We start from the raw sequence: 57,671 nt of genomic DNA on the forward strand, positions 1-57,671 counted from the left end.
CGCCGGACTTCTGGTCCAGCGAGACCAGCGCCATCGTTACGTACATGTCGTTTGTCACATCGCGACAAACCATGCGGTTGATCGTCTCAACCGTCTGTGCCAGCGCGGAGGAGCCGTGCTGCGCTTCGCTCTGCAGGTAACTGCGCGTCGTGGCCGTCAGGATCGCCGCTGGAACGCCTTTGCCGGAAACGTCCGCGATGGCCAAGCCGGCTTGGCCATCGGGCAGGGTCAGGAAATCGTAGTAATCGCCACCGACCTGCTTTGCCGGCAGGGACATCGCGGAGATGTCGTAGCCCGGCAGGTTGGGATAGACCTTGGGCAGCAGGTTCATCTGGATTGTGCGGGCAATCTCCATCTCGCGCGCCAGCTTGTGCTGCTCGACCAGTTGACTGTGCAGGCGAGCGTTCATGATCGCCATAGCCGCCTGGTTCGTAATTCCGGTTAGTAGCTCCAACTCCTCCTGAGTGAACGGAACCAGTCGCGTGCGCGTGTCGATGTAGACCACGCCCAGCGTGTCGCCCTTGTAGATAATCGGGGCCACCATTGCAGTGCGAATGCGATTGGCGATGATGGACTCGCTGGCGGCGAATCGGTCATCCGTAATTGCGTCCGAGACGAGCAGTGAAATGCCTTCGCTCATGCAGCGGTCGACGATGGAGCTGGAGATCTTGATCTCGCGTTCTTCTTCGCCGCCCGGCGCCTTGATGACTTCCGGCGTCAGGTCGCCGGTTTCCTTGTCATGCAGTAGCAGGTAGCCGCGATCCGGATGGAGGACCTCGATGATGATGTCCATGATCCGCTCGAGCAACTCATCGAGCGTGAAGACGGACCGGATTGCCTCGGTCACCTGGTAGATAATCTCGAGGCGCTTGTGGCTTTCCTTCAGCAGTTTGCCTTCGCGCGTGTCGACGGAGACGGATGTGGTGGGGGAGATGCCCGCGCGGAGCTCGCCGCGGGTCGAACCCCACTGCCGCTCCTCGACCAGGCGATACGACGTGGCCGAGTCCCGTTTCCGGCGGGAGGGCTCGATCGGGACCGTGCCACCGTCGGTGGCCGTGTCGTCCTCGAAGGTCAGCCCCGTGTCGCCCACCTGCACGGTGTCGCCGTTGTGCAACTGGGTGCTCTCCTCGACCTGCACTCCGTTCAGGAGCGTGCCGTTCTTGCTGCCCATGTCCCGGACGTAGAACTTGTCGTCATGGAAGTAGATCTCGGCATGGGTGCGGCTCATGCGTCGGTCAACGATCTGAATGTCGTTGTTGACGCTCCGCCCCAATGTGAGACGCTGACCCGTTATCTGATGAACGGTGTCTTTGTCCGGGCCGTTTTGGATTGTCAGGCGTGGCATGAAATGTTCTACCCCTGGCTAGAGAGGAAAAGTCTTTTTCGCCATCGGCGGGAAAGTTGTCAAGCCGCACTAAAGCCTTTGTCCTGAAGGGCCGCCTCGGGTGCAAGTGCATTTGGGTTGACACGACTGACACCGGCCGGAACATAGCTTGGAATAGACTTGAACCCGTACGTCCAGGCTGCGGCGGGGGAGGATCATCCCAAGGGAATTTACCCCATGCGCATTGGCAATCGTGAACGCGTAGTTATCGGAGTTATCGTCGCCATTGGAGCGATCTTCGCCCTCCATTGGTTCATTTTCCGCGAGCGCGCCCGCCAGTACGAAGCCGCCAAGGCTCAATTCGATGGAATTACGAGCACGCTTCAGCAAATCGGCTCTCCGCGTAGCCTGCCGGATATTTATAAGTTTCAATACGAGACGATCAACTACGGACTCGATTTCTACCACCTGATCGAGGACGCAAAGCTCACTCTGCCCGCTTATTACTCGACGGAAGTCAGCGCCGACCGTCAGCATGAAGAAATCTGGGGCTACTACAACACGCTGATGGATATGTGGGGCAAGGAAGGCATCCCGCAACTTACCTTCATGGGTCCTGACCAGTGGGGTGGGCGCTTGCAGGGCTTCGACATGCATCGAAGCCTGCCGACCCAGATCGTGGAGTCCGGTACCCAGGTCAGCGACCTGGTGGCCCAATTGGTGGATGCGGACGCCGTGATCAATGCTTTGCCCGCCAACGCCCCGCTCCTGGAGCAGAAGCGCAATGAATACGCACAGATGCTTCTGCGGGTCGGTTTGAATCTGCGATTCCGCGATTATCTCGAGCAAACCTACGGCGAACCCGCTGCGTTGCTGTACTCGCTCAACCGAGTTGATCTGCTCCGAAAGAACATGGACTTCCGCGACATGGGCGGGGTCGAGAGCGAAGAGGAATTCGCAAAGCGGCTGGAAGGACTGCTGCGAGTGGCTTGGCCGGAATCGACCTTGGCCCACGCAAAGCAACTGTCAGGATTGATCGACCTCATTCAGCGGGCCGGAAAGCACGAGGTCCAAAGTGTCCAGACCGTCAATTTCTGGGATCCCGCCGTTGTCTACTGGTGGGCCGACCGCGATACTCCCCAGACCGCACAGCAGGCCGCAGACCAGCAGTCTGGCGCCGCTGCCCGTCCCGGCGGGGGGTGGGGACAAAACTGGGGCCAGGGCCAAGAACAGGGAATGCAGCCGTCGGCGGCCCCAGGCGGCACAAAGGATGAGCGCGAGATTGTGGCGGTGAACGTACCCGTCGATATCACGCTCGTGGGCCCCAACCTGAGCGTCATGTCTTTCCTCTATGAGATCTGCAACATTCGCCGTTTCTATCAGATCGACGCGATGGATATCGCCTCCATTCCGAATCAGGAAAACGTGATCTACTGCCGCTCGACAATCGGCATCATGACGCACTTCGCGACCTTCGCCTATCCCAGTGCAACGATTCAGGAGAAGCTCGACGAATTGGAGAAGACCAAGTCAGAGATCGCGCAGAAGTCCGGCGCGAGCGAGCTGGCCGCCGAGGAAGGCTATGTCCCTGGTGGACAGGAAACACCGGCACCGCCCGAGCAGCCGGCGGAAGAGGCTCCCACTACCGAAGGTGCCCCGGCAGACGCGGGAAGCTGACGATAATCGGCGCCACAGCGCGCCCATCCAAACTCTTTGGGGAAGCAGAGTCCTGAGATATGGAAATCAAGATTTACCAGGATACCGACAAGATGCTCGTCCAACTCGTCGGGCGAGTCGTCCTCGATGAATGCGATCGTTTGAAGAGCGCCGTTGTCCCGCGCATCACGCCGGACATCAACAACGTGAACCTGGATCTGTCGAATGTCGACTTCATCGACAGCGCCGGCCTTGGTGTGCTTGTCGGGATGAAGGTCTCCTCGAACAAGAACCGCGCTCGTCTCGCGCTGATCTCGCCTTCCAAGGGCGTCAGCGATATTCTGCTCGTCTCCAAGTTGGAGTCCATCTTTGACATCGTGACGGGCAACGAGGCGCAGACCATCGTGTCCTCCCTGGCCAAGCCCGAAAACGAGGCCTCGAGTGGCGAATCGGCTACTCCACCGCCATCCGGCAGCAAGCAGTCCTTCCAGGCGCCCCCCGCGGCCGCTTCGAAGCCTGAGGAACCCGATGCGGGCGACATGTCGCCCAAGCAGCAGATCGAGTCCTACTGCAAGAACGCCGTGGAGCACATGCGCCAGCGCGACTACGAGCAGGCGGCCGGTTGCTATCAGAGCGCCCTCGAAATCGATCCGGACTACCTGCCGGCGCATAACAACCTGGCGATCGTCTACGAGAAGAACCCCAAGTGGCAGGACAAGGCCATCGCTGCCTGGGAGCGTGTTCTTGAACTGAGCCAGTCGCGCGGCGACCAGAAGCACATCGAGCGCGCCCAAAAGCACCTCAACGCCCTGCAGCGCACCTGAGTTTGTCGGGAGCGAAAGAAACAAGATTCCGAGCGGCGTGAGTCTCTGACCCGCCGCTCGAACCCGTTTGTGCCCTGAGGAAAGCCCTTTGTCTCGCCGGGATAAGCCCAGTTTCAGTGACCGCCTCGTCTATCGGTTCGTGCTCGTCTTCGGGCGGCTCCTTACGCTGTTTCCGGCTGGTCTGATCGTCAATCTGGGCGCCCTTCTGGGCATTCTGATGGGGCGCTTCTTTCCTGTCCGGCGCAAGGTCGTGGCGGAGAATCTGAACATCGCATTCGGCAAGTCCATTGCCCCCGAGGAGCATCGGCGCCTGGTTCGCGAGGCCTACCGTCACCTGGGGATGCTGGCGGCGGAGACATTCTTCATCTCCTTTCGCCCTCCTGAATGGGTCGACGATCGCATCTCGGAGATCGAGGGGTGGGAGCACGCCGAGGCCATTCTGGCGCAGGGCGGCGCGATTTCCATTTCTGCGCACTTTGGGAATTGGGAATTGATGGGCGCCTATACGGCCCATCGGGCGCCGATCATTCCACTCTCCAAACCGATGCACAATCCGCTGTTCCAGGACTTCATCGACCACACACGCCGGCGCCACGGGCTGGAGTTCATCTGGACGGACGATCCGAATCCCGCACGTCAGATTCTCAAGACCGTCCGGGATCGCAAAATCGTCAACATCCTGCCCGACCAGGACATGCGTGGCGAAGGCATCATGGTGCCGTTTTTTGGGCGTCCGGCCTCGACGACGCCCGCGCCGGCTGCGCTGGCGCTTCGGTTGGGATGCCCGATCGTACCGGTATTCCTGGTGCGCCTCGGGCCTACCCGGCACCGGCTGGTGATCCAGCCGCCGATTCACCCCCAGGACTTCGCAGCGGACGATCGTGACGAAGCCACAAGGGCTCTGACCGCCCGGCTGAATCAGTGCATCGAGGACATGATTCGCCTCTATCCCGCCCAGTATTTCTGGCATCACCGGCGGTGGAAGACCACGCCGGAGAAGGCCGCCAAACACGCCGCGAAGCTACAGCGCAAACGCCGTGAGCGTCGGGGGATCGAGGGCTGACAGCCCAACGGGACCAAACCTTGCATCCGACTGGCAGCGCCAATCCCGGGAGGATGCGAACCGTTGTCCACGTCTTCTGACAAATCCTATTACCGCGCAAGTCTGGGGCTGAAGAAAGAAATCGCCTCGACCGTCGCCGAGGACTATCACAGCGCCCTGATCGAGGCGCTGCGGACCGCCGGCGGGCGGCTGGATCTGCCCGGACTGACTTTCCATCTGGCCACGGATTTTGGGTTCTGCTATGGAGTGGACAAGGCCATCGATATGGCCTATGAGGCACGCAGCAAGTTCCCCAAGAAGCGCATCTTCCTGCTGACGGAGATCATCCACAATCCGCGCGTGAACCGGCGCTTGTTGGACATGGGCATTGTCTTCCTCAGCGGCCAGTACGCCGGCGATGCGACGATCGACGACATTGCGCCGGAAGACGTGGTTCTGATTCCCGCGTTCGGCGTCGATCGTCCGACGTTCGATCGCCTGCGAGAACTTGGCGCGATCCTGGTCGATACGACATGCGGCAGCGTCGTCCATGTGTGGAAGCGCGTCGAGCGCTACGCCCGGGATGGATTCACGTCGCTCGTGCACGGCAAGCATTACCACGAAGAAACCTTGGCGACGGTCTCGCAGGCCATGGCCGACGGCGGGCACTTCCTGGTCGTCCGCGACAAACCGCAGACTCAGTTGGTTTGCGACTTCATCGAGGGGCAGATCTCCGTTGCCGATCTGATGAGTCATTTCCCGGAGGGCGCGATGTCCGAGGGGTTCGATCCCAAACGCGACCTGCGACGGATCGGCGTTGCAAACCAGACGACGATGCTGGCGAGTGAGTCTCTGGAAATCGCTGCGATGGTGGGGAATGCGCTGGCGCGGCGCTTCGGCGAGGACCATCGCGAGGAGCATTTTCGTAGCTTCGATACGATTTGCAGCGCCACCCAGGATCGCCAGGACGCCATCGAGAAACTAGTCGCCAAGCCCGATCTCGATCTCGTTGTCGTGATCGGCGGCTACAACTCCTCGAATACAGGGCACCTGCTCGCGGTCGCCGGGCGACAGCATCCGGCCTACCACATTCAGGATTCTACCGAGATCCTCTCCACCCAGGAAATCCGCCACCAGATTCCAGCCGGGAAAGACAAGGAACTAAAGGTCACCGAGGGGTGGCTTCCGGACGGTCCGGTGCAAATCGGACTCACCTCCGGCGCCAGCACACCCAACAAGGCGGTCGCCGATACGATTGCAAGGATTGCCAAGCTGCGCGGCTTGTCGGAAGAGCAGGTTCTGGCAGCAGTCGAACCAGCATGATTCACCTGGAAGGGAATGGGAGTAATGCGCTCTAAACCACTCATTATATTTGCTTTAATTGTGTCTTTGCTGGCGGTCGGATGCCAGAAGAAAGCCCCCGCACCGGTCGCAGAAGTTGCCGCTGGGAATCTCAAGATCGGTGGCACTGCGCCCGATTTTGAGCTCGAGACCTTTGGCGGCGAATCGATCCGCCTTTCGGACAAGATCGACGGCGAGCATTTCGTCTGCGTGATCTGGCATTCTCCGGCTTGCCCGTGCGCTCGGAACTGCGCGACGGGGATCGCCAAGGAGTTGACTCCAGACAAGTATCCCGACTTGACTATTGTTGGCGTTATGTCGGACGCAAATTGGGACTTCGATTACATGCAGGAAGACCTGAATCAGCAAATCGAAGATGGAATTGTGACGTTCCCCGTCGTTATCGACAAGGATCAGTCGATGATGGCGAAGTACGGCGCCGAGCGCACACCGACGGTCTGGCTGTTGGACAAGCAGGGACGGATTCGCTATTGGGGCGCGCCGGAGTCGACGCTCGAGCCGACTTCCTCCGGCTATCGGTTCCTGCTGAAGGAGGCCGTGGATGCGCTGCGCAAGGGCCAGAAGCCGCCCGTGCAGACCTTCGACCCGATTGGCTGCAAGATCATGAAGTCGCTGGGATAACGCCCTCGCGGATCATCTGGCGGCGAAGAAGCAGCAGCACAACGAAATCGTAGGTCGCGTGGGCCATCATTGCCGCGGCCAACCCCGCCCATTCATACAGAAGCCCGAGCAGCACCCCCGCACCAAAGAGGAACGCCGTGAAGGCGATCCTCCCCCAAGTGAGACGCGTAAGGACGCCGTGCCCCAGGGCAAACAACGCGGCGGCGATCCATAATCCCGTGACGGGCTGCACAGCCCCGCGGAAGAGCAATTCCTCCCCCCAGCCGGCGGCCAAGGACACCAACGCCATATCCAGGATCGTCGGACGGACCTGGCGATGAATGTCGCGGGTGACCTTCTGCAGACCTTCCATCCCCGGCAGCACAGACTCCGAGAACGACACCACAAAGGCAGCCACGACACCGAATCCCAACCCAATCGGAAGCTGAAATGCGAGGGAGCGCTCCTGGTGGAGCATCTCGACCACTGATCCGTCGTGAAACAGAGCTGCAATCCCCCACGCCGTTGCCGTCATGATCACCGTCATGACGGCGGACAGGCGGAGGATGACGGTGCGATTGAGCGGTTGAGCGGTGGGCATTCGGGAAATCCACGCGGAAACAAGTGGTCCGGCAGCGCAACGGCTGCCGGACCATGTCACAATCTCGTTGTTGGGCGCTACGGATTATCCAGCGCGGCGTTCGGCGGGTTCGGGGACACAGCCGCGGCGCAGGCCGCCGCCGGAGGCCAGGAAATCCTCGTAGGCCAGGCGAATGCCCGCATCGAGCGGCGTCTTGACGTACCAGCCCATGCCGAGCAGCTTCGAGACATCGAGCAGCTTGCGGGGGGTGCCGTCCGGCTTCGAGGTGTCGAAGCGCAGCTTGCCCTTGTAGCCGACAGCATTGGCCACGATATGGGCCAGCTCGCCGATGGCAACCTCTTCGCCGCTGCCGATATTGACGATGTCGGTGCCGTCGTAGCGTTCCATCAGGAAGACGCAGGCATCGGCCAGATCGTCGACGTACATGAACTCGCGCAATGGCTTGCCGGTGCCCCAGACGATGACTTCCGGCTGCTGGTTGACCTTGGCCTCGTGGAAGCGGCGGATCAGGGCCGGCAGCACGTGGGAGTTCATGGGGTCGTAGTTGTCGTTCGGCCCGTACAGATTCGTCGGCATCACCGAGATGAAGCGGCTCCCGTACTGGCGGGCGTAGGCCTCGCACATCTTGATGCCGGCGATCTTGGCCACGGCGTAGGGCTCGTTCGTGGGCTCCAGCATTCCGGTCAGGAGGTACTCTTCCTTCATCGGCTGGGGGGCGTATTTCGGATAAATGCAGGAGCTGCCGAGGAAGAGCAGCTTCTTGACGCCGTACTGATAGGCCGAGTGGATGACGTTCATCTGGATCTGCAGGTTGTTGTAGATGAACTCGCCCGGGTAGGTGTTGTTGGCGTAGATGCCTCCGACCTTGGCGGCGGCCAGGAAAACGTAATCGGGGCGCTCGCGCTCGAAGAACGCGGCGACGGCCTGTTGGTCCTGGAGGTCCAGATCGCGGAACGAGGGACCGACGATGTTCTGGTATCCGATGCCTTCGAGGTGGCGGGCGATCGCGCTGCCGACCATGCCGTGGCGCCCTGCGACAAAGATTTTCGAATTTCTATCCATTATGGCTTCTTCCCCTTGGGATCAGGCCTGGCACCTGCGGTTGTGCCGGCTCGCTGGGGTTGTTCTCTCCCACTGGTCGAGACGATTCGGCCGCCCTGAATCGAGCGGCTTTCCGTTCTCAGACCCAATCGGTCTGGCTGCCATGCAGCTCTCGCTTGGTCGATGACAACAGGAAACACGTTTTATGCCGCAGAGCAACGGAAAACCCCTCCGATGACTCGGAGGGGTTTCCAGGGGTTTTCTGAACTGGAAAACGGTTTAGCGTTTTTCTTCAATAATTCCAAGGGCTTCGTCGACGACATCGGCCAGGAAATCTGCATCGTCGCGTGTCAAACACATCGGGGGTTTGATACGCAAAACGTTGCCGAAGAGGCCGCCTTTGCCGAGTAGCAGGCCACGCTCGCGTGCCAGTTCGAGGAGCTCAACTGCCTCAGTGTTAGCCGGCTCCTTGGTCTTTCTGTCACGGACGAGCTCGACACCGAGCATCAGGCCCATACCGCGGACCTCGCCGATCAACGGGTGTTTGTCCGCAAGTGCCTCGAGACGGCCCTTCAGGTGCCCGCCGATTTCCTTGGCCTTCTGCTGGATGTTTTCCTCATCGATTACCTGCAGCGTCGCATTGGCGGCAGCCATCGAGACCGGGTTGCCACCGTAGGTGTTGAAGTGCAGGCGCTGCTTCATGGTCTCGGCGATTTCCATACGGGTCGTCACACCGCCGCAGGCGTAGCCGTTGGCAATGCCCTTGGCCATGGTGACCAGGTCGGGCTTCACGCCCCAGTTCTCGAAGGCCCAGAAGTGCTCGCCGGTGCGTCCGAAGCCGCCCTGGACTTCGTCGGCGATCACGACGCCGCCGTACTTGCGGACCGTCTCGTAGATGATGCCGAAGTATTCCTTCGGCGGGACCACGACGCCGCCGACGCCCTGGAGGCACTCGCCGATAAAGGCGGCGATCTTGCCGGTGCTCTCGTACCTCAGTTTCTCGTCCAGATCGTGGGCGCACTTCATCGCGCAGTTCGGGTAGGAAAGGCCGAACGGGCAGCGGTAGCAGTAGCCCGGCGTGGCGTGCATGACGTTCTGGGGCGGGCCGGCGGGATACTTCCATGTGCCGTGAGCCGTCAGGCCCAGGGCGCCCGTCGTGCCGCCGTGGTAGGCGTTGCGGAGCGCGACGACCGTCTCGTTGCCCGTAAACAGGCGCGCCATCAGGATGGCCGTCTCATTGGCCTCGGAGCCGGAGTTCGTGAAGTAACTGACGTCCAGACCTTCGGGGAAGTGATCGGACAGGTTCTTCGCGTACATGCCGATGTTCGGGTGCAGATAGATCGTGGTCGTGTGCTGGATATGATCGATCTGCTCCTTGACGGCGCCGTTGACTTTGGGGTGGCTGTGGCCGACGCTGACGGTGACGATGCCACCAAAGGCGTCCAGGTACTGCTTGCCGGTGTCGTCCCACAGGTACTGCATGCGGCCTTCGACGACCATGATGGGGTTCTTGTAGAGGTGGAAGATCCCCGGATTGACGTGTTTCTGGCGTGTTTCAAGCACCTCCTCGCGCGAGGGGCCCTTCCAGGCCGGCGGCTGATAATCCGCCTTGGGGGGTGAAAGCTTCGTGGTTGGTTCGACAGACATGGTGAAACTCCCTTAAAAATCAGACGTCCGGCCGGTCTCTGCGTTCGCCCGGGTGAATTGTGTTCATTACGACAGGATAAAGGCACAGGGCAACAAAGAACCCGATGAACCAGGCGAAATTGTAGATTTTGCTGAAAATCGCCGGGAACGGGGCATTGTCGCCCATCACCGTGTTCACGAATCCAGGGAGGTTCGGAAGGATCGACACGAGAAGGACCGCAATCGCCACCAGATTGAAGCCGCGGAAGAACGAGTACTGGCCCTTCGGGTTGTAGAGATCCCGGACGTCCAAGACGGTTTTCCGATACAGGAAGAAGTCGGAGATCATGATGCCCGCCACGGGGCCCAGCAGCGCGCTGTATCCAATCAGCCACGTGAAGATGTAGCCGTTCGGATCCTCGTAGAGCTTCCACGGGAACATCAGGATGCCGATGATCGCCGTCAGGATACCGCCCATCTTGAACGAAATCAGCTTCGGTGCCAGGTTTGCCAGGTCGTTGGCGGGGGAGACTACGTTGGCGGCGATGTTCGTCGACAGCGTTGCGATGGTCAGTCCGAGCATGGCGACGATGACGATCGAGGCATTATCGAATCTCTGGAAGAGCAGGACCGGATCCCAGAGGGCCTCGCCGTAGATGATGACGGTGGCCTGTGTCACCACGATGCCGATGAAGGCGTACAGCGTCATGGTCGTCGGCAGGCCGATCGTCTGTCCCCAGACTTGGTCCTTCTGGGACTTCGCGAAGCGCGAGAAGTCGGGGATGTTCAGCGAGAGCGTCGCCCAGTAACCCACGACGGCGGTCAGTGCCGGAACGAAGGCGCCCCAGAAGGCGCCGCCCTTGAGTGTGGATTTCGTGGCGAACAACTCGGCCGTACCGACCTTGGCCCAGGCCCAGACAAGCATGGCCAGGCCCAGTGCGATCAGCAGCGGCGCAGCCAGCTTCTCAAGCCACTTGATCCACTTCATGCCGTTGATGATGACGACCAGATTGATCGCCCAGAAGATGAAGAAGCAGATGATTTCGCCGGCGTTAATGCCGAGGATCGGAAGGTCCGCCTCCGGGCCGGGGGGCTTGCTGCCGGTCAGGGCCAGCGCCAGCGTGTAGATGGCAAACCCGCCCACCCAGGACTGGATGCCGAACCAGCCGCAGGCCACGATGCCGCGCATGAGCGCCGGCACATTCGACCCGAGCGTTCCAAACGAGGCCCGCACCAGCACGGGGAAAGGAATGCCGTACTTCGTGCCGGGCACCGCGTTGAACACCATCGGCACCAGGACGATCAGATTGCCCAGCAGAACGGTTAGCGTGGCCTGCCACCAGGACATGCCACCGCTGATCATGCTGGAGGCGAGCTTGTATGTTGTAATGCAGACAGACATGCCGACCCAAAGGGCGGCAATGTCCCACATGCCCCAGGTTCGTTGCTCCGGTCGAACAGGGGCCAGGTCCTCGTTAAACAGCCGGCTCTCCCCAAGTTCGCCGGCTATCTCCTCCCGCCCCGCGGAGACTTCTTCCACGGCCATGGGAATTCCTCATGATGTAAGTTCAGGTCCTTCAACTCTGCAAGTCACCCTGCCAGAGCCGACCAAGTCAAGGAAGGAAAGTTGTTGAGCGCTCCAGAGAGCTTGGCGGTAGGAGGAGGGAAATGGACCGGCGCGAGAGCCGTGAGGACAAAGAAATCCGCCCGCCGGGTGAGCGGCGGGCGGTGAAGACTTGCTGGTTTGTGGCGCTGTGGATCAGTAGGAACGCGAGCTGATCGTGGCGTGGATTCCGGCGCTGCGCGCGCTGGTGTCGCCATAGGTGGGGCCGCCGGTCGCTGTGCTCATGGCGGGGACGGCATTGGCCTCCGACGCCAGGAATTCATCCTGGTACAACGGAAGCCTATCGCCCCAGACACTTGGGAGGACGAACTCCGGATACATGATGGGGGCATATTCACGGGGCACAGGGAACGGGAAGCTGATGATCTCATAGGCTCCCGCCAGAGTGCGGGCCACGCCCCAGCCCACGCCCTTCACGAAACCAACGATCGTGCCGGTGAAGGGGTCGGTCTGGTGCCATTCCTTGGCGATGCACTTGGGGACTTCGACCCAGCCGAGCAGCAGGTTCGAGACGCCGCGGCCCAGCTTGTGGAACATCATGTCGATGTCGGTGCTTTCACGGTAGACGTCCTCGTCGCCCTGTGCAGAGGCGAACTGGGGTACCACCGCGAGCATCGCGACCATGCCAAGCAGGCAGAAAATGCGGGAAAGTCCAAAGTTACGCAACATGGGGAAGAAATCCTCCTGAACGTCTGATCCGGGGCCAGGCCGCCGGGCTACTCGACTTCGTCAATAAATGGGAAATCAGTCCGCTGAATCGACTGATAGTTGTTTCCATACAGGTCGATGGGGAATGTGACCACATCGACGACACCGAGGACGAGGCGACGGCCGGTGTACCACAGGCCCTTGCCAAAGCCGACAAAGCTGCCGGTGAACGGATCGGTGTTCTGGATCTCGCGGTTGATCTCGATGGGGACTTCGCACCAGCAGAAGCCGATATTTGCGGCGCCACGGACGAGTTTTCCGGAGATTTTGGAAGTGTACGTACTTCCGTAAAGGGGCCCTTCGGCGTGAGCTTGGGTCGGGACAAAGAGCAGCCCGGCGGCCAGGATCAGGGCCGAGAATAAGAGCCGAATACGAAATGCGTGAGAAACCATCGCGCGACGCTCTCCTCTGCGAGTCTTGTGAGCCTGAAGGCCAGTGGTGCAAGATCGCGGCTTCACTTCGATGCGCTAGGCGCTCGTTCCTTCAGGCGCAACCCTAAAGTGGTTGGCCACGAACCCCCGTTCATCACCTCAGTGAAGTCGAGTATGCTTTTCAATCGCAGAGGTGTCGAGCGGGAAATGCCCTCGTCTGGCGCTTTTTCCCGGCATCGGCCCACGGAGAATCGAACACTACTGGCTTGCTTTTGATCGGGGACCGGTTTCATAAGCGCCGTATGCGGAATGGCGACCGAAATATCAGCGCCCGGGAACTGGCCGAATGCTTCCTCTTTCGCGGTCTCAGCACCCCCCAACGTGAGGCCGTCGCGCCCCACGTGAGCCGCATCTCAGCGCCGCGCGGGACGCTCCTGTTCAGCGAGGGTGACGAGGCGGACGGCTTTTTTGTCGTGAGTTCCGGGATCGTGAAGATCTTCCGCGTCACGGAATCGGGCCAGGAGGCCGTGATGCACATTGTTCGGCCGGGGGATACCTTTGGCGAGCCGGCCATTTTCCTCGATATGACCTATCCGGCCGCCGCGATCACTCTCTCACGGGCCGAGATTTGGTTTGTCCCGAAAAAACCCTTCCTGAAGGAACTCGATGCCGATCCGCAGTTCGCCCGCCGTCTGCTGGCCGGTTTTTCAGCCAAGGTCAAGGAGTTCAATCAGCGATTCGAGTCGCTGACGGCGGACAAACTCGAGACGCGACTGGCGAAGTGGCTCCTGCTGGAGTTCGGCCGCGAAGGTCACCTGGTTGAGGAATACGAATACGAGTTGCCGATACCGAAGAATGCCCTGGCGGCGCACCTCGGGGCTTCGCCGGAGACGCTGTCGCGCAGTTTCCGTTCGTTGGTCGACGATGGGCTTCTGTCAGTGAGGGGGAAGACGATCGTCTTCCACGCGTTGGAAGCATTGCGCCGCCGCGGCGAGTAAGGCGCCGTTACTTCTTCCTGGCTTTCTTCTTCACGGTTTTTTCCGTGCCGCACGCTCTTCCGCTCGGGCAGCATCGAGTTCCGACAGCCGCTCCTGCAGGCGAGCCTCCTGTCCCTGGTCGGTGGGCTCGTAAAGCGCCGTCCCTTCCAACTCATCGGGAAGACCCTGCTTGGGAACGAAATGCCCCGCCTCGTCGTGATCGTACGTGTAGCCGTCGCTGTAACCTTCGCTCTTCATCAGTCCGGTCGGCGCATTTCGCAGGTGGAGCGGCACCGGTAACGTCCCAGTCTCCTGAATCAGTGCTGCCGTTCGCTTGCTGGCCATGTAGATGGCGTTTGATTTCGGAGCCATCGCCAGGGCAACGGCGAGTTGCGAGACGAAGATATTCCCCTCCGGCTGGCCGATCTTCTCGAAGGCATCCAGACACGCCACGGCGTGAACGAGTGCATTTGGCGCTGCCAGGCCGACGTCTTCGGATGCGGCGCGGATCAGGCGGCGCAGGATGAAGCGCGGGTCTTCGCCCCCGGCCAGCATGCGCTCGCACCAGTAGAGGGCGCCGTGGGGATCGCTGCTGCGGATGGTCTTGTGCAGTGCGGAGATGAGGTTGAAGTGCTCTTCGCCGCCGCGATCGTACATCAAATGGCGCTGAACGACCGCTACCACGTCGTCGCGTGTGATCGGTGCCGCTTCTGCTTCGGCGTGCTGCTCGCGGGCGACGTCTGCCGCGATTTCAAGAATCCCCAGCGCACGCCGCGCATCGCCATCGCTGAGTTGCACGATCGCGTCGAGCGCTTCCGACTCCACTTCGATCGGCGGCTCTTCTTCGACCTCGTTTAGTTCAGGTACGGCGCGTTGGAGGAGTTGGACGAGGTGCGTGTCTTCAATCGCTGCCAGCGTGAATACGCGGCAGCGCGAAAGCAGCGGTGCGATAACGGAGAAGCTCGGATTCTCCGTCGTGGCACCGATCAACGTGATCAGGCCGCTCTCGACGTGCGGCAGAAAGGCGTCCTGTTGCGCCTTATTGAAGCGGTGAATCTCGTCGATGAACAGGATCGTCTTGCGGGCGTACTGACGGTTGACCTTTGCGATGTCGATGACGCCGCGGACGTCCTTGATGCCGGATGTGACGGCGGACAGCGTAATGAAGTCGGAGTCCGTTGTGCGTGCGATCAGAGAGGCAAGCGTCGTCTTGCCCGACCCGGGCGGCCCCCAGAGGATCATGGAAGGAACGCGGTTTCCATCGATCAGTCGGCGCAGGGGAGCATTCTGGCCGACAAGCTTCTCCTGGCCCATGAAGTCGCCGAACTCGGTGGGGCGCAACCGATCGGCAAGCGGGCGTGCGGATCGATTCTCGCCCGAGTCCGACTGCCGGGCAGGCCACTCGGAGCGAGCGGGCTCTTGCGCTTCTTCAAACATGTCTTCGGCCATCCGGCGACGCTCCCCGCGCAACAGTGCCGGGAGGATGGCGGCTGCCCGGGGGAATTGGCAAGCGGACGTTGGGGATGACGCCGTCACCGCTTGCGTCAGGAAGGTGGTTCTGTCACCCTGACAGAAACTTATCTGCGGAGTTCTCCATGCGTCTTTCCCAGAATCACGTCGATTATATCGCATTCCTCGTGCATCAGGGAATGAGGCAGCATCCGAATGTGACGGTTAAGGACCCGAATGCGGTGGTCACGACGGTTCGGCGGCTGCTGGTGGAAAACCTGCAGATGGAGGCGCAGATCGAGCGGGAAGCGGAGGAGATGCTCAAACCGCATCGGCAGCAGATCTTGCGGGAAGGGGCAGATTACCAGGCGATGCTGCGCGAAGGGAAAAAGACGCTGGCCAAGAAGAAGGGATTCGTTTTCTGATTGTACTGGTGTCTATTGGGATTGTCACGCTGAGCCATCCATCCCCGGTGAGCCCGCCTGACGATCGAGGAATCTGGAGCAAAGCGGTTACGATAACAAGGTCTGGCGCCACGCGCTTTGGGCCTCGCGCGGGTGATTCCCGGGGGAGGAGCCCTCTGGGCCGGCTGTGCGCTTATTCCTTGCCTTGTTCCGAAGGTGCTGGTGTAGTGCGGGGCAGAGACTGGACGATACTCGGAGCGTTGGAAATTGTCAGAAGCCATTCGCATTGGACCGTATGAGTTCGACCGCGACCCAAGGGGTATTCGGCTACGTCGCTTTGAGGGCGACATGCCGGGGGCATCGCGGGCCGTCTTCTATTTGACGCTGACCGAACAGGGACGCGCGCCGGCGGTCTTCCAGATCGCGCGCATGGTCCCGTCCAGCGACACGTCGCTGGACCTGCACGGCTATACGACGGATCACGTCGCGCTGGACGGCCAGTTGATTTATCGGCCGGAAATTGACGGCTTCGAGATCCAGTTGGGGTTGGTCAATTCAAGCGAAGACATGAAGATGCGCCTCGAGGTGCATCTGGAACTCGTCGGCGAGGCAGACCCGCGCTGGATGATTCCGGGACTGTTCTACAATGACAATCGCCACCGCGACTGCGGCCGTGTTTACCCTGGGTACTCAGAGATCCGTCGCGATCCAGCGAAGTTTCTTTCAAACCACTGGTCTTTCCGAAGCGATCGTACCGCGATGCCGGTCGTCTTCTGCACGACGTACAATGCATTCGCTTTCATCTCGACCGAAGAGACCGTGGAAGCCTCGCGAGAGAATCCGCTCGGCGTTGGAATGACGTCGCTCGGGATCAGTGCCGAGGAAGGCCACCCGCGACTGTCGGTGCATTTCCCATATTGCGAAGCGCCGGTGAAGTACTCGTACTGCCACGAGGATCGTACGGATCCCGTGGAGACGTACCTTCACCTGGAAGCGAAGACTCGTCTGAGTCTCAGTTTGGAATTGGGCTTCTCGCCCGTGGCGGAATCGTCCTGGGAGCGCGTCTATCGCGCGCTGTACCAGGAGAAGTGGCCGAATCATCCCGTGCGCCCGACGCTACATTTCCTGCAGGCGGAAGAGTTGGCAGCCGAGGGACTGATGCGTTGGCATTTGGACCTCGAACACGGCATGATCCACGAGACGACAGCGTTCGACAAGCACTTCGGGCGCCGCGGTACGAACGTCGAGCGCCAGCACATGCACGTCGGATGGCTGAGCGGCGCATTCCCGGCATACACGCTCCTGTGGCACGGTCGCGACTCCAAGGACCCGAACTGCGTGCGGGCAGGAACGACCGTCATCAATCTGATCTGCAGCGAACTGGCGCCCTGCGGAACGTTCTTCCCGCTCTATGCGCTTGGGCAAGGTTTCACCGCCGGCTTTGGCCCGGAAGATGGATTGGCGCACAGCCGAACCATCGCCGAGGGCGCAATGTTTGTGATGCGCGCCATTCGCTTGGAGATGCAGGCAAACACGATGCACGGCGAATGGTACGATGCCGTGCGAAGCAATTTGGAATACATCCTCTCCAAGCAGCGGGAAGACGGTGCGTTCCCTGCCTACTATCGCATTCGTGATGGGCATCCGTACTCTTACGAAGGCGCGGCCGGCATGGTGTGGATTGCACCGCTGGTGGCGGCTTCGTCGCTTGATGGGACTGGCCGATTCCGGAAAGCAGCCGTCAAGGCCGGCGAGTACTACATGCACTTCCTCGAGGAAGGTTTTGTTTACGGGTGCGTGGAGGACTTGCCGCTGGTTCCGACGGCCGACGATTGCCATTGGGCGCTGATCTGCTACATGCTGCTGTATGAGCTGGATCACGACGAGCGTTGGCTGGAGTCTGCACGTAAGGCGGCCGACCTGGCGCTGACTTTCCGCATGACATACAACGTGGCGTTCGCTCCGTGGACGATGCTGGCGCGCAATGAGTTCAAGACGCGCGGCGGCGATATCGCTTCCGTTGCGACGCCGACCCTGGGTCCGGCGGGCTTGATGAGCTTTGGCGAGATGCTGAAGCTGGCGGCGCTGACGGGCGATTCGTACTTCCGGGAGCGCGCCTACGAGGCTCGCGTCTTTGCAACGCAATTGGTCGCTCGCGTCGATGGCGAACACAACTCGCGCGTCGGCCAGACAATCGGCCAGGTTTTCTACACGGACTGGTGGCAGCCGAAGGGTATGGTGTTGTCCCTGGGACACGCCTGGGCCGGTGCGCTCGTCAAGTACATGGAACTGATCGAGCGCCATCTGAACATTCCGACGGCCGCGTTGGAACAGGGCGACACGGATAGCGTCGTGCAGGCGAGTCAAAGCGCGATCGTTTCGCTGGGTGAAGAGATCGTATTGCCGGATCCCGTGGAGGTCCGCCGCCGGCGCCAGGAAAGCCAGGCAGAGGATGTTCGTCCCTCAACGACCTCGGCTCGGCCTTCGAGTTTCTCGTCCGAGTTCACGAGCCGCATCAGCCAGATTGCATTGGGCGAGGACTCGACGCCTTCGCCAGTTGCGCACAAGAGCCGGCCGGGATCTCGAAGCGATGTAACGCCCGCGCCGCCGAGCCGTGACGAGGACAAGCGGCCGCCGACTCGGGAGCAAAGCAAGGCGGAGGAACGGCGTTCCAAGATGGTGCCACGTAGCCGCGGCGACGAGGAGCAGAAGCGCGGGCCCCAGAAGACGCCGCTGGCGAGCAGACACGTGCCGCTTCCGAAGGACGAGGATCTCGGCATCAACTGGCATGAGCCGTTCACCGATGAAGCGATCTCGAGTGAACTCGTGCCGAAGCTCGACAAGCTCCAGGAAGAGGGCATTGTGCCCTCGGTGACTCCGGAGCCCAGTTCGGGCAAGGGAATCCTCTCGAACCTGTTCGAGAACGATTCGGCATTCCAGACTCCGGCCCCGGAGACCGGCGGAGATGATCCGGAAGACGAAGACCAGACGACGCGGCCATTTTCCTTCGACACGCCGCCGACGAAGGCCATGGATGACCAGGATAAGAAAAAGAAGCCTGGGATTCATCAGGATACGGAAGACATCGAGATCAAGTGGAAGATCTTCTAGCGGCTGGCGGCCCTGGCTCCGTTCGGAGTCCGTCTCCCCCCTTTTCGTTTGTCTGTGAATCCAAAATGTCTTGACGGTGTTGGCTTTCGTTTCTCCTGCTGAGGGGCACGGTTTGTCGCCGTGATTCCCGTCCCCAGAAGGCCTGTTCATGACCTCCGTCACGATGTCTCCCGCCGATCTCGCTGCAGTCGCCCCGAATCCGAATCGTTCGCTTTCCATCGAAGTCGAAGGGCGCGAGTTCCTTCGCCTGCCGGTGACCACACCAGTGCTCACTGGGGTGGATGACATTGCGGAGGCGGCGCGTGTTCACGCGGCGCCCCGGTCGCAGCCTGGGGACATGCTCTTCATTTCAGAGAAAGCCGTCGCGGTGACACAGGGCCGTGCAATCCCGGAATCGGAACTTCGCATTGGCCTGACGGCTCGGTTGCTCTGGCGGTTTGTGCACAAGACGCCCGCGGGGATCGGCCTGCGCCGTCCCAGCAGCATGCAATGCGCGGTGAATGAGTGCGGCGCGTGGCGGATCTGGCTGGCGGCGATCGTTGGGGCTGTCGGGAAGGTGATCGGCCGCCGCGGGGATTTCTACCGCGTGGCGGGCCCCCAGGCCGCGATGATCGACGCGGCAACGACTTCGCCGCTGCAGCCCGATTGCGTGATCATGGGGCCGAAAGATCCGGACATCATCGCCGAACGCGTCTTCAACGTGACTGGCCTGCCGACTGCGATCGTGGATGTGAACGACATCGGCGGCTCCTGGGTTGTTGGGGCCAGCGCCGGGATCGACCGACCGCTGGTGGAGAAATGCCTGAAGGACAATCCGCTCGGCCAGGGAACGGAATGCACGCCCATGGGGCTGCTCCGGGCCGCGAGTGAGAACTGACAACCGATGACCTCATAAACTGCAGGGGGTCGCGTGGTTAACCGGCAGTTCGATCAGTGAGATCGAACTGCCGGTTTCTCTTCTGTCTCCACAACGCAAGTCAAACCAGTGATCTCCGGCCGCCAGGAGGCTGCCGGTCTTCGCATCACAGCAGACGTCTGCATGCGAATATTGGGGCTACTCAAGACGGGCAATATTCGTTGACGGGCAGCCGCCCAGGGTGGTCTGAATAGTAGAAGTAGAACATTCTGTAAATCCCCCGTATTGGGGGGGAACTCGCAAGAGGGACTACCGATATGATAGCTCCACGAGATGTATTTGGGGCGATCCGCGGGATCGCCGTTAAGACTGTGCGTCCGACGGCTACAGGATTCGCGATCGCTGCGCTCGTCGGCGGCCTCGGTTGCGCGACGGCTCCGCGAACGGACTCGTCGGCAACCGGGATGACTCTGGCCGAAGCAAGTGCCGCCATGGCCGAATCCGGCGCCTTGAACGACTACATTTTCACCCGCACGAAGGTCGGGCGGCACACCTTCCCGAAGTACCCGGACAAGGCTTGGGAATGGTTCTGTGAGCGGCGCCTGGATGATGGCATGAAGAAACTGCCGGACTTCTATCGGCAGGAAGCCATGCTGGTGACCCAGAAGAACAACATGGATCGCCGGACGCTTCGGGCGAATGCGCAGTGGACATTCCTCGGGCCTGACGGCACGACCGTTCAGCCGTCCGGTCGCTTGATCGAGATGGTGGTGCATCCGCAGGATCAGAACACGATCTGGGGCGCCTCCGCGAGCGGCGGCGTCTGGAAGACGACCGACCAGGGCGTGACTTGGGCGAACGTGACGGACGGCAGTCTGCCGACGATCGGCATGGGCAGCCTTCAGATCGATCCGCACAATTACAATCGCTTGTATTGCGGCTTGGGCGAAGGTGTGCCGGGCAGCTTCTACGAGCCGTTCGGCGCGGGCGTTTATCGCTCGACCGATGGCGGAAGCAGTTGGTCGATCGTCAGCGGCACCAACGTGATGAACTACGTTACGGATATCGATATTGGTGCCAACTCGGACACGTTGCTCGTCGCCGCGAAGGGGTCCGGCGGAACCGGCGCCGGTTTCTATCGCACGACAAATGGTGGGACAAACTGGACCGCCGTTTCTTCCGATCCTTTCTTCGATATCAGCGTTGACCCCGCGAATCGCAACAATGTCGTAGTGACGCGCGGATACAACACTGTCAACGCCGCGAGCGGCGCCATTTTCTATTCGACTGATGGCGGGGCGACACTGAGTCCCTCCACTACTCCAAGCACTACAAATGCCTTCCGCATCGAGTTGGCTCGCAACGGCACGACGGTCTACGCGCTTGTCGGCGCAACGGATTCTTCGATTCTGGGCATCTGGAAATCGACGAATAACGGGCAGAGCTTCTCTGCAATGTCGACTTCCGGCATTCCGACAAGCGGCGACTATAAGCCTGGCCAGATGACGTATAACTGCTCGATCGGCGTTAGTCCGACCGATGCCAACGTCATCTATGTCGGCTCGAACCTGCGCATGTACCGGACGACGAATGGCGGAACGAGTTGGGCGGCCGTGACGGACTGGGCAGGCGAAGGTGGCTTGAAGTACATCCATGCGGATCATCATTCGATTCGCTTCGGTTCGACAGGCAGTACGGTGTACATGGGCACGGACGGTGGATTCTTTGTCAGCACCGACAGCGGGGCAAATTGGACGGAGCGCAATGTCCACATGACGTCGACGCAGTGCTATCGAATCGATTGCGATCCACAGAACGCGCAGCGCGTGATCATCGGCTGTCAGGACAACGACAAGTACGTCCGGCGGACCGATGGGACGTGGCATCATTATCCCAACGCGTTCGGCGATTGTATGGAAGTGATTGCCTGGCCGAACGACCCGTCGACGTACATGGGCTGCAACTACTACGCTTCGGCAGTGCGCCTCACGCCCGACGATGGTGCAAACTGGTACTTCCTCCGCTCGTACGGTACTTCGAACAATGGCATTCCGGACGCCGAGAAGGGGGCCTGGGTTACCCCGTTCTTCATCGATCCGCAGAATCCCAAGGACATCTACATGGGCGTGAATGGCGTCTATAAGGGAACCTACAACGGCATCAATCAGCCGTTCAGTTGGACGAATCTGATCGCTCCGAATACGAGCTATTCCCCTGCCAGCCTCGACACGCTAACGATCACCAATGGCATGACCGGCCGGAAGCTTGTCGGTTTCAGGGCACGTCGGAATAACTCGACAGGTCAGTTGGGCGTCGAGTTGTTCCGGTCGAATACGAATGGCACGAGCATCGAGTCTCTGACACTGCCGTATCTGGGCTGGATCAGCGACATCGAATGCGATCCGTCGGATAACGATACATTCTGGATGACCTACTCCAACCTGGGTCTTGGCACCGGAAGTCGCGGGCGCATTTACAAGACGACCGATCTTGGGACCACCTTCCACGACATGACGAACAACTTCCCGCAGGACCTGCCGGCCAATGCCCTCTGGATCGATCCGACCAATTCGAACACGATCATCGTTGGCTCGGATATCGGTGCGTATCGCTCCGACGATGGCGGCAACACGTGGGTGTATTGGAATGACGGTCTGCCGCCGGTTGTCATCACAGACATGGCCTACCTGGCAAATGGCCGAAAGCTGCGGGCTGGCACGTACGGACGCGGAATCTGGGAGACGCCTTTGGATTCGCAGGGCGGCTCGCCGAGCATCCGCATTGAACCTTCGACACTTCAGTTCCCCTGATCGAGAACGGGACAACGAGAAACCATGGAGGCTTCACAAAAATGACAATGATGAAAAAGATGCTCCAACGAGCTCTCCCCGTTTTCGCAGGAATGACCTTGCTGGGCAGTGCGGCCGCGCTCGAACCGATCGCGATGGGTGGAGAACACACTGCGCCGCCAATTGCTCCCGAGATTCTCCAGATGCTTCGCGAAAATCAAAGCTCGCCCATCAGTTCAAGAACCGGGGCGGATGCTCGCGGAGAAGTGACACTTCTGGCTGAAGATTTTGAAGGGTCATTCCCAGGAGCATGGGTTGTGTACCCTGCCAGTGGGTCCACCGATGCATATTGGGGGAATCAATCGACTCACACTTACCAAGGAAATGGCTCGGTCTTCTGCGCCGGTGCCGGAACTGCGGCGGTTGCGCCGGGAAGCACATATCCGGATGGTATGGACGCTTACATGGTGTCGCCATACCTGGATCTGAGCGACGCGACTGCTGCCTCAGCCAGCTTCATTGTGGAGAACTATCTCGAGGAAACTTGGGACTACTTCTACTGCTACGCCAGCGCTGACGGTTTCACAACCTTCGACTACTGGTATGTGACCTCGGATAACGATTGGGCGGTCGGCTCTTATGATTTTGCCAACACGCCGAACGGCTATAGCCTACTTGGCAATTCTCAGGTTCAACTGATGTTTCGTTTCTACAGCGACACATCGACCGGAGAGACGGGGACTTTCATAGACAACGTTCTGATCACAAAGACCACTGCCGGCGGGACACCGACGCCGACGCCGACTCCATCGCCCACACCGACGGCAACGGCGACGGCTTCGCCGAGCCCGACTCCATCGTCGACGCCAACACCGTCGCCGACTCCGTCCCCGACGCCGACAGGGGCAATCCAGAAATCGTTCACCGTTTACAATGACGGCACCGCGAATCTGACCGTCAGCCAGGTCGATGAGGAAACGGGAAGCAACTGGCTCTCCGTCTCAGCGCCGACAGGATATCCCGTGACGATTGCTCCCAGTGGCAATGCAGTCTTTACGGTGACGGTGGATCCGACAGGTCTTTCGAGCGGAGACTACGCGGATCGATTGCTGGTTTACTCAAACGACACGGCGCACAGCCCTTACAGCGGCGGCGTGAATATCAACCTGCGCGTCGGCAGCACGCTCACGCTCAACGACTTCATCACGGCGCTGACGTCTGCGCCGGGAACGACTCCGCCGGATCAGAATGGCGATTCGCTCATCGACGCAGCGGACGTCATCAAGTTCCAGACTACTCGGCGCGCGACGTTGACAATCAACTGAGACCGCCATTGCCATGCAGTTCTGACCGCCCCCGAAACTCGGGGGCGGTTTTCTTGTGGAACCCATTGCCGCGAGGGACTGACGATGCTATTGCCATGGGTTGAGGATAGGGCGCATGGATTTCCAGAACCCGAGAGGCATCACCGGATTCGAGCGAGGTTTGCTTGGCGTACCGGAGTGGTTCCTGGATGAGAATCCCGTGGCGGAGAGGATTCTCGGTTCGACGGCGTGGCGCGGGTATCCACTGATCGGCGGCGCAATCGTGGGCGGCCTGCTCGGCGTGCTGGAGGGGAATGGGGCGATTCTTCCACTCGTGCTGCGAATCCTCGCCGGCGAGCTCTTCGCGATCGTCGGAGCGTTTCTGCTCATCTACTGGCTGAAGGAAAGGTGGCTGCGCAGCGTCCTGGTCGATGATCTCGACCTGACGCTGCTGAGCGACGGCGAGATTTGCCACGGGCTGTGGGTCTCGCACATGGTGCCGCTGCTGAGAGTCCTCTTCGGGATCCTGGTCGGTGAGTTCGTCACCTTCCTCGTTCTTGGCATCCACCACGTCTTTACGAAACGCGTCGGTTTGGAGGAGGTGATCCAGACCTTCATCTGGATTCTCTTGCCCGTGCTGATATTCTGGTTCAATGCGTTCACTCTTCGAATGCTGGGTCCGCGGTTCCTGTTTGCTTCCGTCCAGGGGCCCACGGAACGCAGTTACGTGGCAATGGTGCTGGTCATGTTGGCGGAAAGCTACGGCGTCCTATTGCTGACGCTGCCGGTGATCTTGTTCACTGCGCTCTTTGCGGGGATCCTGCTGTCAATGCTGGGCGCGAGCCCCATGAACACGGTTGTGCTGACGTTTCTTGTGATCCTGTCGATGTTCAAGCGCGACATCAGCGAGTCCTATCACTTGTCCATCGAGGCCGGCTGGAGAGCATGGCTGGCCTGGCAGCGCGAAGGCATCAGGGATTGATCAAGGACGCATCTGGCCCGTGCGTGCAAACGTTGCGAAGTCTGCGATGAACTCCTCGGTTACGTAGCCCGCATTGGTGTGGCCCTCTGTGCGGCGAAGGTAGCGATCCGTGTCGCTGTATTCGCGATGCGTGGCCAACTCATGATTGGGGTAGTCGCGATCCCACGCAAAAGCCGAGCGGGGATAGAAGAAGACGGTGGGGGAGGAAGCGCCATCGGTGCTCGTCACAATATTCACGACGGAGAGCGTCTTGGACGTCGAGGCGATGTCCGTCGCAAGTGAACCGAACTCCTGATAGCCCGCGAGGGTGATTCTCTCCACGTCGACGGGCGGCTGTTGCTCGAGCCAACTAAGAACAGCCTTCGGATCGCGGCACTCGGTCTCGCGATAGGACGCCACGGCGACGCCGCGCGTGGCTAGGCCCTCCATCAGGTCGCGGGTCATTCCATTCCGAACGGACGACGCATCGGGCCGAATCGGGTGCATGATCAGAACTGTTGGGGCTGGTGTCTTCGGCCCAGCGATGGCGGGTACAAACAGAGCCACCGGGACCTCGCATCCGGCGATTTGGATCACGGACGATTCGCGACGGAAAAGTCGGGCATCCGCGTAGGGGGGAGAGAGTTCCGGGAAGGCTGCCGATGAGGGCGTGGGCGTGGGGCGAGTTGCATCCGCCTGCAGAGGCACGACCGAGAACTCCGAGATCTTGGCCATCGGCCCTTCGCGTTCGTACAAGATCTGTGCGGCGAGGCTAAGGCGTTCGAAATGCACCGGCACGATGGCAACCACGGTTCCATCCGGCCGGCGAGTCGCGGTGGCCCGGCCCACCTCGCGGAATCCGCCGCCCTCGCGGGTGAGACGGCCGAAGAGCTGCCGCATAGCCTCCTCGGTCAGCGCCCGGCGGGCGCCCACCGTCAGTTCGCCGCGAACACCGGACAATTGGCCGCGCATGATGGTCTCGACGAAGCGTTCGGCGCGTTCGGCGAGGATCTGCCTCGTTTTCTCATCGGTGGCCCCGGGGCGGGGCAGGAGAAAGAGCACCAGCGCAAAGGCGAGCAGGACGATACGGCGGGAAGTTGTGAGTTGCATGATGTCGAGCCCTCCGGCGGGCGATTGGACTTCCAAACCACGGAGCCGGGCTCAATGGCAACGGTTTCCAGGGGGCGGTCGGTTACTGAAAAGGGTTGCTTTTGGAAGATCGCGAAGGGTAAGCGGCTGTAGTTATCGATAACAGAACGGGAGCAGAAAGCATGAGCACACAACTAGAAGTCAGGACCTTGGGAAAAAGCAGAATCCCCGTCACCTCCGTTGGGCTGGGGCTTTGGGCTGTCGGCGGCGGCTGGGGCGAGCCGCGGGATGACGACTCCCTCCACGCGATCGAAGCAGCCCTGGACGAGGGGATTACCTTCTACGACACCGCCGATGTCTACGGCATGGGGCACAGCGAGGAGATTCTTGGGAAGGCCATGAAGGGCCGCCGGGATCGATTCGTCGTGGCGACGAAGATCGGCTGGATCGGCTACGATGGCGAGCGCAACTGCTCGGCGTACGATACGGTGGAGAAGCTGATCGCCGGTGTGGAGGATTCCCTGCGTCGGCTGCAGATCGACTCTATCGATATCATCCAGAGTCACATTCACTACCGAGAACCGAACTTTGAGGTATTCCTGGAGGGCTTTCAAAAACTGCAGGAACAGGGAAAGGTGCGTGCCTACGGAGTCAGCACGAGCGACTTTGAATATCTGAAGCAGTTCAACGCGGACGGCGGATGCGCGACGTTGCAGATCGACTACAGCCTGCTGAACCGGACGGCGGAGAAGGAGATTCTTCCCTACTGCCAGGAAAACGGAATCGGCGTGATCGTGCGTGGAGCACTGGCAATGGGCAGGTTGACAGGCAAGTTCACTGGGAAGGAACAGTTCGAGGAGGGGGATTTCCGGAGAAGCTGGGTGGAAAACGAAGACGAGCATCGGATCTTCATGGAGGACTTGGCGATCGTGGAGAAGCTCAAGGAGTTGGGCCAGGACGGGCGGACGCCGGCGCAGATTGCCCTGCAGTTTGTCCGGTCCAATCCGGCGGTGACCACCGTGATCCCGGGGGGGCGCTCGCCGCGCCAGGTGCGGGAGAATGTCATCGCGGGGCGTCTGCCGCTGCTGAGCAATGAAGATCGACGGTTTATCGACGGATTGGTGCCTCCCGGTGGGGGGCGGAAAATCTGGCCTGCCTGATCCGACCGGGGGGCGTTTTCTGAAGTTATCCATAACCCGAGCGTTTTTGGAGGGGCGTGTTGAAGCACTTCAACTACGCCCCTCTTCTGCGTCTATACGTGCATTTATTAGGATTTTCTGGTTGTTTCGGACGATTCGGACGGATTTTCAGGGGAGGCTGTAAAAAAGTGGTACGGTCCAAGAATGTGCTTGACCGTGAGCCGGAATTGGTATCAAACGGTATCGATAACGCCGAAAGAAGAACCCACGCGGCGGCAGATTTTCAGGAAAGGAGCACTTCTCAGTCCATCCCAGGCTTCTCCTCCAGAATGTGCCGACGATGGAATGCCAAACAGATTTTTTCAACTGACAGGACGGTCAATCCTAACCCTAAACTCTTTCGACCCATTTTTCGTGAAAGGAAATCACACGCATGAAGTTTAAAGCGATTCTTCCAATCCTCGGCCTGATGCTGTTCGCTGCTAACGCCAGCGCACAGAACGTCATCGTCGACGGCGACTTCGAGTCCGGGTCCGATTCTTCCTGGACCCTCTGGCTGGAGACAGCCGGCATGCTCACCGCAACATTCAACTACACCGCTGACGGCCCGACCTCGGGAACCGCCGGCGCCCTTCGCTACCAGATGGTCGGCGAATACACCAATGGCGGCGTTTATCAGGAAGTCACCCTGACCGGCGGCAACATCTACCAGGTCGACGGCCTCATCAAGGAAGTCTCTGCCGACCCGAGCACCACGTGGTTTGAGGTCTGGATCTCGGACACGGCTCCGGTCGATGGTTCCGACAATGGCGGCGTCATGCTGGCGAAGGTCAGCTCCTGGAATTGCGCGGGATACGATGGCGACTTCATTAACGGCTGCGATACGCCGGCTGGCGACGCGAAGTTCACGGTCCCGGGCAGCGGCCCGCAAACCTATTACCTGATTCTGGACGCCGGCGTCTGCTGCGGTGGTGGTGCTGCCGAGTACGTCATCGACGACGTGACGCTCACCGATCTCGGTGCCCCGGCTGTCACCTACGACACGCCCCCGACCGAACTGAATGAAGACTTCAACGATGGCGACGACCAGAATAACTACGGCGGCACCTACCGCGGATTCGCCGGTGGCGATACCGGTGGTGGCCAGGACGGTATCATGGAAGCGATTTCCGTCGATGCCCAGGGTACGACCGGCGCGGCCGGCGACTACGCCCTGCACATCTACTCGACCTCGTCGATCGTCGGTACTGGCTGGACCTACTACGGTGGCGTCATCGCTCTGTCCGAGACCGAGAGTGTTGGCCAGCCTTTGACCAGCTTCACCACGTTGTCCTTTGACATGAAGCTCGGCAGTGCTTCCGCGCCAACCGACTGGACTGTCCGTCTCGAGGACCTGGGTGCGAATGGTTCCAATGCCGGCAGCTATAACTACATCGACCTTGAGCCGTACTTCAACGGCGAGAACTACGTCAGTATGAACATCCCGCTGGCTGATTTTGTGAGTGCGGCTGACGGCGGCACGATCGCCCCGAACTTGTCCCAGATCGACGTAATCGTAATCGGCGGCGAGGGTGAATACCTTGTCAATGACCCGGATATGTTCGTCGACAACGTCCGTCTGTACGACGCGGTTGCATCGGACGTGAAGGACTGGCAACTGTACTGAGTCCCCGTACCACAGCCCCATAGCAGCACCTCATTGAAAGCGAAGAGCGGTGCAGGCCCAGCCTGCACCGCTCTTCCTTTTGCGTGGCGGTGGGTTGTCATTCGAATATCCGTATAGTTATCGATAGCCTACCCAAAACCCACGTGGCGTCGAAATAGTTCCAAATAATGATAGTTATCGATAACTTTTCTCTTGCATTCCGCCCATCTCCTTGCTCTTATCGAAGCAACCCCCAAGTGAAGCCGCGCGCGCCGTCTCGGATCGGCGGAGTGTTTGCGGCAGAAAGGCCTAATCCCATGTCGCGCGACACCTCTCTCACTCGCGGCCATTGCCAGACTGGCAGACCACAAGGCAATGCCGGCACATTCCTTCTCCACATTCGTCAGAAACTGTCCGCCATTTTCTTCGTGCTCGCGTGGCTCTTTCTCCCTCTGGTCGTGTTCGCGGAAGAATCGGCGATTTTCGATAACTTCGAGGACCACAATCTCAGGTCCGAGGTCGGGTGGACTTGGGACTACTTCGCAAAGGGCGACGCGCCCACGATTGGCCTGATGGTCGATCTGGACGATCAGGGAAGCGGATACCTGATGTCGCGCGGGACGCTGCCGGACGATGGGACCGGGTTCACGGTGGGGGGGATTTTCTGTGCGCCGGCGGATCGCGAAACGAATCCTGTGGAGCCCATCGACTTCTCGTCGTTCGATGCTCTGGCATTTCGGGCCGCGAGCGATCGGCCTGCTTACTACAATGTTCGCATCGAGCAGAAGGAGCAGGGGTATAACTCGACGAATGTGGCGTTTCCCGTGACGGAGGAGATGCAGGACTTTCTGATTCCGCTCTCGGAGTTCAAGTCCGGCACCTCGCAATCGACGGCCATGGCGTTTACGTGCCTGGTGGATGAACCGGGCGCGATCTTCCATTTGAAACTGGACGACATCCGATTTGTTCGCGGCATGCTGCAGGGCACGCACCGTGCGGGTTTGGAGGCGCGCGCCGATTGGGCAGCGACGCCGAAGATCGGTTGGCAAAATGCGCGATTCCACAACAAGCCGATGTTGTTTTACTTCTCAAGTCGCTTCGCGTTGCCATGTCAGCTCTTCGAAGAACGCCTGATAGAGAATCAGGAGTTTCCGGAACTGGCGCGCGAGTTCGTTCTGGCTCGAGTGGATGTGAACCAGTATCAGAGTCTTGTTCGGCGTTACAATGTGTGGAGGGTTCCCTCATTTATCGTTCTGGAACCGGCGAGCGGGCGAATGACTTCGCTATACTCCGGTGCGCGCACCGCTGAACTCGCGCTCGAGATGCGCAATTATCTGAAGAATCGCCCGGAGAAAGACATGGTTGCGCAGGATGTAGCTCCCTCGCAGCGCTACCATATTGTTCACATCGACGATTTTACAGACCGCAACGACATCAACGAGGTTGGCGGCCATTGGGGGACTTATGCCATGGGCGACCGTGGAGATATCGATCGACGCATTGTCGACCTGGGCGGCGGGAATCTCGCCTTGCAAGTGGCAGGAGTCTATCCGGGCAAGCCAGGCGATCCGACGTACGGCGGAGTGTATTGCGATCTTGCTCCGGACAGGGGGACGTCGCGCGATCTTTCGAAGTTCCGTTGGATCTCATTCATCTGCCGGTCCAGCGAGTCGGATGTGTTCCAGATTCACCTGGAGGACGGGAACGGCGCGCAGGCGAAGCCACAGCAGTTTCACGCCTCGGCGGATCCGGCACGCGTGACGATCCCGCTGGCCTCATTCGGCGACATCGCTGGACGGGCAACCACCATTGTCTGGTCGGAGCCGAATCCAATGCCAGGCCGGAAATTCGAACTGGTTTTGGACGATGTGATGGTCATTCGCTGAACCACCCAGCATTCGATCGGAAACCAAAAGGGGCGGAATCGCTTGGTGCGATCCGCCCCTTCTGGTCTTAGGCCCTTTGGAGGAGGGATGGAGGAAGTTTCTCTCTACTTCAGCAGAACGTCCAGTCGGCGGACTTCGCCATCGCGAATCGCGCGTGCGATCGAACCGCGCAGGACATCCCCATCGTGACGCTCGCCGTCGACCACGTAGCCAACAATCTTCGCGCCATCGTCGCCGAACGTATTCAGAAGCGAGTCGTTCTGGTAAACAAGCAGTGTCTTGCCGAACAGCGCACAGGTCAGGCTGTTTGCCGGAAGCGATTCGACTTCCCCATCCCAGGCGACGTGTCCTGGTTCTTCGGCAAACCATTCTGCAGGCAGCGCCGGCGTGAGCCGGAATTCCAACTCGCCATCGTTCATGACGAAGGGTTTCGCGCCCACACTTAGCAGCAGCCACAGGTGAATGAACTCTGCGGTGCTGCCACTCAGGCGGGCGACAAATCCGCGGCCGTGAATGCGCTTGTCGGGGCAGCTTGAGGAGACGATGTAGGAGGAGTTCTCGTAGATGCTGCGGCCGTAACGCTCGGGGTCCATGAACGGAACGAGCATCGTGCGTGCGGCTTCGAAGAATTCCTCATGGAGACCGTGGCGAACCAACTCGACGAGAATCTTGTAGCTCATGTGCAGCCAGATCGACTCGTTCTCGTAAATGCCTCGGCTGAATGTCCGTGCGCGTCCGATCTCGTCCGTGCAATTCGTCAGGTCCATGTTCAGCATGTACGAGTGCAGCTTCCGGTCGTAGAGCGGCGACTTGCGAAGTGCGCTGTAGAATTCCCGCGCTTCTTCCTGCGTCTTCGCGTTGCGCAGGCGATAAACCTGCCCTTCCAGATAGAGCGGAAGGGGTTCGGCCTTGAACGGACGCGGATCGATCGTATCGGATTGGTCGACTTCGCCGTCACGCATGAAGTAGGTGTACACCAGCGGCGAGTTGTCCACGCGTGCGGCTTCGACTCCGCGCCGGCACATTTCGCGGACCGCCTCCAGCAGTTTCGCCGCTTCTTCAGCGTCGAAGGCCTGCATATCGATCGGCCATTGCACGTAGACCTCTTCGCGGAAGTTCTCGCGCAATTCCGCTGCTGCATTCCAATCGTATGACTCGGCCGATGCAATGGGCAGAGCTCCGCGCATCAGCGCAGCGGCGGGGGAGGGCATCTCGAGCTGGCCCCATTCCTCGCGATGGGCGAGCAGATAGTCGCACAATCGAATGATCGAGGAGGTTTCGCTGAGGCACGAGCCGAATACGCCCGGCAGGCCGTTCAGAGAGTCGTTCCAGCCGGGACGACCCGCTTCCATTTCAACGCCGCGACCTTCCGGATCGAGCGTCATGCCCTTCAGAACCGCCAGCATTACCAGCTTCGATGCGAGCGAGACTTCCGGCCACGGTTGCGTCCGATCGCCGGCCTGGCGCGGGCCAAGCGCGCCGTATTGGCGGGCTTTCCCGTCGACTGCCTGGTAGCGGCGCGACCGCGACAACACACGGCGGCGGGGCTCGAACCAACCGACATTCGCCTGCAGCAGTTCCGCATGCGTGTCGGGGAACATGGCATTGTGCGCTTCAAGCATGTCCGCTAGGTAGATCCAGTGATCGACCCAGTAGCCGTCCTCGTCAGGCTTCGCGCTGAGCATCGCGTTTGCCTTCGTCAGGACATTTCGAAGCCAACTGTCGGCGTCGATTGCAGAAGAGTCATGCTTTGCCCGCCATTGCAGAAGCTCGCCCGGCGAGAACGGATGCGTCGTGAGATGAACGAACTCATCGCGTGCCTTGCGCTCCTCCAGGGGACACAACTCGCGTGCGGTCGCTTCATCGGGCAACTGCCAGCGATAGCCTTCCACAGAGAGCGGGTTGTAGCCGTCGGCCTGAATGAGTTCCGCAAAGGCGAGAATTTCCAGGGCACCGGATTCGGGATAGAACCAGGGATCGTGACGGCGATTCTGCAGGATGTCACGGAAGTTGCCCGCGCCTTCCGAGTACGGGTGGGCCGGGACTTTGAAATCGTTGTAGTCGCGCTCGAGGTCGCCATGGCGGCGCGTATAGATGTGTACCGGTCGGGCGCCATTGCTCGACGGGAAGAGATGCGGAATGCCTCCGCGCAGCAGATTGTCGAGGAAGTTCTGGCGCAAGTAGCCATTGAGTTCCTTGGATGCCGTGCGCGCATACGCAGGACGGGTGATGTCCTGTACGAGCGCCTGGGCCTTGCTCTCCACCTGGTGCTGGAACTCTGGCCGGCTGTAGCTGGCGACAAACTCGTCGAGCATGCGCGTATTGGGTGCCAGACCGGCGTAGGCGACGAACTCGATTGTCTGCTCCGGGGCGAAATCCAGTTCTGCCATTGCCATGGCGCATGGCAGGCGATTCATCCAGGCCTGGTCGTCAGGACAGAATGTGCCATCCACAAAGCAATCGGGCTGCAGAAGATTGCTGCCCGGTGAGAAGAATGCATCCGGATCGACCGCAAGTTCCAAGGCCGTCGGATTGCCGTCTTCCTGCAACCAGGCGCCGTAGAAAACCGCCTCCTGCGTGGCTTCGACCTTGGCCTCGTCCTTCATGGACGTGGGCACGAGGTAAACGGCGCCGCCGGCCTTGTGCGGGGAGACGCGGATGAACCCTTCCGTAATACGGCGGAGGCGTTTCAGCGAAAAATCTGAAACGCCCGCGGGGATAATCAGGGGGAGGCCATCGGCCAGTCGAACCGATCGACGATGGGGACGGAGGTTTGTGATTCGAACACGCCGACAGAGTGCCGGGACGGGACTGTCCGTGACCGCGCAGTAGTCGACTTGCATGCGCCAGCCGGCAGTCTCATTCTCATCGATCAGGGTGACGGCATGCGGCTGAATGCGCATCGTGCGCACGCCCGATCGGCCATTCACGCAGTGATCGGCAAAGGGCTCGAAGCAGTTTCCGTCACCTTCGATCAGGAATGTCCGGAAGCCGTACAGGCTCGTCAGTTGATACGCCCAGGTCGCAGAGAAGAACTCTCCGATGGCGTGGTCTTTATCCTCGTAGCCGAAGGAGCAGACCGCCTGGCCGCGGTTGACGTACATGGCCCACAGTGGCGCGCCATGCAGTCCGCCGATGCCGGGGAGGAAACTCGAGAACGGCGGGACGCGGTCATAACCGCGGATTTCAAAGACGGAATCATCGAGTGCGGTCCATGTGGGTATTTCGGGCCCCAGTCCCTCGACGGGCAACTGCGCATCGGATTCAGTGGCGTTGCTCTGGCGGACTTCTGCGTCGATTCTGCTCATCATTCTGTCTGCCTTATTCTGTTCGGGCGGTTGACGGGGGACGGTGCAAATAGAGCGGAGGTTATCGATACCTGTCTTGGCGTTACCTCTGGTCTATTTGATTCTCCTATTGGTTGTCAAGAGCCTTTGCAGTGCTTTCCTCTCCGCGAGGTTATCGATAACAGAACATTGCCCGATGCCTCAGGTCAACAGCTTTCCGTGGACTTTTTTTGACCGGTCCGATTTTGATCTCCCGGAATCGCGATTTTGGCTAGCCTGCAGCGACCCGTGTCTCTACACTCGTGCTCGAATGGGGCGTATCACCTCTCCCCACCCTCAAATTTCAGTGGATTGGCGAACCATGGCAAAGACCAAAGGCACGAAGTCTCGGGCGGGAAAGCGGACTTTGGGTCAGTCAAACAGCGTATCGGCCGACGAAGTCGCCCGCTTGGCGGGCGTTTCTGTGATGACGGTGAGTCGGGCATTGCGCGGAACCGCGGGGGTCTCTCCCAAGACGCGCGATCGCATCGTCCAGATCGCGACGGAAATCGGCTATCAGCCCAGCCAGGCGGCGCGCAGCCTTCGCACGGGGAAGATCGAGACGATCGGATTCCTGATCTGGAGTCACGATGCCCTGCGCGGAACGTACCATTCGGATTCTCTTGCCGGAATCGACCACGTCGTTAGCGACCAGGGGTACAATGTCTTGCTGACCGTTCCGCCGAAGCACGTCCGGACCGCCGATTACGCCAGACGTCTGGTTCATGAGCGACGCGTCGGCAGCCTTGTTCTGCAGGGCGCCCGCCTGTCACCGCAGGATCTGAAGGAGTTGGAGGCGGTCGAGGCGCCGAAAGTCTTCATCAACTACACCGGGAAGTTGTCGGCCAGGAAGCATCGGGCGAGCTGCATTGGATTCGATAATGCCGATGGCCTCGAGCAGGCTGTTCGCCACTTGGTGGCGCTGGGGCACGAACGCATCGCCTACATCGGCGGTACCCCCGGCGATCGCGATGCCATCGAGCGCGAGGCAGGCTACCGGTCCGCGATGAAAAAGCTGAAACTGCGTGTGAACGAGGACTGGGTCCGGCCGGGACACTTCTCACATGCCCTGGATGCCGGGCAGTCGCAAGGCGACTACTTGATCGCAGAGGGTGGCGCAGGACCGACGGCGATTGTGTGCGCATCGGACGAAATCGCATACGGCGTTCTTTCGAGTGCTCGGCGAGCGGGGCTGGAACTTCCGAGGCAGCTCTCCGTCGTTGGCTTCGACGACGACGTAGCAAGCGGATACGTGATTCCGCCGCTGACGACCTTGGCCCACAGCGGCTGGGAACTCGGGCAGCGGGCCGGCGAGGAGTTGATGCGTCAGATCACCGGCGACGATCCGCAGGAGGAAGTCGTCATCCTGAAGACGCGACTGGTCGTTCGAAGCTCAACCGCCGCGCCCGGCGCGCGCTGAAAGCGTTATCGATAAATCTCCATTGACGAATCGGCTCTCCCCATCGGAGGCTCGCTGAACGATCTCGGCGAGCAGCCTACGGGAGAGCTATCTCTATGGACACCCCACAAATTCAGTACGATTGCGACACCTCCTCCTACCGTTGCACCGAGAAGGAGTATCATGATCGCAGTCGTTCGTTTGGCAGCTTTATCGAAAACGGAAAAGCCTACCAAATCACGGACCGCGATACGCCTCGCCCCTGGCTGAACTACCTTTGCAACGAGAAGTTCGCCGCCTGCGTTTCCAACATCGGGTTGGGGTTCACGTGGCTGCACTCGTCGCTGCTGCGCGTGACGAAGTACGAGCACGAGATCGACTACTTGCCCCGTGAGTTCCAGGATGGCCGCGAGATTCTCCTCCGCGATGAGGAAAGCGGCCAGGAGTGGCAGGCCTTTCGAGACGCGGAGAACGTGGAGTGCATCCACAGGCCGGGAATGACCGAACTGCAGGCGACACACAATGGCGTGCGCGTTCACATGCAACTCTTCGTACCATCGGAGGATTGCGGAGAATGCTGGTGCCTCAGCATCGAGAACACCGGCAGCGCGACCCGTCGCCTGCGCCTTCGCCTCGAGCAGACATGGACGTTCGCGCGCTTTGGCATTCACACCGCAGAGGAGGGCATTCCGTACCTCTCGACCCCGGGCGAAGGCGTGCAGGCAGCATGTGAAGGAAGCGCCGTGACGGCGCGCGTCGACAATCCGGACTTGCCGCTTCCCCTATACGGAGTCTTCGTGTCCGCAGAGGACCTGCAGGCGGAGTGTATCGACCAGGTTGAGAAGCGCAAAGACGGGCGCACTTTCGTCTTCAACCTCTGCCGATTGGGCGGGCAATTGGAACTCGGTGGGGGAGAGGCGGCGACCTTTCACGTCTTTGCCGGCGCGGATTCGACCGAGGGGTTCATTGAAGGGATTCGATCGAAATACAGCGATCCTTCGACCTTCACATCGGAACGCGAGCGCGTACTGGAGGAGCGCAGGCTCTTAGAGGAGCGAATCGCCTGCACGCTGCCCGACAAGAATATCGAAGCCTTTCTGAACGTGTGGCTGAAGAATCAACTGTTCCTCACATTCCGCTTTGTCCGTAGTGGCTTCTTCGGATTCCGCGACACGCTGCAGGACACGTGGGGGTACTCCCTGCTCGATCCCGCGATGGCAAAGCGGTTTCTGCTGCGCACGTTGGCGCACGTCTGCGGGGATGGCGTTTGCCCGCGCAACTACTCGATCGTGGATGACCAGCACGACCTGCGCGCATTTATGGACTCCGGATCTTGGATCGCGATGGCACTCGTCGACTATATCAAAGAAACCGGCGATGTTGAAGTGCTCGACGAGAGAATTCCCTGGCTGGATTCTGACGATAAGACGCCCCTGATCGATCACGTCTGGGCAGCAATGGAACTGCTCTACAAGAATCGAGGTCGCTACGGCCTGTGCCTGACCGGAGACGGGGACTGGAACGATGCGCTGGAAGGCATCGGAAAAAGTGGGGACGCAGTCAGCGCGTGGCTGACCATGGCCGTGTTCCATGCACAGAACCTGATGGCGGAACTGTTCGACCACATCGGCGCCACGGAACGTGCCCAGGTCATGAAGACGCGATCCGCTGAACTGCGCGAGTGCCTCGAACACGCCTGGGACGGGCAATGGTACGTCTACGGATTCACCGGGTCTGGAGCTCCGATCGGCAGTCATAAGAACCGCGAGGGACGCATTCACCTGAACGCACAAACCTGGGCGATGTTCACTGGGCTGGCCAATGAAGAACGAATCGACAGCATGCGTGCTGCAATTCGCGAACAGCTCGAAACGCCTTATGGGCCAGCGCTCTTGGCGCCTCCTTACGTGGACGAAGCCGACGAAGTCGGGCGTATTGCCCGCCTCGAGCCAGGGACTTTCGAGAACGGCTCGATCTATCAACACGCCGTTGCGTTCGCGATCTATGCAGACTTCATTGCCGGCGATGGCGACGCGGGTGCGGATCTCTTTTCACGCTTGCTGCCGACAAACCCAGAGAACTTCGATGCGCGCCGCACCAGCGAACCGTACTGTACCGGCAACTACTACTGCGGCCCCTCGCACCCCCGCTGCGGCCAGAACTTCTTCACATGGTTCACCGGCAACGCCGCCTGGCTTCTGCGCGCGGGATTCGACCGAATGCTCGGACTGCAGGCCGACTTCGACGGTCTTCATGTCCGTCCCTGCGTGCCGCGGGATTGGGATCGATTCAGCGCCCGGCGCACCTTTCGCGGACAGGTCTATGAACTTCGCTACGAACGGACCGACGATACCCCGAGCCTCGAACTCGACGGTCGCCGCCTGCCGAACATGACGCTCCCCGCGCCCGATCGCATCACCGCCAAGGTCCGCCAGGTCCTCGTGAAGTACTGATCCCAAGCCGCGCTGGCCCCCTGCCGGCAAGGTGGAAACCCTTGACATCCGCCCCCCCGCGAGCCGATTCCAATCCCAGTCGAGCGGGAATAGCTCAGTTGGTAGAGCATCAGCTTCCCAAGCTGAGGGTCGCGGGTTCGAATCCCGTTTCCCGCTCCATTGATTTTCCTCAACTTACAGCTCATTTGGGGCACCTCGGAAGGCCTGAAACCAAGGCCTCTACTGACAGATACTGACATATTCTGACGATCTTGGGGTGTCAGGGTACGCCGGTCTCCGGTCAAAGCGCGTGTCCCGTCATGATTCCCGCCAGCCAGGGCGTAAGCCCGGAACACAGGTCTGATCACTCTCTTCGAGTAGAACCCCTCTTCTGGTCGGCGATCACTGATGTCGCCAGAGGATGCCCTTCCGCGAAGAAGGGCATCGTCCGAGGCACCATTGGGCTCCCCTTCTCCTGGGTGCAGGTCTTCATCGATGGTGATCTCCTCAATGAAGAGAATGCCCTCACGGTCTTCTCCCTGGGTGTGACCTCGGTAGTAGAAGACCTCTTACATGAAGAGATCTTCTTCCCGACCTTCTGCTGGATGATCATCTGTGCCGAAGAGAAGAAGGCGGGCTGGGAGGGCTGGAACACGCCCTTTCCCGAAGAATCCCCTTCAATTGCAGGGGTCTTCCAGGACCTTCATGGTGCGCCGCCTTCTGTGAAGGAGGACTTCCTTCGAGGAAGGGCTCCGGGGATCTGCGCCCGAGTGGAAGACCACTTTTGCGAAAAGCTCTTCTTCAACCGCATGCGGGTGAAGGTCTTCTTCCAGAAGGTCTCGAAGACCACCCCCAATGAAGGGGATGTCTTCATCCCGAAGATCATCATCACGAAGAAGAGGAGACGTGACTCTTCGGTAGAAGACCTCTTCCGCGGCTGGCCCAAGGATCGAGCAGAGAGTCAGATACACTGTTATTGTGGAGGCATCTCAAACAAGGAGAAGCCTCCATGGCAAAGACCTACCACCCCAAGTACTACGCCGAGCCCGTAAAGGGTACCGGCCACACCTACATCAACCCGAAGACCGGCGAGAAGAAGACGTGCAAGGGCGTCGCATGGTATCTGGACTTCAAGAATGCCGAAGGAAAACGCGAGCGGAAGAAGGTGCATGAAGGGCTCTGCACCTGCCCGCCCCGCCACAAGGGAGCTTGCCCGCATGAGCGTCTTGCCCAGGAAGCCCTTGCCGCTGTGCTGAATGCCTCTGGCTCGATCGAGGATACCCTGGCCGAAGCCGCGAAGGACCTGTCGATCGCGAACTTTGCCAATCGTCACCTTCACAAGGTCGAGTTGGGGAACAAGCACTGTGGGCGCAACAAGCAGAACGTCCGTCTCTCCATCGACACATTTGTGGAATTCTGCGACCGGTATGGCCTTGAATACCTCGACGAAATCAAGCGTGCGCACATCGAAGACTTCCGCGACGAGTTGGCTGCTCGTCGGAAGGCCAACGGCGACCCTTACAAGAGTCGCACGACGAACCGTTACCTTTGTGATGTGCGGGCGATGCTTTACAAGGCGCTGGATCAGGAACTGATCGACAAGAATCCCGCAGCATCGAAGGGTAGGAATGATGATCTGTTCCTTCCGGAGGACGACTCGAAGCCCATGACCATCTTCACTAAGGAAGAACTCCAGATTCTCCTGTCACTGGATGAAGAAGCTCTGAAGAAGCACTTCACCAAGAACTACCGGGTCGTTCGGGAAATGATTATCGTCTTCTATCGCACCGGCCTTCGCCTGGGAGAGCTGACGAACCTCACCTTTCATCAGGTCCGGTACAACCGCATCTACATCGAGCCGCATGACGGCTGGAAGCCGAAGTGGGGCATTCGGCGTCAGGTGCCCATGGATGAGACGGTTGCGGAATTGATCCGCGTTCGTAGGGAAGAGTTTCCCAGCGCGAAGTACGTTTTTGAAACTTCCTCGGGCACCAAGTTCGAGGAGAAGAATGTCAGGGATGACTTCAAGAAGCTCTTCGACTCCTTGGGAATTGTCGGCGATACAGGGGAAGGCGTCAGCACGCACTGCTTCCGCCACACGTATGCGACGACCTGCCTGAACGATGACGTGCCCATCACCACTGTCTCCCTTTGGCTTGGGCATCGTAATATTCAGATGACGATGAGGTACTTCCACAGGATCAAGGCTCTGACGGATTCCCAGATCAAGAAGGTGAAGTTCGTCGGATAAGCAGCAACTGAACTGCAAACCATCAACTCGGAGGCCTCTAGGATTCCCAGGGGGCCTTTACTTGTTTCGGAGGAAGCCGTTCTGGGCAAAGCGAAACTTGGACTTTGGCTGCACTTCTGAGGAAGTGGCCTGGCGGGCTTCCAGGTCTTCAACCCACTCACGTAGAAATCGCAGCGCTCTCTTTTTCTTACCCATTCCCTGATTGAGGTCGATCGCCTGTAGCTTCCCTGCCTCTACCATCTTTGTCACTTCTTTTGGCGATGATTTCAAGATTTCAGCGACTTGGGAGCGAGTGAGATAAGCGCTCTTCTCATCTGAAGTGGTTCTGTGCGCTCTTTGCTCCCCGCAGGAAGCCTCATCATAGAGACCTTGGACCAGATTGTCCACCTGCCGACCAGAGAAGAGGCCATCGATGGAAGTGGTCTTTGGGATGATCAATCGCAGAAGAGTGGCGGGAAGAAGCTCCTCCAACTCGTCCCTCGTGTAGAGCTTGTGCGGGTCGATTCTGGGACCGGAGGCGATCATGGTCAGGTACCTGGTGATTGAAGGTGCGATGGCCTTGGCGGCCACCACGTCCATCATCGCAGGCCCTAAACAGTTCTGACCGATGTTCGCTCTTCTTCAACCGGGCCCCGTGACCTTCATGAACAGCGCCTACAGTCAAGGGCCCACTCCTGCATCATCTCGGTGAACCAAGGGGCAGCCACACCTGTGGTACCGTGATGAAGGGAATGAAGGCGCACATGTGCAGCAGATACGCGCCTCTACTCGACAGCCCGCAAGAAAAGGAAGAAGGCCGAGACAGTGCCCCGGCCTTCCAATGGATGAACTGCTGTTCCAGCCGGATTCTACTGATCACGGAGGGCCTTGATAAGGTCGACGACCCTCACCCCATCTCCAAGCAGGCTGCTCATCGTTTCCTCAACCCGCTCCTCATCATCGTCTACCTCGTTGGCAAGGGCGCGAAAGAGAGCCTCCAGGAACCCTGACCAGTCGACGGGAACCTCCGGGCTACTCATGGTGGGCTCTTCACCAGGGGCCGCCAAGAAGTGATAGTTCCAGCCCGAAATGTAGGCCTCGCTGTCAGTTACGAAGATCTCGGCGTGGTGCCAGATGCAATGGAAGTCCTTCTTGATGACTCGCCCCATGGGAATAGGGGGACACGTATCCCAGTTGAGGTCGTAGACGAGGAGTTCTTCCCAATGGATGGGGTTGGAGTCGTCCCAGTTGTGCCACAGGTAGCGGGGTTCGCCACCCCAGTTGGTCCACTCCCGCGGATATTCGATGTCGATTACTGGGTACTGGCGCATCCCCTCGGTGATTTCCTCGGGATCAATGTTCCAGTTCGTGCTCTTGGATTCACTGTTCATTTCAGTGCTCCTAATTGAGATGTGGTCACCGAGGCAGCTCTGCCCGATGACTCTGAGGCCGTGTCTTGACCTCGATCCCACCATCTCACGCTCTTCACCTTCCTGCTCGATTGGGCACGGATAGCTATACAATGAAGACGCATATATGCAGCAGATCTGCATCACTAAAACAGCGTTTTCGCAGTCTACCCATCCCCAGATCGATCAGACGTGAAGTAGGCGAGGAGCTATAACAACGCGACCAATGGCACCCGGAGTAGGGAGAAGAAGAGAGTCAGGTTCATGGAACAGCTTCGAGGCAACGACGACTCTTGAACCGTCCCCTTACCTCTTGGCTGGCAGCGCTTACGACCCCGGAGAGATAGTCGGAAGTGCAAGACCATGAAGACGGAGATGAGCAGCAAATCTGCTTCTCCATCTTCCTGCTTCCGTGGGCTACTATTCCGGATTCAAAGTCCGCCTGGTCCGAAGAGCGACCAACAACCCCGACCAGGGAATCGATGAAGGGGGCCCTGAAACGAGATTCCTTATCTGCCCTACAGTGGAGCGAGGGTGCGCCCTCGCATTTCACGAGAAGGAGAATCCGACCATGGATTTTCAGACCCTGAAGCAAGACTACGACGAACAGCAGGAAGAGTTTCGCGATCTGGTTGTGGACGCGACCAACCTCCTCTTGGCAAAGGCCTTGGATCGCATCTCCGAGGAAGGTGAGGAGCGTCTCGAAGATCTCCTCGACCAGATGCGCACAATTGAGAAAGAGCAGGTCCGCATCCTCCCGGTGCTTATCAAGGAAAAGAAGCGCGAGTTGGATACCATCCAGAAGAACTTCGACGACGGGACTGAGGACTGGCTTGAAACCATGCTCAGCAGCATGGGAGTTGAGGAAGACCTCAACGAAATGCTGTGCCGTTTTGCCGAACTCAGGGCGGGTCAGGAAGTGACTCCCCCGCACCTGTAACAACGCTGAATCCCCCCCCCACTTGCAACGGATCGCCAGGCCCTTCGGGTCTGGCGATTCGCTTGATTAGAGTATTCGCTACGTTGATGCCACAAGGAGAACACTGAGATTCCAACACGCCCCGACGCCTGTAGTTCGAGGCTCAACATCCGGCATGCACGAGTACGAACGAATCTGCTCTCGACGTGAACAAGGAAACGTTGATTTCGACGTGCCGCGCTCGAAAAGGGAAAACTGTCAGGATCGCGAAATCATGCTCCCAACGTTACACGAGATGAAGCGCGAAGAGGTTCGACAATACGAAGCTTGCATGGGGAAGCACTTCTGGAATCGAGCCGGTCCCGTCAGGAACTCCATCCCGCAACACACAGATAGAGGGAGGGCAGCGCATCGACTCACCAAGAGATGCCCTACCCTGATATGAAGAGTGCCAGCGGGCCTTCGTCGCCCTTGGTCGGTCCCGGCGAGGGCCCGCTGGTGATCTCAGACAGGACTGACCAACATGACTACTGCATACAGCCTCCCGTATTGGTACCAACCAAAGGCCGCTCGCGACTACCTTCTTGAGATCTGCCATGGCGATGTCCGAACCATGCGTGGTCTCGCGCAAATCCTCTACGGTACATTCTGTCTCGATACGCACGAGAAAATCGCTCATGGCCTCCACATCGGAGTGGCGATCCCCTACACCGTCTGGCGTTCGATCGGCATCAGCCCTTACGATCTCGATGCCATCGGCCTGCTCCGCCCTGGATGGGAGCATTATGTTCAGGGAAACCTTGAGGCCGATGTCCAGGGGCAATGCCGCCGGTTCAAACTGGACAACACCTTCCTCATCAACTACTTGAGGCTCTGCTTGGAACACATGGACGAGAACTCGTGCGTCAACGTCATCGATGGCGAGAGCTACAAGACCAGGCGCTTTGAACGCTCACCGAAGGTAAAGAGGAGAAGTGGGCGGCCCATGCGCACCGGCAGAGCCAAGGTCAACTGGGCCGCGGGCTTGGCGAGAGCCTATGATCTTCTGCGCATTGCTGAAGCCCTGACCTCTCCCAGACACCGCGCACGCGCCATACAGGCGATCAGGTGTCTTCAGGGTATCCGGAGTCAGCCCAGCTTCCGGTTTAGCAGAAACGAACCGGGGATGGCCTCGTACATTCCAGTATACCATCGGGTGGAATGCGGTGGGCGCTGGTATGAGAAGGACAGTGGATTTCAGGGCCTCCCGGAGTGCATCAAGGCCGCTCTCTTGATCGGTACGGACCAGATCAACTCCGACCTCAAGAGCTGCCACATTGCAGCGGCAGTGGCTCTCGCGGGCGAGATCAACGCTCATGCCGGGTACCAAGAGCACTACCACCTCATGGTCAAAGGCCTTCAGGCCACAGACGCCGAAAAGGAGAGGGGCCTGTTCGGGGTACGTGATCTCCTGAAATTGAAGTCGGCCTACGACCGCATTGCTCAGGCCGCTGAGTTGCCGCGCAAGGTCGTGAAACGGTGCATTCTCGCCACGCTCTATGGTGCGAACACCGGGCCTGGACTCTGGCGCAGCAAAGACGGCAAGCGCAGTTCCGGAGCCATCATGGCAACACTCCTCGATCACCATCAGGACAACTACTGGGCCGCCCGGAAGAGCTACCACAGGCTCATGCCGCTCATGATTCACATCGTCGAGTTTGCCGGGACTCTGGAGGACACCATCAGCACAGTCATGGACGAACCTGCTTGGTGGCGCAGGAGCAGAGGCAAGCTCCGCCAAATGGTACAGGTGGGGTACGGATCACTGATCAACGCAGTCGGGAGCAGGATCGAGATCACCCTTCCTTCTACATCCAAGGAGGAAGATCGCAGGGCCATGTCACGTCGAGCCCTGTCACATATCCTGACAGGCATCGAACAGCACGCCATCGGTCATCTTCTTGACGTCCTCAAGGGCGAGGGCGTCACCGTCCTGCATCTGGAGCATGATGGCCTGGTGACCGACAGGGTCATCCCTCAAGTCTGCATCAAGTACATGATCAACAAGAGCCTCATGCCCGACTACATGCACCTGGAAGCGAAGCCCTTCGACCTTGAAACAGAGGACGATGTGGAGAACCTCGCAAAGCAAATCCGCCCGAGAGGGCAGTCAACATCACGAGGCACCAGGCCCCAAGGAGTCCAGGGCCCCAGGACCCCCGCCCCACTACGCTGTGGAGAAAATGATGACTCTTCAGTATTGTCTGCTGATTTTACTGGTCTTACAACAAAAGGGCGAGCGTCGCGAAATGGCAAATTGCTCTATGGAGAGAGAGGAAACCAGGCCCGATGAGATCGCTGAGAAGGGGGTGCAGCCCTTCCAAAGCACCTCGCCGGGATCGGTGCGGGTTGTCCATGCGACAAAGTCATGGTGCGGACGAAGCCAAGAAGACGACAACGCCGAGTTCCAAGATCCTTCGATGGGTCGGCCTCAGGGGCTACGAGCCTCACTTTGCGGAGATGATCATCTGCTCCTACCCAAGGGAGGCAGCGGTGACCGGAGTGGTCCATGTCATTCATGTTCCCTCAAGGAAGGGCAATCTTGATCCTGAATTCGGCATCCAAGTCTGCCACAACATACTCAAGAAAAGGGCTGACCTCGACCAACTCCGCTGACAGCGGACTCGGATCGGCCAGACATTGGCGAATCATCATGCGCTCAAGGTAGCCGCGAAAAAGATCGGCTACTTCATGAGGAAGAACCAATTCGAGGAAAGTCCTGGGGTCCGCACCCTCCGTCTCCTCGTTACAAAAGACCCAGCCGCCGCTGCTGCCCACCCCGAAATGGTACCAGCCCGCTGTCTTCCGGCCCTGGGAGTCTCGCTCCCGCAACGCCACAGGAACTTCCCTTCCCTCTTTGAGCAGCCGCTTGCGTTCATCAACCGCCGCTTCGCCTTCGAGTATGATGCCGACCATGCCTGTGGACTCCTTCAATGTTGTTTCACTAATCTACTCCATTGGTGCATGAAGTGAAGCACGAACGCACCCCCCGTCACTTTGAAGTGATCGAGATGTTCCTCGCCGATTCTCGCTAGGCTGGGGAGCAAGGCTTGTCGTGTAGCCGCCGAGATCAATGTCACCGGGGGTAAAGCATGACAACAACCGATGATCCGGGTGACACAAGGTGACCGCTAAGAGTAGAATCTGATTCTTCTGCTCCCGTTGGTCGGAAGACCGTTCCGAGCCCCCGATCTGATGCTGTCTGACAACCGCAATACTGACAATGACGAGCAAATGGGTGTCCATGACCGTCCACGAGAAGCGGTGGCTCCTTGAGAGTGAAAGGCGGGGATTGAGAGAGGGGACCGACACCCCCGAAGGCGTGCCGGTTCCCTCGGTCAGCATGTGGAGACTTCTGTGGATTTCATCGACCTCGATGAAATCCACAGAGGCGCGGACAACCAGCCTCTTGCTGGCCTACTTTCCACCTGCGTTGAGGGCTTCCCTGATGTGGGACCTGCCTTCGGCGGCCAACTCTGCAACCGTGCCAGGGCGACGCTTTTCCGTCCGCTGAACGTGTTCGTAGTAGTTGAGATACTCCCACCGGTAAGCGCCCTGCATGTAGCTCTCCGCCCACTGAAGATGCTCGTCCATCTCGATGAGTTCCATGGGATCGTTGTCGATGTTCCGGACCTCAACCTCGCCCCAGCACTTACGCTTGCTCACCGCGTGAAGGGCCATCGCCATGTCTTCGGTCGTGTCGTAGAACATGTTGTACCAGGCCTCTCCAATTTCCGAGGGACGGTAGTAGATGCGCACGTAACGAGGCAAACGCTGAGTCTCGCCAGCCTGTTGATCTCGAGGAGAGGGCTCGTTGATGGCGATGGCGGTGTTGATGATCTTGGGGTTGTTGCTTGCAGCACTCTTCATGGTGTCTGCTCCCTTGTGTGGAATTTCGGGGTACGAGATTGACCGAAGACGGTATTCTCGACCTCCAATCCCACAATAGCATGGCCTCCTGATCCTCTGACCGATCTTTGATTCACAAGGAATGATCAGAGTGGGCATGGTCTTCATTGCAGCAGATCCAGGCTCCAAAAGCCATGGGCACTTTGTACATGCAGCGAACGATCATCATCCCCAGTGAGACATGGAAGACGCAGATATGCGGCGGATGTGCGTCACCAAGCCTTGCCCTGCGTGGTGTTTACCAAACGAATGGGCTTGCACCCATTTTTCGCCTTCTTCACCGTTTTGAACAGGAAATAAACCGAAGAAGCCGGTATCCGCAGGGATACGACGGTAAAGGCTTGAACCGTGGAAAAAAGCGAACGCTGGGTCTCCGTGGAGGAGATTACCGAACACCTGGGTGTCTCGTCTGACACGGTTTATCGGTGGATATCCGAGAAGGAGATGCCCTGCGCCAGGGTCGGTAGAAGGTGGAAGTTCAAGGTTTCAGAAGTGGATTCTTGGGCAAGATCCGGCAAGGCCGCGGATCAAGACGAGGGTACGGAGGGAAGCGAAGAGGATTCACCTCGGAAGGGTGGGGCACGCTAAATGGATGTCTTCAACTTTCGCGACCAGCTCATCGAGGACTACAGCGGGTATATTCAGTCCTTTGTCCGGATCAAGGACGCCAGGATTCAGCAAGCCGTAGAGAAGAGCCTCGCGGATGGGGACCTCTGGCCCGACCCGCTGATCCAACTCAATCCTGGTTTCGAGCCGGGTGGAACTGTTGACGAGCTTGCCTCAGAGGGGCTGCTGCATTCCGAGTGCCGATCAATTTTCCGCCGCAAACCCACACCCAATGAGGATCGTGGCCCGATCACCTTCCACCGTCACCAAGTCGAAGGTATGCGAGCTGCGCGGCGCGAGGAGAGCTACGTCCTAACCACAGGCACGGGCTCAGGCAAGAGCCTGGCTTACATCACACCCATCGTGGACCATGTTCTTCGTCGTGGGAGTGGGCGTGGGGTACAGGCCATCATCGTTTACCCTATGAATGCCTTGGCAAACTCCCAGGAGCAGGAGCTGAGGAAGTTCCTCCACCACGGATACCCTGAGGGTCAACCGCCCGTGACTTTCAGGCGCTACACCGGCCAGGAGAAGGACGACGAACGACGAGCCATCCTGGACAACCCGCCAGACATCATCCTCACCAACTACGTAATGCTGGAGCTGATCCTGACGCGTCCCCAGGAGTCATCCATCGTCGAAGCGGCCAAGGGGCTGAGGTTTCTCGTTCTTGATGAACTCCACACATATCGAGGAAGACAAGGGTCCGACGTTTCCATGCTCGTGCGGAGGCTTCGAGATCGATGTGACGCCAAGGATCTCCTGTGTGTTGGAACATCTGCCACATTGGCAGTAGGCTCTTCTCTAAAGAAAAGTAAGGAGGAGGTGGCAAAGGTCGCTTCGACGCTCTTTGGCACGACCATCAAGCCGGGGAACGTCATTGGTGAGTCGCTCCGCAGGACCACACCAGAGCGCGACTTTGCCTCTGCGTCTGGGCGTGCCTCTCTTCTCTCCTCAGCTACTTCATGGGGTTCTGTCACACCTGCCTTCACAAGAGAGAGCTTCTGCGAAGACTCACTGGTTTGCTGGATCGAAGACACTTTCGGTCTGACCAAAGATACCGAGACCGGCATCTTGATCAGATCCACCCCACGGTCGCTCGATGGCGAGGCAGGAGCAGGAAGACAACTGGCTGAAATCACCGGCTGCGATGTTTCAATGTGCCGCTCAGCCATTCAGAGTGCTTTCATTGCCGGGAATACACTCCTGGATGAGTATGACCGACCCGTCTTCGCCTTTCGACTTCACCAGTTCGTCGCGAAGGGCGAGAGTGTCTATGCATCGCTTGAATCGACAAGCTCACGGTACATCACTGTCCACCCCCAGAAGCGAGTACCCATCGAAGGGCATGAGAACAAGCTCCTGCTGCCGCTGGCATTCTGTCGCGAATGTGGTCAGGACTACTACGTTGTGCGCCGCATCGAGATGGATGGAGGTGGTTTTCGCTACCTGGAGATGCAGTTCAACTCGGCTCTCGATGACAGCGACGGTGAGCCAGGGTACCTCTATCTCGATGAGCATGGAGTATGGCCCGACGATGATCCAGAGGCACTTGCCGACGTGGTTCCCGAAGAGTGGCTCGAGATCAAGAAGGGGAAGCGGGTCATCAAGTACAGCCGGAGGAAGCACCTTCCGAGAGTTATCCACGTGTCGCCGGAGGGGGTCGAAGGCCAAGGGGATCTTCGAGCCCTCTGGATTCCCGCACCGTTCAAGTTCTGCCTGAGCTGTAAGATTGCCTACAACGTTCGGCAGAAGTCCGACTACGGCAAGCTCTCCACTCTCGGTTCGGAAGGCCGGTCAACGGCGACGACCATTCTGGCCCTCGGTGCCGTCAGCCGCTTGAAGATCGACCAGGACCTCTCAGATGAGGCCAAGAAGCTCCTCAGCTTCACCGACAACCGCCAGGATGCTTCTCTCCAGGCAGGGCACTTCAACGACTTTGTGCTGGTGTCCCTGATCCGTGCAGCACTGCTGAGAGCCCTCACGATCGCTGGATCGGCGGGCATTCGCCATGAGGATCTTACGAACTCTGTCTATACGGCGCTCGGCCTCTCGCCGGAGTTCTACGCGCAGAACCCAACAGTCCGATTTGCGGCACGTGACGCCGTCGACCGGGCGCTCCGCGAGGTCATTGGGTATCACCTGTACAGAGACCTGCGCAGGGGATGGCGTGTGGTCGCTCCGAATCTGGAGCAATGCGGTCTGTTGCGCGTTGAGTATCAGAGCCTACGGCAAGCCTGCGAAGCCGAAGACATCTGGCAAGGAACTCATCAAGTGCTAGTCTCGGCATCGCCCGATGAGCGTCTCCTCGTTTGCAAGACATTGTTGGACTTCATTCGCCGCAGTCTCGCGATCAATGTGGACTACCTGAAGGCCTCTTACCAGGAGCGAATCCAGCAACAGAGCAGCCAAAACCTCATCGAACCCTGGTCCATTGATGAAGGCGAGAAGCTCGAACAGGCCCGGATGGTATACGCCCGACAGGGTGGCAATGACGATGATGGCGAGGCTGTAATCAATCTGTCTCCCCGCGGTGGGTTTGGTCAGTACCTTCGGCGCACAGGGCTCTTTACCTCAGGTCCGATCGGCAAAACAGAGGACACCGCTGCGATCATCTCGGACTTGCTGAAGGTCCTTTGTGACCAGGCAGGAATTCTCACACGTACGCCAGGTAACAAACACGATGGCTACCAGCTCTCTGCTGGGGCGATTCTCTGGTGTGTGGGTGATGGAGAAGAGGCTTTCCATGATCCGATCCGCGTTCCTCAACAGCCAGACGAAGGACTTCGCACCAACGAGTTTTTCGTCCGATTCTACCGAGAAGCAACCGAGCACCTCATCGGATTGGAAGCGCGAGAGCATACTGCCCAAGTGCAAGCGGATGAGAGGATTGATCGAGAGACACGGTTCCGGGGTGGCAATCTGCCGATCCTCTTCTGCTCACCTACCATGGAGCTGGGTGTCGACATCTCCGATTTGAATGTCGTGAACATGAGGAATGTGCCGCCCACGCCCGCGAACTACGCACAACGCAGTGGTCGGGCAGGTCGAAGCGGACAACCGGCCTTTGTCTACACATACTGCGCGACTGGCAGCCCGCATGATTCCTACTACTTCAAACGAGCAACCCAGATGGTGGCGGGTGCTGTCGCTCCTCCACAACTCGACGTCGCCAACGAAGACCTGGTACGGAGCCATGTCCAGGCCATCTGGCTGTCAGAGTCAGGGCTGGATCTTGGCAAGTCCCTCGCGGATGTTCTGGACGTAACAGGCGACACACCTTCCTTGGAGATACTCCCGAGCATCCGTGAAAGGCTCAACTCTCCGATTGTTCGCAACAAGGCCCGGCAACGGGCGCAGCGACTTCTGGACTCCGTCGCTGGGCAACTTGAAGACGCCGACTGGTACTCCCCGGACTGGCTTGAACGCGTGCTGAACGCCGTACCACAGCAGTTCGAGAACGCTTGCCAGCGTTGGAAGGGCCTTTACCGCGCCGCGCTCGATCAGATGGCGAGGCAGAACAAGGTCCGGCGCGATGCTTCACGACAGCAGGATTGGAGGGAGGCGGAGCGCCTCTACAACGAAGCGAAGCAGCAGCTATCCCTGCTCGTAGATACCAAGAACCTCGCCCAGTCCGATTTCTACTCGTATCGATACTTTGCCTCCGAGGGCTTCCTGCCTGGCTACAATTTCCCACGTCTTCCACTGTCGGCCTACATCCCTGGGCGGCGTGGCAAGAAGGGGCGCGAGGAGTTCCTCTCCCGTCCGCGCTTTCTGGCGATCTCCGAGTTCGGTCCTCGATCCTTCATATACCACGAGGGCTCGCGTTACCTGGTGAATCGCGTGATCCTGCCTGTTGAGCGTAGCGATGACGAGGGTGAAGTCACCCTCACCCGCCGGGCGAAGGTCTGCGAGACATGCGGCTACATCCATCCCCTCGGCAAGGAGCCCGGCCCCGAGAAGTGCGACCGTTGCGGCTCACACCTCGGGCGCTGCTACGACAATCTCTTCCGCATGCAGAGCGTTGTTGGAAAACGCCGCGATCGCATCAATTGTGATGAGGAAGAGCGGTTCCGGCTCGGCTACCAGATCATCTCCGGCGTTCGGTTTGCCGAGTATGGCGGAGTGAGATCCCGCAAGATGGCTGAGATGCGGAGCCCATCCGGAGAGCTGCTCGCATCCATCCAGTACGGCCAGGCTGCAACCCTCTGGCGGATGAACGTTGGTTGGTCACGTTTCAAGGACAGTGAGAAGCAGAAGGGCTTTCTCCTGGATACGGAGCGTGGCTACTGGGCCAAGGACTCCCGAGTCGTCGAGGACGATGAGGACGATCCGCTGACGCCAAAGGTTCAGAAGGTCATTCCCTACGTCGAGGACCGCCGGAACTGCGTCCTGATCGAACCCACTGGAGACTTGGGCGATGCCGTCATTGCCTCGCTCCAAGCTGCCATGAAGAGCGCAGTCCAGCAGGAGTATCATCTGGAAGACAACGAGCTGGCTGCCGAAGGACTACCCAGCGTCGGACAGCGTCGAGTCATCCTCCTCTACGAAGCTGCCGAAGGCGGCGCTGGCGCTCTGCGCCGATTGGTCGAAGATCGTTCAGCTCTCCCGAGAATTGCTGCACGCGCCTTGGAACTCTGCCATTTCGATCCCGCAAGCGGCGATGACCTAAAGCGTGCTCCGAACGCGAAGGAAGACTGTGCCATCGCCTGCTATGACTGTCTTCTCTCGTACTACAACCAGCGCGACCACGAACTTCTGGATCGCCATGCGATTCGCGATGTTCTGATGAAGTGGCAGAAATCCGAAATGTTTCTGAGCAGCGGGGAGCTGACGCGGACGCAGCATCTTGAGGCTCTCAAGCGCCACTGCGATTCCAAGCTCGAACGAGACTGGCTGGACCTCTTGGAAGCTCACCAACTGCGTCTCCCAAGCCATGCCCAGCACTTGATCGCGGAATGCCACACAAAGCCTGACTTCTTCTACGAAGACCAGTCGCTGGCCGTCTACATTGATGGGCCTCCGCACGACTTTCCTGAGCGCCAGAGCAGAGACAAGGACAAGCAGTCCGCCCTGGAAAACCACGGATTCTGGGTCCTTCGTTTCCATCATCAGGACGACTGGCGTCAGAAGCTCGCCGAGCATCCCGAGGTCTTCGGCAAGCTGGAGGATCGATCATGAGCGCTTTTGCGGTTGGTTCCCTGGTTTCGGCACGCGGACGGGAGTGGGTGGTGCTTCCATCGGAAGAGGATCTTGAGCTGCTCCCTGTGCGACCCCTCGGTGGCCGCGACGATGAGACGACAGCTCTCTTGCCTGCGTTGGAGGAAGTCACCCCCGCCTCTTTCGCACTACCAACAGCGGATCAACTGGGCGACCATCGATCTTGCTCATTGCTGCGCGATGCTCTTCGACTTGGTTTTCGCAACAGTGCCGGTCCCTTCCGATCCTTCGCCAGGATAGCCGTCGAGCCACGGCCTTACCAGCTTGTGCCCCTCCTGATGGCTTTGAAGCTCGATCCTGTACGCCTGCTCATTGCCGACGATCTTGGCGTTGGTAAGTCGATCGAAGCCGCGCTGATCGCCCGCGAACTTCTTGATCGTGGAGAGATCAGAAGGTCTGCCGTCCTCTGCCCTCCTCACCTCGCTGAGCAGTGGCAGGAAGAGCTTCGCAGCAAGTTCAACATCGATGCCCAGCTTGTTCTCTCCAGCACCGCGAACGCCCTGGAGAAGCGCTGCATGGCCCACCAGTCCATCTTCGAGGTGTACGACCACGTCGTCATCTCCATGGACTTCATCAAGCAGCGTGGCCGTAAGGACGAGTTCCTTCGCACCAGCCCCGATCTGCTCATCGTGGACGAGGCCCATACCTGCGCTTACTCGGGTGATACGCGAAGCGGACAGCACCTCCGCTGGGATTTGATCAACGAGCTTTCGCGCATACCCGAGAAGCACATCGTGCTGGTGACCGCGACGCCGCACACAGGCAAGGAAGAGAACTTCCGCTCCTTGCTCTGCCTTCTGGACTCCAGTTTCGCAAACCTTCCAGAGGATCTCTCAGGTCAGCGAAACGAAGCCCATCGTCGTCGTTTGGCCCAGCACTTTGTCCAGCGGCGCAGGGGCGACATCCTCAACTACATGGAAGCCGCGACGCACTTCCCCACGCGTCTGGAGAAGGAAGAGACCTACAAGCTTCATCCCGAGTACGCCCAGCTTTTCGACCGCGTCGTTGATTACGCTCGCGAGATCATTCATGTTCCCGGCGAAGCCGCTAACCGTCAGCGCATTCGTTGGTGGTCAGCGATCGCCCTGCTCAGATCGTTGGCATCCAGTCCCGCTTCCGCAGCGGCGAGCCTTCGGTCACGCGCAGGGTTTACCGGCGAAGAGTCCCAGGAAGAGATCGATGAGGCTGGTCGCCGACTGATCCTCGACGCGACCGAAGTCGAAGGTGCAGACACGACAGATTCGACCCCTGGCTCGGATGTCATGGAGATGCTGCCCGACTCGGCTCAGGACCGCCGTCGCCTTTTGGCCTTGGCGAAAGCAGCGGATGCACTGGCTGGAGAAAAAGACGAGAAGCTGAAGAAGGCAGCAAAGCTGCTGAAGAAACTCGTCAATGACGGCAGCCGCCCCATTGTCTTCTGTCGATTCATCCATACTGCGGAGTACGTTGCTGATCAACTTCGCTCAATGATGCCGAAAGCTGTCGAAGTCGCGGCGGTCACTGGCAGCATCCCACCCAGCGAGCGCGAAGAACGGATCCTCGAACTCTCGAAGAGCGACAAGCGGGTCCTGGTCTGCACGGACTGCCTTTCGGAAGGCATCAATCTACAGGATCACTTCGACGCGGTCTTCCACTACGATCTCGGATGGTCGCCAACCCGCCACGAGCAGCGCGAAGGAAGGGTAGATCGATACGGTCAGCCGAAGGATCAGGTCCACGTCGTCACGTACTACGGAACCGACACGAAGATCGACGGTATCGTGCTCGATGTTCTCATCAGAAAACATCAGACGATCAAGAGCACCCTCGGCATCTCGGTTCCCGTGCCTGCCGAAACGAACAAGGTGGTCGAGGCCATCTTCGAGGGACTCCTTCTCCGCGGTGCACGCGACTTCAACCCGGACCAGATGGAGCTTTTCGCGCCGGACGAGTTCGCCTCAGAGCGCGACGCCTTCCACAAGGAGTGGGTCAACGCCTCCGAGCGTGAGAAGCGCTCCCGCACGATGTTCGCACAGGAAGGCATCAAGGTGGACGAGGTCGCACGCGAACTCGAAGCTGCCCGTGAAGCCATTGGCTCCGGCACGCGCCTTCCCGAGTTCGTCACTGCGGCGATCGAATCAGTGGGAGGAACCGTCCGTATCAAGAACGACACCTACCACCTCGCCGTCGCTGAATCTCCCATCGAAGTGCGCGACCTTCTGCGCGAGTCCTTCGGTAGGAGCCTGAAGGCCACCGCGAAGTTCCAACTCCCCGTACCCGAAGGCACCCTTTACTTTCATCGAACTCACCGCGCCGTCGAAGCCATCGCCAACCACATCTTCACGACGGCTCTCGATCCTCTGACAACAAACGCCCCCGCACGTCGCGCTGGGGTGATCCGCACCCGCAGCGTCAGCGTTCGCACGACCCTGCTTTTGGTTCGCTTCCGATACCACATCCTCACCAAGCGCGGAGATGAGGAGTATCCCCTCCTCGCCGAAGACTGCCAGCTTGTTGCCTACCGGGGTGCTGCCGCCGATGCCGAATGGATGTCTGAAGAAGAAGCTTCCAACCTGCTCCATTCGATCCCCGACGCAGAACGCGAAGTCCCCTTCGGCCAGGCCAAGGCCATGATCAACAGCGTGATCGAAGGCTACGAGGCTCTCATTCCACACCTGAACCAGGTCGCCAACGAACGCGGCGACCAATTGCTCGACCAACACCGCCGCGTCCGCGATGCCGCCCGCCAGAAGGGTGTCACCTACCGCGTCGAACCTAACTTGCCCGCCGATGTTCTCGGCGTGTATGTGTACCTGCCATAAGGAGAACAGATCATGTCAGCAGGAACCCGGATGATCCTGGTTAGAAGTCATGGCCCAAATACACAAAGCGTTGGCACCGCATTGAAGATCGCCGTTGGTTATGCCAGAGACAACAATCTGGAGCACATCCTCTTGCTTGTCCCAACAAAAGGAAACGCCGCGACAACAATCGTTGGAAGCACGCTTGGCGAGGATTTCATCAAGGGGCTGTTGAAACAAGACTGCGTTGTCGAGGGCATCCGATTCTCGACCGAGAGCGTAAAGACCTTCTCAAAGTTCACAAGAGCCGACGTTGCCATCGGCTTTCACGTTGCCAAGGACGGCATTGACAAGGTTGTCGACTCGGAGCAACTTCGCGCCTTTGTCTTCGTCCCTTGGCTGAGTGACGAAGGGGAGGCGTTCGAGAAAACTTGGCAACCATCTGTTTTCGAGTCTGACGGAGCGCCTGCGGAGGGGGTTTCCCCCCTTCTGCTGACGCCTGCCTTAGAACAGGAACTGGAGAGCCTGACACGAATCGTCAACCTGTCCACAGGCATAGGGCATCCCTCGGACAAAAGGACCGCACAAGACAAGTTCAAGGCCCTGAAAAAGCAGGGAGTTGAGATAGATCCCGAAGCCGTTCGCGCATGGGCGGTGACTCATGGCTGGCAGTCGGACGACGCTGACGACCTCGCCAAGCTCGCTGCGAGGTACGCCAAGTAGACCCATGCGCTCCTCTGCCCGTTCCCTCTTCACCACCATCCGCACCGAAGGCGCGATCCTGCCTTCGGAGCTGCTGGAGCGTATTGCCAAGGGACGCGACTTCGAGGGGCTCACGCCTGACTCGTTCCACCTTCTCGCCGGGCAGAAGCTCAATGAGGTCATCGAGCGCTCCTGGAAGCAGGTTCTCGTCGCCTGGCGTGGGTTCAAGGAAGCCCGCGAGAAGTCCGGTGATCTCGATGCCACCGGCACCTCGCTCACCCGCGAGCGTTGGCTCTATCCCCTCTTCCAGGAACTCGGTTTCGGGCGCATGCCCGCCGAGCGCAAGGCACGTGAGATCGATGGCCGCGAATACTTCATCTCGCACTACTACGACCACGTGCCGATCCATCTGGTCGGTTACAAGATCCTGATCGACCGCCGCACGCCGGGCATTCCCGGCGCGGCCAAGACCGCCCCACACTCGCTCATTCAGGAATTCCTCAACCGCACCGAGGAACACCTCTGGGCCATCGTCTCCAATGGCCTGCGCCTGCGCCTGCTTCGCGACAACAAGAGCCTCACGCGCCAGGCCTACGTCGAGTTCGACTTGGAAGCCATGCTGGAGGGCGATGCCTTCGCCGACTTCCGCGTGCTGTGGCTGCTTTGCCATCAGTCCCGCTTCGAGGCCGAGAAGCCCACCGACTGCTGGCTGGAGAAATGGTCCAAGATCGCCAGCGAGCAAGGCGTCCGAGCCCTCGACAAGCTCCGTGGCGGCGTCGAGGAAGCCATCCGCGCCCTCGGCAAGGGCTTCCTCGCCCATCGGGCGAACCATCATCTACGCAGCAAGCTCCGCGACGGCCAGCTCGATCGCCAGGAATACTACCGCCAGCTCCTGCGCGTTGTGTACAGGCTGCTCTTCCTCTTCGTGGCCGAGGACCGCGATCTGCTTCTTCTCCCCGAACTCCAAGGCGATGAGCCCGACGACGCCAAACGCCAACGCCGCCTCGCCCGTGCCCGCTATCAACAGCACTACGGCACCCAGCGCCTTCGCTCCCTCTCACAGACCCTTCGCGGCACCAAGCACCCCGATCTGTGGCGCGGGCTCCAGCTCATCATGCGCGGCCTCGGACAGGAAGGCGGCATCCCCGCTCTCGCAGTGCCTGCGCTGGGGTCTTACCTTTGGTCCGAAGAAGCCTGCCCCGATCTGGCGGGCATGGGAGCGACACCCGCCGCCGACATCGCCAACGCCGATCTCCTGACAGCCGTTCGCGCCCTGGCCGTCATCGAAGTCGAAGGCCGCCGCACCGTCGTCAACTACGCCCACCTGCGCTCCGAGGAACTGGGCTCCGTCTACGAATCGCTGCTCGAACTCCACCCCCAGCTCAACGCTGAGGCTGGCACCTTCGATCTCCACTCCGCTGCGGGAAACGAACGCAAGACTACCGGCTCCTACTACACGCCCGACAGCCTGGTGCAGTGCCTACTCGATTCCGCGCTCGAACCCGTCATGGACGAGAAGGAATCTCTCGCAAAGAAGGCCGCGCAGAAGATCGCCAACGGCCAGTTCGAGCGAGACCGCTGGACTCCTGAGGAAATCGATCTCGTCGTACCACAAGGCGCAGATCCCCAGGAAGCCCTCGCCCTGCGCGTCGTGGAACTCGCCGAACTTTCCGCGACAGACCGCCTGCATGTCCTTGCCGAGGCCGCCCTTCTCGGCATGCGCGTCTGCGATCCCGCCTGCGGTTCCGGGCACTTCCTCATCGCGGCGGCGCACCGTATCGCCCGCCGTCTTGCTCGCGTCCGTACCGGCGATGAAGAACCCACGCCCGAAGCCCTCCAGCACGCCATGCGTGACGTGGTGGGGCGTTGTCTCTACGGCGTGGACATCAACGCCATGGCGCTCGAACTCGCCAAGGTCGCCCTCTGGATGGAGGCCATTGAACCGGGCAAGCCCCTCGGCTTCCTCGATGCCCACTTCCAATGCGGCAACGCGCTGCTGGGCACTACGCCCGATCTGATCGCGGGCGGGCTCCCCGATGGCGCGTTCACGGCCCTCACCGGCGACGACAAGAAGTTCGTCTCCGCCCTGAAGAAGCGAAACAAGCAGGAGCGCGAGGGAGCCCAGTCCGAGTTCCTCACGGCCACGGGAACCGCCATCCCCGTCGAGGTGCTGGACGAGCTTTCCAGAGAGGCCCAGGCCCTCTTCGAGGCCAACGCCGACAGCCTCGCCGACGTCCAGCGCATCGCCGCCAACTACGAGGTGTTTCGCCAGTCACCCGCCTTCCGCAGGGCGCGGTTCGTCGCCGACCTC

At 59.6% G+C, this 57,671-nt stretch carries 40 protein-coding genes and 1 tRNA gene (2 of these 41 cut by a window edge); 27 read left to right on the top strand and 14 right to left on the bottom strand.

Annotated features, from left to right (window positions below; genetic code table 11):
- Window positions 1-1,345: the 5' portion of a SpoIIE family protein phosphatase gene (locus KQI84_14230; protein MCB2156032.1), read on the bottom strand. 395 nt of this gene lie to the left of the window's left edge; 1,345 of the gene's 1,740 nt are visible here — the first part of the coding sequence; it begins with the start codon at window positions 1,343-1,345; its stop codon lies off the left edge, out of view.
- A gap of 159 nt (window positions 1,346-1,504) precedes the next feature.
- On the opposite strand from KQI84_14230, the gene KQI84_14235 reads away from it, so the two are divergent.
- From KQI84_14235 to KQI84_14255, 5 genes are all read left to right on the top strand, one after another.
- Entirely contained in the window at window positions 1,505-3,001 is a 1,497-nt protein-coding gene (locus KQI84_14235) for a hypothetical protein (GenBank protein MCB2156033.1), read from the top strand.
- 59 nt (window positions 3,002-3,060) lie between these two features.
- The gene (locus tag KQI84_14240) at window positions 3,061-3,804 is read left to right on the top strand and encodes an anti-sigma factor antagonist (protein MCB2156034.1); all 744 of its coding nucleotides are present in this window, start codon (window positions 3,061-3,063) and stop codon (window positions 3,802-3,804) included.
- 88 nt (window positions 3,805-3,892) lie between these two features.
- Window positions 3,893-4,867 carry a lysophospholipid acyltransferase family protein gene (locus KQI84_14245; protein MCB2156035.1) on the top strand — a complete coding sequence of 325 codons (975 nt, stop codon included), beginning with the start codon at window positions 3,893-3,895 and terminating at the stop codon, window positions 4,865-4,867.
- Window positions 4,868-4,909: 42 nt separating this feature from the next.
- Window positions 4,910-6,169 (top strand): 4-hydroxy-3-methylbut-2-enyl diphosphate reductase, encoded by a 1,260-nt coding sequence (locus KQI84_14250; GenBank protein ID MCB2156036.1) that lies wholly within the window; start codon window positions 4,910-4,912, stop codon window positions 6,167-6,169.
- Between the two features lie 24 nt (window positions 6,170-6,193).
- Window positions 6,194-6,829 carry a redoxin domain-containing protein gene (locus tag KQI84_14255; protein MCB2156037.1) on the top strand — a complete coding sequence of 212 codons (636 nt, stop codon included), beginning with the start codon at window positions 6,194-6,196 and terminating at the stop codon, window positions 6,827-6,829.
- Here KQI84_14255 and KQI84_14260 read toward each other — a convergent pair.
- The 6 genes from KQI84_14260 to KQI84_14285 all read right to left on the bottom strand — a co-directional run bounded on the left by KQI84_14260 (window position 6,810) and on the right by KQI84_14285 (window position 12,800).
- Window positions 6,810-7,409, bottom strand: a complete 600-nt coding sequence (locus KQI84_14260) for a CPBP family intramembrane metalloprotease (protein ID MCB2156038.1) — start codon at window positions 7,407-7,409, stop codon at window positions 6,810-6,812. The two genes, KQI84_14255 and KQI84_14260, sit on opposite strands and share 20 nt — an antisense overlap.
- Before the next feature lie 84 nt (window positions 7,410-7,493).
- Window positions 7,494-8,471, bottom strand: a complete 978-nt coding sequence (locus KQI84_14265; GenBank protein MCB2156039.1) for a GDP-L-fucose synthase — start codon at window positions 8,469-8,471, stop codon at window positions 7,494-7,496.
- A gap of 258 nt (window positions 8,472-8,729) precedes the next feature.
- Window positions 8,730-10,097 carry an aspartate aminotransferase family protein gene (locus KQI84_14270; GenBank protein ID MCB2156040.1) on the bottom strand — a complete coding sequence of 456 codons (1,368 nt, stop codon included), beginning with the start codon at window positions 10,095-10,097 and terminating at the stop codon, window positions 8,730-8,732.
- Between the two features lie 19 nt (window positions 10,098-10,116).
- Complete coding sequence (locus tag KQI84_14275; GenBank protein MCB2156041.1) at window positions 10,117-11,622, bottom strand: NCS1 family nucleobase:cation symporter-1; 1,506 nt, start codon at window positions 11,620-11,622, stop codon at window positions 10,117-10,119.
- A gap of 213 nt (window positions 11,623-11,835) precedes the next feature.
- Entirely contained in the window at window positions 11,836-12,369 is a 534-nt protein-coding gene (locus tag KQI84_14280; protein MCB2156042.1) for an exosortase system-associated protein, TIGR04073 family, read from the bottom strand.
- Between the two features lie 47 nt (window positions 12,370-12,416).
- A complete protein-coding gene (locus tag KQI84_14285) occupies window positions 12,417-12,800 on the bottom strand; it encodes an exosortase system-associated protein, TIGR04073 family (protein ID MCB2156043.1) in 384 nt (127 codons plus the stop codon).
- Window positions 12,801-13,180: 380 nt separating this feature from the next.
- Here KQI84_14285 and KQI84_14290 point away from each other — a divergent pair, with 380 nt between their 5' ends.
- A complete protein-coding gene (locus tag KQI84_14290) occupies window positions 13,181-13,777 on the top strand; it encodes a Crp/Fnr family transcriptional regulator (GenBank protein MCB2156044.1) in 597 nt (198 codons plus the stop codon).
- 30 nt (window positions 13,778-13,807) lie between these two features.
- On the opposite strand, the gene KQI84_14295 is transcribed toward KQI84_14290, so the two are convergent.
- The gene (locus KQI84_14295) at window positions 13,808-15,193 is read right to left on the bottom strand and encodes a replication-associated recombination protein A (protein MCB2156045.1); all 1,386 of its coding nucleotides are present in this window, start codon (window positions 15,191-15,193) and stop codon (window positions 13,808-13,810) included.
- 158 nt (window positions 15,194-15,351) lie between these two features.
- Between KQI84_14295 and KQI84_14300 the strand changes: the two genes are divergently transcribed.
- From KQI84_14300 to KQI84_14325, 6 genes are all read left to right on the top strand, one after another.
- A complete protein-coding gene (locus KQI84_14300; protein ID MCB2156046.1) occupies window positions 15,352-15,630 on the top strand; it encodes a DUF507 family protein in 279 nt (92 codons plus the stop codon).
- A 246-nt stretch (window positions 15,631-15,876) separates the two neighbouring features.
- A complete protein-coding gene (locus tag KQI84_14305) occupies window positions 15,877-18,720 on the top strand; it encodes a hypothetical protein (GenBank protein ID MCB2156047.1) in 2,844 nt (947 codons plus the stop codon).
- Between the two features lie 163 nt (window positions 18,721-18,883).
- A complete protein-coding gene (locus KQI84_14310) occupies window positions 18,884-19,597 on the top strand; it encodes a hypothetical protein (protein ID MCB2156048.1) in 714 nt (237 codons plus the stop codon).
- A gap of 296 nt (window positions 19,598-19,893) precedes the next feature.
- A complete protein-coding gene (locus tag KQI84_14315; GenBank protein ID MCB2156049.1) occupies window positions 19,894-22,386 on the top strand; it encodes a hypothetical protein in 2,493 nt (830 codons plus the stop codon).
- Window positions 22,387-22,427: 41 nt separating this feature from the next.
- A complete protein-coding gene (locus tag KQI84_14320; protein MCB2156050.1) occupies window positions 22,428-23,690 on the top strand; it encodes a hypothetical protein in 1,263 nt (420 codons plus the stop codon).
- 115 nt (window positions 23,691-23,805) lie between these two features.
- Window positions 23,806-24,651 (top strand): hypothetical protein, encoded by an 846-nt coding sequence (locus tag KQI84_14325; GenBank protein ID MCB2156051.1) that lies wholly within the window; start codon window positions 23,806-23,808, stop codon window positions 24,649-24,651.
- Here the strand turns inward: KQI84_14325 and KQI84_14330 are convergent, their stop codons facing one another.
- Window positions 24,652-25,740, bottom strand: a complete 1,089-nt coding sequence (locus KQI84_14330) for a DUF3887 domain-containing protein (protein ID MCB2156052.1) — start codon at window positions 25,738-25,740, stop codon at window positions 24,652-24,654. It lies immediately after the preceding gene.
- A gap of 161 nt (window positions 25,741-25,901) precedes the next feature.
- Between KQI84_14330 and KQI84_14335 the strand changes: the two genes are divergently transcribed.
- The 3 genes from KQI84_14335 (at window position 25,902) to KQI84_14345 (ending at window position 30,389) form a co-directional block, all read left to right on the top strand.
- Window positions 25,902-26,879 (top strand): aldo/keto reductase, encoded by a 978-nt coding sequence (locus KQI84_14335; protein MCB2156053.1) that lies wholly within the window; start codon window positions 25,902-25,904, stop codon window positions 26,877-26,879.
- 412 nt (window positions 26,880-27,291) lie between these two features.
- Window positions 27,292-28,524, top strand: a complete 1,233-nt coding sequence (locus KQI84_14340) for a hypothetical protein (protein MCB2156054.1) — start codon at window positions 27,292-27,294, stop codon at window positions 28,522-28,524.
- 296 nt (window positions 28,525-28,820) lie between these two features.
- Window positions 28,821-30,389: a thioredoxin family protein gene (locus KQI84_14345; protein MCB2156055.1), complete on the top strand. Its 1,569-nt coding sequence runs from the start codon at window positions 28,821-28,823 to the stop codon at window positions 30,387-30,389.
- A gap of 104 nt (window positions 30,390-30,493) precedes the next feature.
- On the opposite strand, the gene KQI84_14350 is transcribed toward KQI84_14345, so the two are convergent.
- A complete protein-coding gene (locus KQI84_14350; protein MCB2156056.1) occupies window positions 30,494-33,700 on the bottom strand; it encodes a hypothetical protein in 3,207 nt (1,068 codons plus the stop codon).
- A 337-nt stretch (window positions 33,701-34,037) separates the two neighbouring features.
- On the opposite strand from KQI84_14350, the gene KQI84_14355 reads away from it, so the two are divergent.
- The 5 genes from KQI84_14355 to KQI84_14375 all read left to right on the top strand — a co-directional run bounded on the left by KQI84_14355 (window position 34,038) and on the right by KQI84_14375 (window position 39,797).
- A complete protein-coding gene (locus KQI84_14355) occupies window positions 34,038-35,135 on the top strand; it encodes a LacI family transcriptional regulator (GenBank protein ID MCB2156057.1) in 1,098 nt (365 codons plus the stop codon).
- A 95-nt stretch (window positions 35,136-35,230) separates the two neighbouring features.
- Window positions 35,231-37,567, top strand: coding sequence for a hypothetical protein (locus KQI84_14360; protein MCB2156058.1), 2,337 nt, complete (start codon window positions 35,231-35,233; stop codon window positions 37,565-37,567).
- 83 nt (window positions 37,568-37,650) lie between these two features.
- A tRNA-Gly gene (locus KQI84_14365) sits at window positions 37,651-37,726 on the top strand.
- A 140-nt stretch (window positions 37,727-37,866) separates the two neighbouring features.
- The gene (locus tag KQI84_14370) at window positions 37,867-38,598 is read left to right on the top strand and encodes a hypothetical protein (protein MCB2156059.1); all 732 of its coding nucleotides are present in this window, start codon (window positions 37,867-37,869) and stop codon (window positions 38,596-38,598) included.
- Complete coding sequence (locus tag KQI84_14375) at window positions 38,556-39,797, top strand: tyrosine-type recombinase/integrase (protein MCB2156060.1); 1,242 nt, start codon at window positions 38,556-38,558, stop codon at window positions 39,795-39,797. Before KQI84_14370 ends, KQI84_14375 begins: the two co-directional genes overlap by 43 nt.
- A 57-nt stretch (window positions 39,798-39,854) precedes the next feature.
- On the opposite strand, the gene KQI84_14380 is transcribed toward KQI84_14375, so the two are convergent.
- Together KQI84_14380 and KQI84_14385 are read right to left on the bottom strand one after the other, a co-directional pair.
- Window positions 39,855-40,379 carry a helix-turn-helix domain-containing protein gene (locus tag KQI84_14380; protein ID MCB2156061.1) on the bottom strand — a complete coding sequence of 175 codons (525 nt, stop codon included), beginning with the start codon at window positions 40,377-40,379 and terminating at the stop codon, window positions 39,855-39,857.
- A 266-nt stretch (window positions 40,380-40,645) separates the two neighbouring features.
- Complete coding sequence (locus KQI84_14385; GenBank protein MCB2156062.1) at window positions 40,646-41,167, bottom strand: hypothetical protein; 522 nt, start codon at window positions 41,165-41,167, stop codon at window positions 40,646-40,648.
- Window positions 41,168-41,756: 589 nt separating this feature from the next.
- On the opposite strand from KQI84_14385, the gene KQI84_14390 reads away from it, so the two are divergent.
- On the top strand, window positions 41,757-42,125 hold the full coding sequence (locus tag KQI84_14390; GenBank protein MCB2156063.1) for a hypothetical protein: 369 nt from the start codon (window positions 41,757-41,759) through the stop codon (window positions 42,123-42,125).
- 592 nt (window positions 42,126-42,717) lie between these two features.
- The gene (locus tag KQI84_14395; protein ID MCB2156064.1) at window positions 42,718-44,436 is read left to right on the top strand and encodes a hypothetical protein; all 1,719 of its coding nucleotides are present in this window, start codon (window positions 42,718-42,720) and stop codon (window positions 44,434-44,436) included.
- Between the two features lie 233 nt (window positions 44,437-44,669).
- On the opposite strand, the gene KQI84_14400 is transcribed toward KQI84_14395, so the two are convergent.
- Window positions 44,670-45,059, bottom strand: coding sequence for a hypothetical protein (locus KQI84_14400; GenBank protein ID MCB2156065.1), 390 nt, complete (start codon window positions 45,057-45,059; stop codon window positions 44,670-44,672).
- A 501-nt stretch (window positions 45,060-45,560) separates the two neighbouring features.
- Window positions 45,561-46,013 carry a hypothetical protein gene (locus tag KQI84_14405; protein MCB2156066.1) on the bottom strand — a complete coding sequence of 151 codons (453 nt, stop codon included), beginning with the start codon at window positions 46,011-46,013 and terminating at the stop codon, window positions 45,561-45,563.
- A 387-nt stretch (window positions 46,014-46,400) separates the two neighbouring features.
- Here KQI84_14405 and KQI84_14410 point away from each other — a divergent pair, with 387 nt between their 5' ends.
- The 5 genes in view from KQI84_14410 to KQI84_14430 are tightly spaced (at most 12 nt apart) and all read left to right on the top strand, a layout consistent with a single transcriptional unit that may run on beyond the window.
- Window positions 46,401-46,640 carry a helix-turn-helix domain-containing protein gene (locus KQI84_14410; protein ID MCB2156067.1) on the top strand — a complete coding sequence of 80 codons (240 nt, stop codon included), beginning with the start codon at window positions 46,401-46,403 and terminating at the stop codon, window positions 46,638-46,640.
- Window positions 46,641-51,839, top strand: a complete 5,199-nt coding sequence (locus KQI84_14415; protein ID MCB2156068.1) for a DEAD/DEAH box helicase — start codon at window positions 46,641-46,643, stop codon at window positions 51,837-51,839.
- Complete coding sequence (locus KQI84_14420) at window positions 51,836-54,679, top strand: DEAD/DEAH box helicase (GenBank protein ID MCB2156069.1); 2,844 nt, start codon at window positions 51,836-51,838, stop codon at window positions 54,677-54,679. Before KQI84_14415 ends, KQI84_14420 begins: the two co-directional genes overlap by 4 nt.
- 12 nt (window positions 54,680-54,691) lie before the next feature.
- Window positions 54,692-55,381, top strand: a complete 690-nt coding sequence (locus KQI84_14425) for a hypothetical protein (protein ID MCB2156070.1) — start codon at window positions 54,692-54,694, stop codon at window positions 55,379-55,381.
- Window positions 55,382-55,385: 4 nt separating this feature from the next.
- Window positions 55,386-57,671, top strand: partial view of a hypothetical protein gene (locus KQI84_14430; protein ID MCB2156071.1) — the 5' portion only. It continues 2,040 nt past the right edge of the window; 2,286 of the gene's 4,326 nt are visible here — the first part of the coding sequence; the start codon lies at window positions 55,386-55,388; its stop codon lies beyond the right edge, outside the window.

Source organism: bacterium (genome assembly GCA_020444065.1).
In the GTDB taxonomy this organism is placed as follows: Bacteria; Sumerlaeota; Sumerlaeia; order SLMS01; family JAHLLQ01; genus JAHLLQ01.

Coding starts and splice junctions, on each gene's coding strand:
- KQI84_14350 (MCB2156056.1), bottom strand. CDS start 33,700: ATGATGAGCAGAATCGACGCAGAAGTCCGCCAGAGCAACGCCACTGAA.
- KQI84_14370 (MCB2156059.1), top strand. CDS start 37,867: ATGATTCCCGCCAGCCAGGGCGTAAGCCCGGAACACAGGTCTGATCAC.
- KQI84_14385 (MCB2156062.1), bottom strand. CDS start 41,167: ATGAACAGTGAATCCAAGAGCACGAACTGGAACATTGATCCCGAGGAA.
- KQI84_14300 (MCB2156046.1), top strand. CDS start 15,352: ATGCGTCTTTCCCAGAATCACGTCGATTATATCGCATTCCTCGTGCAT.
- KQI84_14255 (MCB2156037.1), top strand. CDS start 6,194: ATGCGCTCTAAACCACTCATTATATTTGCTTTAATTGTGTCTTTGCTG.
- KQI84_14340 (MCB2156054.1), top strand. CDS start 27,292: ATGAAGTTTAAAGCGATTCTTCCAATCCTCGGCCTGATGCTGTTCGCT.
- KQI84_14335 (MCB2156053.1), top strand. CDS start 25,902: ATGAGCACACAACTAGAAGTCAGGACCTTGGGAAAAAGCAGAATCCCC.
- KQI84_14405 (MCB2156066.1), bottom strand. CDS start 46,013: ATGAAGAGTGCTGCAAGCAACAACCCCAAGATCATCAACACCGCCATC.
- KQI84_14360 (MCB2156058.1), top strand. CDS start 35,231: ATGGACACCCCACAAATTCAGTACGATTGCGACACCTCCTCCTACCGT.
- KQI84_14240 (MCB2156034.1), top strand. CDS start 3,061: ATGGAAATCAAGATTTACCAGGATACCGACAAGATGCTCGTCCAACTC.
- KQI84_14345 (MCB2156055.1), top strand. CDS start 28,821: ATGTCGCGCGACACCTCTCTCACTCGCGGCCATTGCCAGACTGGCAGA.
- KQI84_14380 (MCB2156061.1), bottom strand. CDS start 40,379: ATGATGGACGTGGTGGCCGCCAAGGCCATCGCACCTTCAATCACCAGG.
- KQI84_14280 (MCB2156042.1), bottom strand. CDS start 12,369: ATGTTGCGTAACTTTGGACTTTCCCGCATTTTCTGCCTGCTTGGCATG.
- KQI84_14425 (MCB2156070.1), top strand. CDS start 54,692: ATGTCAGCAGGAACCCGGATGATCCTGGTTAGAAGTCATGGCCCAAAT.
- KQI84_14265 (MCB2156039.1), bottom strand. CDS start 8,471: ATGGATAGAAATTCGAAAATCTTTGTCGCAGGGCGCCACGGCATGGTC.
- KQI84_14260 (MCB2156038.1), bottom strand. CDS start 7,409: ATGCCCACCGCTCAACCGCTCAATCGCACCGTCATCCTCCGCCTGTCC.
- KQI84_14310 (MCB2156048.1), top strand. CDS start 18,884: ATGTCTCCCGCCGATCTCGCTGCAGTCGCCCCGAATCCGAATCGTTCG.
- KQI84_14415 (MCB2156068.1), top strand. CDS start 46,641: ATGGATGTCTTCAACTTTCGCGACCAGCTCATCGAGGACTACAGCGGG.
- KQI84_14330 (MCB2156052.1), bottom strand. CDS start 25,740: ATGCAACTCACAACTTCCCGCCGTATCGTCCTGCTCGCCTTTGCGCTG.
- KQI84_14420 (MCB2156069.1), top strand. CDS start 51,836: ATGAGCGCTTTTGCGGTTGGTTCCCTGGTTTCGGCACGCGGACGGGAG.
- KQI84_14325 (MCB2156051.1), top strand. CDS start 23,806: ATGGATTTCCAGAACCCGAGAGGCATCACCGGATTCGAGCGAGGTTTG.
- KQI84_14400 (MCB2156065.1), bottom strand. CDS start 45,059: ATGGTCGGCATCATACTCGAAGGCGAAGCGGCGGTTGATGAACGCAAG.
- KQI84_14285 (MCB2156043.1), bottom strand. CDS start 12,800: ATGGTTTCTCACGCATTTCGTATTCGGCTCTTATTCTCGGCCCTGATC.
- KQI84_14270 (MCB2156040.1), bottom strand. CDS start 10,097: ATGTCTGTCGAACCAACCACGAAGCTTTCACCCCCCAAGGCGGATTAT.
- KQI84_14275 (MCB2156041.1), bottom strand. CDS start 11,622: ATGGCCGTGGAAGAAGTCTCCGCGGGGCGGGAGGAGATAGCCGGCGAA.
- KQI84_14375 (MCB2156060.1), top strand. CDS start 38,556: ATGGCAAAGACCTACCACCCCAAGTACTACGCCGAGCCCGTAAAGGGT.
- KQI84_14355 (MCB2156057.1), top strand. CDS start 34,038: ATGGCAAAGACCAAAGGCACGAAGTCTCGGGCGGGAAAGCGGACTTTG.
- KQI84_14315 (MCB2156049.1), top strand. CDS start 19,894: ATGATAGCTCCACGAGATGTATTTGGGGCGATCCGCGGGATCGCCGTT.
- KQI84_14320 (MCB2156050.1), top strand. CDS start 22,428: ATGACAATGATGAAAAAGATGCTCCAACGAGCTCTCCCCGTTTTCGCA.
- KQI84_14395 (MCB2156064.1), top strand. CDS start 42,718: ATGCGTGGTCTCGCGCAAATCCTCTACGGTACATTCTGTCTCGATACG.
- KQI84_14295 (MCB2156045.1), bottom strand. CDS start 15,193: ATGTTTGAAGAAGCGCAAGAGCCCGCTCGCTCCGAGTGGCCTGCCCGG.
- KQI84_14390 (MCB2156063.1), top strand. CDS start 41,757: ATGGATTTTCAGACCCTGAAGCAAGACTACGACGAACAGCAGGAAGAG.